This window comes from Clostridium sp. SGI.024, assembly GCF_050315195.1.
GTDB lineage: Bacteria > Bacillota > Clostridia > Clostridiales > Clostridiaceae > Clostridium.
Genome location: NZ_JBNPON010000012.1, coordinates 1 through 57,671 on the forward strand (window position 1 = coordinate 1; position 57,671 = coordinate 57,671).

The window sequence follows — 57,671 nt, forward strand, 5'->3', positions numbered from 1 at the left end:
ACATTAATTAATATATTTTGTTGTTTAAAAGACACTATATAGGTTGAAAATTGTCCTATATAGTGTCTTTTTTAATTATTTATTATATTGAGGTTCTTGTTCTTTTACAAAATCAAGTCTTGATTGAAGTGATTGTTCTACACTATCCATAGTAGTTGCAAGTTGATTAAAGATTTGTTTAGCTTCTTGATTATCAGTATCTAAAGAAAATGTCTTCATATCAGCTGCTAATCCTTTTGCACTAGCTAGTGCAGTTTCAAGTTTAGTTCCTGTTGGCATAATAATTCCTCCTATGCAATTATATTTTTCTAATATATTGTTAGTTATAACTAATTTAAATATTCTATATTAACAGAATGAAATTTTTCCCTTTCTATATTCAAATAATAATTTTTGTAAATTAATGAATTAAAACACTTCATACAGGTTAAAGTAATGCTATAAAGATTTCAATAATAAAGGAGACTTTTATATGAGTGCTATTTCTAAAGTTAAACAAACCTTAGCTACTTTAAAAGGTGCTGAAGGTACTTTAAGAATGTATTATGTTCAGGAACAAAATAAAGAAGCTAAATCTATATACAGTGATGCATTAGAAGAAATAAATAAAATCAACATGGAATTAGACAAAAGAATAGGAGTTATGGAATTTGAAGAACCACAATATAAGGGTAACTAAGTGAGGTGAGGAAATGAATACTTGGTTAATAATACTATTTAAATCTATTTTTTTATTTTTTGTTGCAATAATAATAAGTAAATATATGAAGAGGAAGACAGTAGCTAGATTTACTTCATTTGATTTTATTTCATATTCAGTTGTTGCAATTATAATTTCCTTAATTTCTTTAAATATAATAAGCAACTTTTATTTTGGATTAGTAGCACTAGCTGTTTGGGCATTTATGCCTCTTGCTTTAGATTATGCTGAAATGAAAAGTAAAACAATCTATAACATTTTACATGGTAAAGAAAGAGTTTTAATTAAGAACGGTAAAATCATGGAAGATAATTTATCTAAAGAAAGAATTACAGGACAAGAGTTTTTACAACAAATGCGTTCAAAAAACGCCTTTAATTTAGCAGATGTTGAATTTGCCTTAATGGAATCAAATGGAGATATTAATATAAGTTTAAAGGCTGATAAAAAACCTGTTACTTCATATGATTTGGGTAAAAAACTAGGAACCAAATCTGAACCACAAGCAGTAATTTTAGATGGAAACATTTTAAATGAAGGACTTACCAATGCTGGTTTAAATCAAAGATGGCTAAATACACAATTAGAAATTCAAGGAGTATCTCTTGAAAATGTATTTCTTGGTCAAGTAGATTCCTCTGGAGATTTATACCTTGATCTTTATGATGATATGATACAAGTCCCTAAGGCTCAAATTAAAGAAGTACTTTATGCAAGTATTCAAAAATCAGTATCAGATCTTATGTCTTATTCATTAGATACAGATAACATAGAAGCCAAAACTATGTATTCTAAAAATGCAAAAAAACTAGAAGAAATTTTAGAAAAATTAGAACCACATTTATTACGTTAGAAAGGTTTTAACGGTGAAGCTATGTCAAATATGAAAAAGAAAAAAATGACTACTACCCAGCAAGAATTTGATGCTTTAGTTAAAGGAATAGAACCTAAAAGACCTTTACTTAAAAATTGTATAAGAGCCTTTTTATCTGGAGGTGCTATTTGTACTATAGGACAAATTCTACAATGGATATTTATAAATTATTTTGGTTTTGATGAAAAAACTTCAGTCTCTCCTACATTAGTTGTATTAATATTTGTAGCTGCTTTATTAACTGGTTTTGGAGTTTTTGATCATATAAGTCAATGGGCAGGATGTGGAACTGCAGTACCTATTACTGGTTTTGCTAATTCTATTGCTTCTGCTTCAATGGAGCATAAAAGTGAAGGTCTTGTTCTTGGAGTTGCAGGTAATATGTTTAGACTTGCAGGAGCCATTGTCGTATATGGTGTTATATCTGCTTTTATAGTAGCAACAATTAAAATGACAATAATATGGCTAGGGGGAATGTAAATGCTTAAAGGACATCAATCTTGGATTTTTGAATCAAAACCAACCATAATAGGTTCTGCTACTGTTGGTGGACCCTTTGAAGGAAACGGTGCTTTAGCAGAAGATTTCGATATAATTACTGAAGACTTATGGGTTGGTCAAGATAGCTATGAAAAGGCAGAAAAAGCAATTTTAGAACATGCTTGCCAAAGGGCTATTGAAAAATCAAAGTTAAAAAAAGAAGATATAAATTTTCATTTTAGTGGAGATTTAATGAATCAAATAATATCAAGTAGTTTTGCAGCTAGAACACTTGGAATTCCTTATTTAGGCGTTTTTGGAGCTTGCTCAAGTGCCATGGAAGGTCTAGCATTATCTGCTCAATTAATAAATAGTAAATCAGCAAAATATGTTCTTACATCTGCCAGTAGTCATAATGCTGCTGCAGAAAAACAATTTAGATACCCTACAGATTACGGAGTTCAAAGACCTCCTACAGCACAATGGACAGTAACAGGTGCTGGTGCTGCAGTACTTGCAGAAAAAGGTAATGGGCCCAAAGTAACATCAGCTACTATAGGAAGAGTTATAGATATGGGGATTTCAGACCCATATAATGTTGGGCCTGCAATGGCACCTGCAGCTGTAGATACTATTGAAGCTCATTTTAGAGATTTAAATATAGATGCTACATATTATGACCTTATTGCAACAGGTGATTTAGGAAAGGTTGGACATGAAACTGCAAATGCATTGTTTAAAAAGCATAACATAAATATGCCAATTGATATATTTACAGATTGTGGTCTTTTAATATATAAAACAGAACAGCCAAGTTTTGCAGGTGGAAGTGGATGTGGCTGCTCTGCAACTGTGACTTATGGTCATTTTTTAAATCGGATGCGTAAAGGAGAATTACAAAAAATATTAGTGGTTGCAACGGGTGCTCTCTTCTCTCCTATTTCTTTTCAACAAAAAGAAAGCATACCATGTATTGCCCATGCAGTATCTATAGAAATATAAAAAGGTGTGATATATATGGAAAAATTCATTTTTGCCTTTATTATAGGTGGTATAATTTGTGTAATTGGTCAATTACTAATGGACACCTTAAAAATTACTCCAGCTCATACAACTTGCACATTAGTTGTAATAGGTGCAATTTTAGGAGGACTTGGTTTATATGATCCATTAGTAAAATTTGCAGGAGCAGGAGCCTTTGTTCCAATTAGTAGCTTTGGAAATACTCTTGTAACAGCATCAATAAATGAAGCTAAAGAGTTTGGCTTTATTGGGATTTTTAATGGATTATTAAAAACTGTAAGTTCAGGTGTATCTTCTGCAATAGTCTTTGGATTCTTTACTGCAATGATATTTAAACCAAAAGGATAAAAAGAAGCTAAAATTTAGCTTCTTTTTAAAATAATAATATAAGATCTATTAAAGTATTTGTATATATAATTAGTTCATCATAATTTAATGTATTTGTATTCTCTAAAATTCCATTTAAATTATATTGATAGTCTTTTAAATATTTTAATAAATAAGCTTTGCTATTAGTGTAGCCTACTTGAAATTTATCATTTTCAAGACCATCAATAATATTATCTATTATTTTCTTAGCAGATAAAGCTTTAAGAGAAATAGAATTTAAAAAATCCTCTGAAAAGTTTTCTTTAAATACAATTTTTTCTCTCATTTTTGAAGTGACTTTTCTTAAATTATATATTTCATCATTTAAATCAACGTAATTCTTTTTACCTATTATCTTTTCAATTAATTTTCTATCCAAAACATCCTCCAACAATTACTTTATTATCTTATATGTTAAAGTATAAATCTTTTTAAATTTATTTTCTATATTTAATAAAAAAAGAAAAAGCCTATAAGTAGAATGTTTACAATCTACTCTATAGGCAATAATCTTATTTCTTATAAATTTAATTGTTTCTAAATTTTTTTAGTATTTTTAAACTTCTTCATTCATAATTCCAAGCTTATCAAATATTATAAATGCTAAGTTTAATGCTATTCCAACTACAGCTGCAAGTCCCATTCCTTTTAATTCTATAACACCTAAGCTAACTTTAATTCCACTTAACCCTACCATAAATATTACTGATGTAAGAATTAAGTTTCTTGACTTAGAATAATCAACTTTTTCGTCTATAAATGTTCTAAGACCTGATGTTGCTATAGTACCAAATAGTAATAAACTAACTCCTCCGACTACTGGAGTTGGTATTGTGCTTATTAAAGCTGAAAGCTTACCTGAGAATCCAAGTACTATTGAAATTAACCCTGCACCACATATTACATATACGCTATATACCTTTGTTAATGCCATAACACCTATATTTTCCCCATAAGTAGTAGTTGGAACTGATCCAAATAATCCTGAAATCATAGTTGACAATCCATCCCCTAAAAGAGATCTATGAAGTCCTGGATTCTTAGTTAAATCTTTTCCTACTATACTGCTAGTAACCTTTAAATGTCCAATATGTTCTGCCAAAACTACAAAGGTAGCTGGTAGTATAGTTAAGATAGGTGTAGCTTCGAATTTAGCTAAATGTATTTGTGGAACTGTGAAGAAAGACGCGCTGCCTACAGCACTAAAATCTACAAGACCTACAAAATAAGCTGTTATGTAACCAACAACAACTCCTATTAATATAGGTATTACTTTTAAGAATCCTTTAAGTAATACATTGCACAATATAACTGTACCAAGAGTAACCATTGAGACTATTACCCATGTTGTATTTAGTTCAGGTGAATTACTTCCTCCAACTGGAAATCCTGCCATATCAGCTGCATTTGAAGCAAGTTCTAATCCGATTATAGTTACTATTGCTCCCATTGCTGCTGGTGGAAATAATTTATTAACCCATCCAGTACCTGTATAACCTACTATAATTGCTACTATTGAAAAAACAAGACCTGAAACTACAAAGCCACTTTGTACACTTTGGAAACTATAACCTTCACTGAATAATAAGAAAGTTGGTGCTAGATAAGCAAAGCTTGAACCTAAATAAGCTGGTATGCCTTTTTTTGTAATAAAAGCATAAAGTAATGTACCTATTCCATTAAAGAATAGTACTGTGGTTGGATCAATATTAAATAAGATAGGAACTAAAATAGATGCTCCAAACATTGCAAATAAATGTTGAATGCTTAATGGAATAGCTTTTTTTAGTGGAACCATCTCGTTAACATCTACCACTGACACTTCTTTTTCCGATGTGTTTTTCATAACATTATCCTCCTTCTTAGTTTCTCTGAACTAAATTAAAAGTATTTCTTATGAAATATACCACTTTTTAAAAGAAAATACAATATTATTTACTGATTTAATTGTATAATATTCTGAAAATATAATACTTATACTATTTATTTAATCCACTAAAATCTATAAAATTGGGATTTGGTATGTTTTTTTCTATAATATATTTATTTAAGTTAATCCAACTAATGCAATTATCAAGAATTATAGCATCACTAGTTACTACATTTTCTTTTGATTTTAAAACAGAATCAACATTATCAATATTTTCTACTTCTATTTGAAGTTCTGTATCTTTAAATATCTCTAGAATCTTCATCTTTAATCTGCCAGAGTTAGAAACTGGTTTATCTAAATAAAATACTGTTTTTTCTATTTCATGATCTAATAGAAAATCACCTATTAACTTAATTGCAATTTCTGTTTTATCTATAACTGAATAAGTACCTCTAAGGCCTGCTAAATCTCTTATGGTTTCATCCATAGCTTTAATAATTAATGAGTTAGACAAAACAACTTCTAAGGTTATTATTGTGTTAAATCCATCTATGTGAATTACTTTAGCACCTGAAAAATCATTTACTTCCTTATATTTTCTTGTTTTAATATCATCATTTTTAGAAATTCCTCTTATTAATGCAAGTCTTTGTCTTTCTGATAAAAGATAATGATTACCTATAAATGTTGATGCTCCTTTTATCTTATATCCTCTGTTTAAAAGATATACTAAGTCTTCTGATGCTTTATATAATTTATTTAAGTTATCACCTTTAAATTCTTTTTCGTCTGTTGGTACATATCCTCTTCTTGTTGCTTTAGTCATAATGATTCCATTCTTACTTTTATATTTTTAAACAGTTCTTCTTTTAATATCTTTTTCTTCTTCGTCTCCCTTTTTATCTAAATACTCCGCTTTCGTATCTTGTAATTTCTGCTTTTTTCTATTAGTAAAATAATTTAATACATATAAAAAAAGTAAAAATAAAATTAGAAATTTTATATCTGTCATTATATTTCAACTCCTTTATACATTATTATTTCTAAAATTAATAAAAAAATGTATTAAAATGCAAAAAAGAAGCCCTTATAGGACTTCTATATATAGTTAATTATTTGTATTTGTAATTGGTGTATAAACCCTTGTTGCTAATTCATCATCCATTAAGTAAAGACCTGCTGGATTATCTTCAACCCTTCTTATTCTCTTTACTAATGTATTAAAATTATTTTCTTCTTCAACTTGTTCATCTATAAACCATTTTAATAAACTTATAGTTGAATGTTCTCTTTCTTCATAAGCAATATCAGCTAATTCATATATTTTTTTAGTAACTAATTGTTCATGCTCATAACCTTTTACAAAAACATCAATTACTCCATCAAACTCTCCTTTAGGTTCATCTACTTGCTCTAATTTAACAGTACCATTCTTTTGATATACATAATCATATAACTTCATTGCATGATCTAATTCTTCTTTTGCTTGCACTCTGAAGAAATTAGCAAAACCTGCTAAATCTATAGATTCGCAGTATCCAGCCATAGCAAGATATGTATATGAAGAATAGAATTCAAAATTAATTTGAGCATTTAAACCTTCTAATAATTTTTTACTTAACATATAATATGTACCCTCCTCTGAATAAATTATGTCTCCTTTATATTCTATACTTTTTTTATGTTTTTTCCAATATTACCTTAATATAATTTCTTTAAGATACATTTATTTTTATTACTTATAGATAAATTTACTTTATTATTTCAATAATTTTATAATTAACTATAAATTCAACATTTCTTATTAATGTTTTTTCCACTTTAGCTTTAACTATATTTACTCTTTTATGTTTTAGCTTTAAGCTTTTATAGACTTTATAAGCTTCAATTTCACTTAATCCGCAGTATCCAATATCCTCATCATAACTCTTCATATCTATTATAACTAAAAATTCTACCATATTTCCCCCAAAAAGTTTATTTATAACTTTTATTTAATAATATTATATATTTATTTAAATAGAATTTTCAACTAATATTATACAAAATTATATCTGTTTTATAATTAAATGAATATAATTATTCTTTTCTAATTAACATTAAAAATATAGATTATTTATAAATATAAAATGAACAACATAATATTGACTATAATTCTATTTCAATATTATGTTGTTCATTTATTTAAATTAAAAATATAGCTAATAAAGTAGTAACAACTAGTCCAATTATAACAGGTTTGAAATTTTTCTTGGTAAGTTCAAAAGGATCTACTCCACATATTGCAGCTACTGGTATTACAGCCCAAGGAACTAAAGTTCCTCCACCAACCCATATTCCTGCTAGTTGTCCTAAAGCTGTAAGTGTTGCTATTCCACCACCTAGTGCAGTTGAAAATATTTGTGCAACAGATCCAACAAGTGATATTCCTGAAAAACCAGAACCATCTAATCCTGTTATAGCACCCACAATAGTAAGTGTACTTGCAGATATAGTTGAATTTAAAGGTACTATATTTGCAAGTGCAAGACCTAAATCATTTACTATTCCATGAGAAGCTTCTGGAAGTATATTAGAGAAAATTTCATTAAAGGCGGAATCCCCTAAATAGAAAAAAGCAGCAACAGGTATAACAATACCAAATATTTTAAAGCCAAATTGTAATCCCTTAACAAGATCATCAGTAACTTTATCAAGAGCTTTATTTTTATAGGATATTATAGAGATTAAGCATAAGATAAATACTGCTGTACCACCAATAAGAGCCGTTGCATCTCCACCTTGAAGATTTGCTAAATACATTATTACTATGTCTAAAGCAAAAAGTACTAAAATCAATAAAGCTAATGCTCTTCTTAATTTTTTAGAAGGAATTAACATCTTATTTTCTTTATTTTCTTCTTCTAGGTGAATGTTATATTCAAAGGAAACTTCTTTTGATTTTATATCCTTTCTAAGAAAGTAAAATGCAGCAATAGTAGTTACAACTCCCATAGTTATTGTAAGAGGAATACTAGCAGAAATTACACTTGAAACTGGTATTCCTGCTGCATCAGCTGTAAGCTTTGGAGCTGCTTGAATAATATAGTCGCTTGATAAAGCAATTCCATGTCCAAATAGATTCATAGCCATAGCTACTCCTATAGCTGGGAGACCTGCCTTCTTAGCTAAAGGTAAAAATAAAGCACCTACAAGTGCCACAGCTGGTGATGGCCAGAAAAACCAAGATAATATCATCATAACTATACCAATAACCCAGTAAGCTATCCAATAGTTTTTAATTACTCCCTTAAAAGGAGATACTAGTTCATCATTTATACCAGAATCCATTAAAATACTACTCATAGCAGTTATAACTGAAATAATAAATATAGTAGGCATTAGCTCCTTTGTTGCATAAACAAAGCTATTAAAAATTCCCATAACGCCCTTATAAATTGAATTTGTTCCAATAAGACCTAAGATGAATATACCTAAAATACAAATTAGGGATATATCCTTCTTCTTTACCATAGCCACTATAATAATTATTATAAAAATTAAATAAATATAGTGTAGTGGTGTTAATATTACGTTTATCATGTACTTCTCCACTTTATTAATTACTCTAGTATAAATTATGATAATCATAAGGGAGTAGTTACAGATTATTCGTCAATAAAATACAATTAAAAAGAACAAATACCACTTGTATTTGCTCTTTAATAAATATCTACTTAAAGTTGATTAAGTATTTCAGTTCTTTTTTTCTTATATTCCTCTTCAGTAATTTCACCATTTTTATATTGATTTTCAACAAATTCCAAAAGTGTTTTAAAATCAATTATTTCTGTATTAAGCTTAATATGTGATTTATACTGTTTTACTTTAATATCTTTTTTATTAGTATAATTTGAAAAATATGTTAATAAAACTAATAAAAATACTAATCCAGTATAACCTGTACTTACTAGTGAAACATTTAATCCAGAATAAAATCCATATCTAATATAAAGAGATTGTACGTTCCCTATAAAATAAGCATTTAAAATATTATATACTATTAATATCAATGTAATAATATTTGCTATTTTCACTTTTTTTAAATTATCAATAATAATAAAACCAAGGGCAGCATAACAACCTGCCTCCAAGAAAGATAAAAGACTAAAACTAGAATATATGAAACTAGCTATTATTCCTTTAGCAGCAATTACAAAAAGAGAAATTGGTACTATAATTTCTATATTTTGATAATTATCTTTCAAAATAAAATAAACTCCTATGGCTCCTATAGCAAGTATCTGAATAAGATATAGAAAGTTAACAAAATAAAATCCATCACTTAAAATTATCATTGAGAAAAGAAATGATAGTAGTGATAAGCCTGATGCACTACAAATCAATATTCCCATTAATTTTGTTGATTTTAATGTAATTACTTTTTCATTCATTTTATTCACCACCTTTATTCCTTCATCTTTTCATTATACTCTGCTTCTGTAATAAGTCCGGCTGCAAGTAATTCATCTAATGTTTTTTCTCTTTCTGTTTTTTCTTTATATCCAGAAGCTTGTCTAAGATGTCTAGTATTTAATGATACCTCAGTTGTTCTTTCAATAAGTTCACCAAATCCATATATAAAGAAGCTGCTAACCCAAGAAACAAGTGGACCAAAAATCAAATATATACAACCTAATTTCATATATAAATCTTCAGTTCTATAAGAGCCTTCCTTAGCTTCAATAAATAATATCATTGCAATTAATACTGAAAGAATAATACCAACCCAGCATAGAACTTTTGCAAGTGTTTTGATTTTACCACCAATATTCTCAAACATATTTTCAAACATAATACCCCTCCTAAAAATTCATATTTTACTAATATTATACTATAAAAATATGTTTTTACATATATTTTTGAACTATTTTTAACTTTATTAACTTATTCCTAAGTATTTTTATACTCCATTATATTTATTATTTGTTGTAGCTATTATCATAATAACTTAGAAATTTTAAGAAAACATCCTTTTGCACTCATACTTTGTATACATCCATTATCTTTTAGTAAGTTTTGATAATCATAAGAAGCATATTTTACACCACAATTCTTCTTTATAATAATAAAATTGTGTCTTACTTATATTATTTTCTTCACAAAAATTACTTACCGTTCCTTCATATGAAAAAAATAAATTTATAACTTCATTCCATTTTTCATTGCTAAGCTTTTTACTAACTAGATATTAAATTTTTGACGCTTACTATAATTTATGCTATTATGTTTATATTTAATATACTAATTACGTTAAGTAATAAAAGGTTAATTCCTAGATATCAAGATACATTTTTTATTGAAGATAAAATAGGAATTAATATGATTATAGTAAATAATATATATTTAGTATATTATATAGTGTAATAATTCAAATAAAAACTGGATATGCGTCAACTGTAGTAGATGGATTATTAGTATTAATAGTTATAATAGCTAGTTCTATGCTATTGATTAAATGAGCTATTAATAAGACAAAAAGTATTAAGATCTAAGGCGGTATATAAAATGAATTTATATGTTTTTATCTATGATGGATGTGCTTTATTTGAAGTAATTTTAGCATATTATTTTTTAAAAAATAAATATAATATAAATATGATAAGTATAAATAAAGATTTAGTACAAGTATTTGAAGGCATGACAATAAAATGTGATGAATTTATAAATAAAGTGGAAATAACCGAAAATGATGTTGTTATAATTCCTGGTGGAAATATAGAAATTTTAAAAGATGAAGAATTACTCAAGGAATTTTTAGAATTATGCATTTCTAAAAATTGCAAGATAGGTGCTATTTGTGCTGGTGTAAATTTATTAATAGAAAATAATATAATAAGTACTGAAGATAAAGAAAAATACTCTATAAACAATATAAAAAATGGAGATAGATATGTGTTAGCAAAAGCAAATGAATATGTAGATTTTGCATTAAGTTTAGGTATTATATGTGACATATATAAAGATGTAGATGATTTTGAAGAAACCATTAGATTTTTTAAACAGTTTAAAGAATGTTAACATAGGGTAAGCGTCAAAAAGCCTATGCATAGTAATTAAAAATTTAAAGTGATAAAATAAACTCCAAGTAGGGGCGGTAATGCTTTCTACTTGGAGTTAAAATTTAATATAATTATTTGCTTTTTGATGCTCTTAGTTCTGATAGAAGCTTCTTTAACCACGGCATAATATCTGATAAAATTTCTTTATTATCTATATCTATTTCTGATATCTTATCAAACAATTTCTGTAATAATCTTTTCTATTTTCTCAATCTCTTTTTTAGGATTATCCCACCAGTTCTTACTCCATATTCTTGTTATTTTCCATCCTCTAGATTCAAGATATCTTTGTCTATAAATATCTCTTTCTCTTGCGGATTTTGAGCTATGGAAAGTAGCTCCGTCACATTCTATTCCTAAAATATATTGTGATTTTCTTTCATCATAAATAGCTAAATCAATTCTATAGCCAGATACTCCAACTTGTTTATGGACATTATAGCCTTTTTCAATTAAAGCCTTATAAACTTCTGCTTCAAAATCACTATCAAAACTTTTACTATCATCATATATAATATCTGTATCTAAAATAGTATTTAGTATAGCTTCTGATTCAGTAGTATTACCATTTGATACAGCTCTTACATATTGCAAATACTTCTTAAATAATTTTGGTCCTTTATTTTTACTTGAGTCTACATTAAATTCTTCAGGTTCTATAGATGTTACTACATAAATCTTTTGTTTAGCTCTACTTATAGCAACGTTTAATCTGTTTTCTCCTCCATCTTGTGATAATGATCCAAAGTTAACTGAAACTCTTCCTTTTTCATTTTTAGCATATGCTATACTAAAAATTATAATATCTCTTTCATCACCTTGTACGTTTTCTATATTCTTAACGAATAGACTAACATCTTCATCATTTTCGATTCTATCAATTTCCTTAGTATATAACTCTCTAAATTCTTCATCATACTGAGCTTTATCATCTAGCATCTTTTCTATACATGATTTTTGATTTATATTAAATGTTATTATACCAATAGTTTCATTGTTTTTTCTATTCTTTAAAATACTTTGAACTAATTCTGCAATTTTCTTTGCTTCTTCTTCATTAGATTTATTTTCCCATTTACCATCAACTATGATTCTTTCTATAGCCTTATAATCATGAGAAGTATTTAAATTAGGAGCAATTTTTAATCTTCCACCATAAAAAGCATAATTTGAAAAGTTGATTAACTCTAAATATCTTGATCTATAATGATAAGTTAAATAAACACTATCATAATTAACTTTTGCTAAATCTAATAAGCTTTCTTCTTCTAATGCTGCAGAGGATTCCTCTTCTAAATCTTCATCTTCTTCATCTACATATCTATTTTTAAATAATCCATTTGGTCTAAGTTGTTTATCATCTCCAGCTACTACAACTTGTTTCCCTCTAAAAATTGACGGTATAGCACTTTCTATATACATTTGTGAAGCTTCATCAAATATTACAATATCAAATAAACCTTTAGTTAATGGTAAAACTTCTGATACAGTTTCTGGACTTAATAAAAAGCATGGGAAAACATCTAAAATCATATTACTATAAGTTTCAAAATATTTTCTTATAGGCCATAATGCTCTCTTCTTATTAGCTTGCCTTTTAAACTCTTTAAATCCAGAAATATTATTTATAGCTAATATCTTGCCATCCCACTTACTTAAAATTAATTTTCTAACATTTTGTCTCTTACTCTCCATTTCCTTATTTATTAAAGCTATATTTTCTTCAAAAGAAGTCAATAATTTTAATGCTTCAGAAACACTTGAATCCTTTTCTAGAGTAAGGATATGGTTTAATGTAATAAACTCTAATAAGTTATTAATTCTCTCTTTCATTAAATTTATATCTTCACTAAGAGAATAATTTAATATTTTTAGTTTCAAATCATTTAAATTCTTTATTAATATTAAGTCATTCTTATACTTTTCACTTAAATCTAAAGCTTCTTTTATCTCATTAACATAGCTATTTAGGTCATTTCCATTTAAAAGTCTTTGTATAAATAAATCATAAACTTTTTCATTTAAAGAAGTCTTTATAATCTCCATATCTTTAAACAAATTATTTATATCTTTAGTTATAGTTTTAACTTCATTTATAAGGGCTTCCTTATTAGCTTCAAATTTATTATTATTTTCTATTTCTATCTTCTTATTTTTTGAATAATTGATCCAATAAGATATGCTCCACCATCTATTATCATTTAATTTATTTAATAAATGACCATTTTTTGAATTATTAATATTAACTGCTATATCTTCAACCTTTTTGTCATTTAAATAATAATCATTTAACTTATATTCATTCATTATTTTCTTATATAAGTCCATATCCTCTGTGTATTTTTCAATAATAGTTTTTAAAGATATATTTATGCCTTGAAGATTATCAGCAAGATCTTCTTTATCAATAAAATTCATTTTTACATCTATATCATCAATAAATTCATTTTTACCATTAAGTTTTGTATATGTTATAAAGCTTTGGATAGTATCATCATTTATTTGAGATATATTTTCCTTAAGGTTAAAGTAAGTTTCATTATTAAAATCATTTTTCTTCCTAAATCTAAGATATTCTTCATATCTTGGATCTTCTTTTGATGTAATATGCTTAGTTTCTTCATACATTTCTTGAAGAGATAATCCAAACTCTCTTTTACTATATAAAACATCAGCTATTTTTTCTAAATCTAAGATTTTATTATCTATATAATTGGAGTTATTTAATATATAGTTTTCAAAATTTTCATTTGATATCTCTACAGTTTCTAATGAATTAGCTACTATTGAGTAAAACTTCTTTTTATCAGAATTTATATCATGTATTAAAATAGCTTTCTTGTTTAATAATCCTAATCTATTATAAATAACATCTAGTGCAGCTTTCTTTTGAGAAACCATTAAAACTCTTTTATCCTTAGATAATGCATCACCTATTATATTTACTATAGTTTCAGACTTTCCTGTTCCTGGTGGTCCATAAATAACTAAATTATTTGATTTATTAACCATATTAACAGCACTTTCTTGGCTATAATCAAGTTTAGAAATCAAATTAATATCTCTTTCCTTAAAAACTAATTTTGAATCTTCTTCACTTAATCTATCACCTTCATAATTAGTATTTAATAATCTTTCAAGTATATCTATATCAATATCACTTTTAAGTAATTCATCATAATCATTATAAATAGAATTAGCTATAGAAAATTGTCCTATAATCATATTGTTAGAAACTTTTAAATATCCTAAATCATACTTTGGTAATGTTGTATTTGTGTATTCTATAAATTTTTCAATTTCAGAATCCTTATAATCAATATATACCTTTTCCTCTTCTAATTTTTTTAATATATTCTCAATAAAGTTTTCATCTAATTTATCATACTCTGTTTCTATATTATCTAAGTTAACTCCATTAAACTTAGATATTGCAAGTAATAAAACTTTATTTAAAAATATGTTACTTTCACTAATATTTTCAATATCAAAGGCATCACCTTTTTTATTAAATCTTATTGGGAAAAGGAATAAAGGTGACTTTATAAAAGTATCGTCTTTTAGTTTGCCTTCTATAAATGGATATCCTATGTATAATTCATATCTACCTGTTTCTTTATAAACATCATTGATTTCCTTATCTAGAGATTTTAAAGAAACTAAATAAGAAATTATTTTATTCTTAATATTTTCTAATTCACTTAGAAGATTTTCTTCCTTTTTATTTATGTTTTCTTTAACTACTTTAAGTTTAGCTTCCTTTTCAGCCTCTTCAATTTCAAGACTTTCAATACCTTCTGTTTGTTTTATTAACTCTTCTTTGATAGATCTTTGTATTTCTCTTCTTTTCTCATTATAAAAACTAGTATAGTCAGGCAAAAGCTTTAATTTATTTTCCTTATTTAAAATTATATATTCTTTTACTTCATTACAAATATCTTTATTAATAGTTGTAATGTTATATATATCAAAAGCTCTCTTTTTAGGTAATTTCTTAGTAACTAAAGCTCTATTTCTACCATTTAAATTTATTAATCTATCTTTGTACTTTTCTAAAATTTCATTCAAATCTTTCACTCCTAAATAATGCTTAATATGCTCGAAATTTATTATATCACTAAAAATCAATTTATACTTTTACTTGTATGAATAATATATTATTTTATACAAGTATTTTTATATTTCAATAAATAGAATAACATCTAGACATTGAATTTATAAATTCAAATATTATATAAACACTCGCTCTAAAAAATATGTTATAGTTCCTAGTAAATTCTCGATATGCTATAATTTTCTTATATCTCCATCAAATTCAAATATTGTTATAGTTCCTAGTAAATTCTCGATATGCTATAATATTGTATAATAGTTTAGTTGAAAGACTAGAGTTATAGTTCCTAGTAAATTCTCGATATGCTATAATTAACTTCTCAATTCTTCTTTTATAGTCAGCGTTATAGTTCCTAGTAAATTCTCGATATGCTATAATTAACTATAGTAGATACTCTTAAGCTTAATAGTTATAGTTCCTAGTAAATTCTCGATATGCTATAATATTAGCCTATTGTTCTACCATTGAACTATAGTTATAGTTCCTAGTAAATTCTCGATATGCTATAATTAATGCTGATGTATATAAAGACACTCACGTGTTATAGTTCCTAGTAAATTCTCGATATGCTATAATCTTGTACATTTGTTTTGCTTCTTCTGTTAAGTTATAGTTCCTAGTAAATTCTCGATATGCTATAATATAGGAAGAAAAGGGTGTACCAATTGTTTAGTTATAGTTCCTAGTAAATTCTCGATATGCTATAATATAGCAGGGAAATTATCCACTACTTTAGGAGTTATAGTTCCTAGTAAATTCTCGATATGCTATAATATAGGAAGAAAAGGGTGTACCAATTGTTTAGTTATAGTTCCTAGTAAATTCTCGATATGCTATAATTGTAAACTATTAGTATAGTTATTAATGAGTGTTATAGTTCCTAGTAAATTCTCGATATGCTATAATACAATAACAGAAATGGAAATAACAAGAATGGTTATAGTTCCTAGTAAATTCTCGATATGCTATAATATAGACCTAATTATGAATTGATATTCTTGCGTTATAGTTCCTAGTAAATTCTCGATATGCTATAATATAACATTATATGATATTATATAATCAAGGGTTATAGTTCCTAGTAAATTCTCGATATGCTATAATTTAATCTTTAATGTTATTAACATTTTATGAGTTATAGTTCCTAGTAAATTCTCGATATGCTATAATGGTTATTGCTATGGCAGGAGATAAAGTAATGTTATAGTTCCTAGTAAATTCTCGATATGCTATAATTCCCATAATGATTTCTATTCTGTTCTATTGGTTATAGTTCCTAGTAAATTCTCGATATGCTATAATTACTCTTTTCTCTCCTAAATCTAAAATAGGTTATAGTTCCTAGTAAATTCTCGATATGCTATAATACCAAAGTTGATTTCAAATATAAAGACATAGTTATAGTTCCTAGTAAATTCTCGATATGCTATAATTTCAAATACATATCACAGTAAGTAACTCCTGTTATAGTTCCTAGTAAATTCTCGATATGCTATAATTACTCTTTTCTCTCCTAAGTCTAAAATAGTGTTATAGTTCCTAGTAAATTCTCGATATGCTATAATTTTAACTCCTTCTACTTCTACTTCTTCAAAGTTATAGTTCCTAGTAAATTCTCGATATGCTATAATGCTATCATATTCCTCTCTTCAATATTAACTGTTATAGTTCCTAGTAAATTCTCGATATGCTATAATCCTTATCCTCAGAAAGCTTAAACTTCTTTGTTATAGTTCCTAGTAAATTCTCGATATGCTATAATTATAACTATTGAAGGTGGTGGGGTTTATAGGTTATAGTTCCTAGTAAATTCTCGATATGCTATAATGATATCCGTTGCCACTATCAACACTCATATGTTATAGTTCCTAGTAAATTCTCGATATGCTATAATAGTGATCCATACACTGTATCAGTATCTTCAGTTATAGTTCCTAGTAAATTCTCGATATGCTATAATAAAGATTAAAGAATTAATTAATAAGTGGAAGTTATAGTTCCTAGTAAATTCTCGATATGCTATAATAACAATTAATATCAATACTACCTTTGAAGTGTTATAGTTCCTAGTAAATTCTCGATATGCTATAATAATAAAGTATAAATACAGTTCAATAATTAAGTTATAGTTCCTAGTAAATTCTCGATATGCTATAATCAAACGGGTATGGGTATTTAACTTATCAAGTTATAGTTCCTAGTAAATTCTCGATATGCTATAATTAGAGCTTTCATTCCATCAATAGCCTTTCTGTTATAGTTCCTAGTAAATTCTCGATATGCTATAATATATCATTTCCACAATACTATTATACTTTAGTTATAGTTCCTAGTAAATTCTCGATATGCTATAATATCAATAGTGAAACCCATTGAAAACACTAGCTTTCAATGGGCTTTTACTATTTAAAAAACGTTCAATTGTCCCGAATTTATTTGTTTTTCTTGCTTTTTTGGTGAGCCTACAAGAAATTTCATTTCTGAATATTGCTTTTCTGTAATTTGTAAATACCTAACTGATCCTTTATGTGGGATATTTTTTTTTAGCCTACTTATATGTTTATTGGTTCCATCTATTCCATTACATATTCTAGAGTAAACAGAATATTGTAGCATTATATAACCATCATTTAATAAAAATCTTCTAAAATTTTGATATTCTTTTCTATCTTCTTTTTTAACAACAGGTAAATCAAAGAAAACTAATAATCTCATAAATCTATTACTCATAATAATGATATTCTAAATCTTTTATTTCTGGTAATTTTATTAGTCTATAATCCTTTTTACTACATGCTGTTGTATAAGATGCTACCATTTTATCTATTGCGTTTAAAATTGAATGATTTTTATTATCTATAATACAATCACAGTTTATTAAATCTACTAATGCTATTCTATTTTCTTTAGTTAACTCATCATCTATATTTATATTTTTATAAACCCATAAGTCTACTATAGGTCTAAAAGGCTCCATAAAATCATCTGCTAAATTATAAGAGTTAAGTTCATTACTGTGAAATACACCTAAAGTAGTATTAAAACCATACATAGCTAAGGATCTTGCTACTGCACTTCTAACTATTGTGTATCCATAATTTAATGCAGAATTTATTCCATTTATCTCATTTCTATTGAATTTTTTACCAAACAAAACTTTAAAATAATATTTAGCACCTATTGCTTCTCTATTTCCTTTATCTCCACTTTCCACATCTTCTGATAACTTATATAAAAATTTATAACCATCATTATTAGAAATTTCTAAACATAAACCTTGATTTTTAAGTTTTTGCTTTATTATGCTTTGCCAAATTCTTTTACTAAAAGCAGCACTTTGCGAAAGCTGATTTTTAAGAACCTTATAAGATCTATAATGAATATTTAATGGCAAAACTATTGATGATGGCAAATGCTTATCATCGCATATTATAGTAGCTACACTATATTGACTTAATTTACTAATAAGCTTTGCTGTAAGTTTAACTGCTGACGATTCAATTAATAATACTGATATATCCTCAACTGGAATTTGAAAGTTATCTTCATTAGTTATAATTAAATTATTATTTTTCAACGATAAACTTGCTGGATTTGATATAATTATGCTTCTAAAACTCATTTATTTACCACTCTTAAGCTTGTAGTATCTTCCCAAAACATCTACTTCATATTTATTTATTTCTTGAACTCCAGCTTTTATTCCTATTCCTCTATATCTTTCAGAATTATCATGATTTTCAATAGTTAATGCAGCAGTAGATCTATCAAACGAATCATAATATCCAAAGTAACCCTCTTTTTTCTTATATTTAATTTCAATCAAATCATTTTTATAAACAGAAAACTTAAACTTATAGCTTTCATCCATATAAATCCATTCATCTTCTGTCTTAGCTGCTACTGATGCTTTTTTAGGAATATTAGCATTTAATAATTGATATCTATATACTGGAACACAATAAAACTTTTGCTCTTTTTCATATATATCAATTCTTACCATTCCTTCTTTTGCAACAGAGCCTTCATTTAAACTTATTGCATCTTTTATTTTAAAAGGTTCTTTAGATTTAACTTTTATACTTCTCACAACTGGTCCTAATTTTCCATCTTTAGTTGGTTTCCTAAATTCCGTTTCAAAAGCTTTTTTAGCATTCCAATCAAATTCTTCTAATTTATTTTTAATTGCATCATATAACTTTCTATCACTATTATAATTATAGATATTTTCAAAGTCTTTTTTACTTAAATCAGTTAAATTTTTCTTTGCTACAAAACCTTCTTCAGTAAAATCTTTCTTTGAATATATTGTTTCTTTAAAAAGTTTACCTCCAATTTTTCTAAATGGCATCCTTGAAACAAATATTGGTCTAACTGTCTTTTCTATAAAGTCTTCATCATAAGATTTTATAGGTGATTTTTTTAACTCTTCTTTTGGATTATCACTTAATCTCATAATTAATTCTTCACTAAATCCAATCCATGGTCTTGGTAACTTATCTTTAAGTAAATATTTATAATCTTCTAATTTAACAATTTCTCCAGTTTCTATATCTACAAATTCATCATTTACTCTTATATATTTTAATTCATTTGCTTTACTATATTTTGATATTTCATTTACCATTCCTTGAGTTGCTACTGCTACTACTGTTGCATCTAATGCGTGGTGCTTATCTCCATCTCCCCTTACCTTAATAAGGCCCCATTTAGCTCTTAAATATGCTGTTGCTCTACCATTTATATTTATTACTTTTCTCTTTGATTCACTTTCTTTAAATAATAATCTATTATCTATAAAGTTTGAAATATATCTACATATATATTTAGTGTCTTGAAGATTTCTTGCCTTCCACTCTTTTTGTTCTTCTTCGGAAAATTTCTTTTTAATTAAATTACTTTTCTTTTTATAACTTAATCTACTTGAATTAACCCATATTTCAAATCGATTCCATCTTCCTTCATCAGACCCAAAATACTCATATGGAGTTCTATTGCTTTTTAATCGATTTTCTGATCCAAGAACTAAAATTTTATTATTAAAGCTATCATCAAAGCTTCTACTAAAAGGAATAATATGATCTATTTCGCAATATCCTACCTCAAATAACTTTTCTATATATATTTTTTGTTGAGTGTAAGCACATTCACTATTTTGATCTATCCAAAGTTTATATTTTAAAACTTCACTTCCTGTTGGCTCTTTACCAGTTAATGTCCTTAACTCATCCCTTATTTTATCATTTTTAGATCTATTTTCTTTTTGCTCTTTTTCTATTTGTTTTCTATCTTTAAAGTTCTTAGCCAATTCCCTAGCTAACTCTATATTTATTCCTACTGGTGAACCATACCTATCAATAACAGCATTAATCACTTTTCTAGTTTGAGCTAATGCTCTGTTAACTACAGGGTTAACAATTTCATCAATATCTATCACTGGTAGCTTATAAGATTTTTCACCATTATATATAGCTTTAAAGTCATATCCTGCTTTTTCACAAGCTTCATTATACATATACCCCTGCTTTACAAATGGCAGTATTCTTTCTAATGCTTCAATAGACAAATTACTAAACTTACTAAATGTTATGTCACTTACAACATCTATAACTTCACTTGGTGCACATCTTTTATTTAATTGATAAATAATATCTTCTTCTGTTTTAGCTATACTTAATACATAAGCTATATCATTTAAAAGTTTTCTATTATCTTTTATTAATTTCCAATACTCTTTACTAATGCCATGCTCTACTGCTTTTCTTATTTCATGATATCCATTCATTGAAATAAATTTTGTATTTTCTGTTTTAGAATTATCATTATTATAAGTTAAAGTAGAAAACTTATCTTTTTCATCTAAGTTCAATAATTTTCTTGCTGCTGAATACTTAACTTCTTTTTTCTTATAAGCTTCGTCAATAATTATATTTCTCTCTTCTTCTGTTAATTTCCTTTTATGACCATTATTAATAATAGAAACTCTATTTAAATTATCATATAGAACAAACTCTTCTGAAGATATAGAATGTTTAGGTGCTCTTTTATACTTTTTATCTTTTTCAAATGTACAAAACCCAATCAACTTTTCTAAATCTTCAAATTTTGAAAAAGGTCTTTGTGAATTAAATATTTCTAAATATCTATCTTCAATTTCATCACTTGCATATTTATTACCTAATTTTCTTTGACTTTCAAATATTTTATGTATTTCTTCTCTTATCATATCCCTTGAAACACAATTTTTATATTTTCCAAATTTGTTTCTTAAAGGTGTATAATTATCTTCATCTAAAGTTGCCTCTTTATAAATATATTCACCAATAGTTCTATATCCAAGTTCATTCATTCTTTCTTCATTAGCCTTAATACTAGTTAAAATTTCTCCTGATTCTTTATCAGCTGTATCTATTTTTCTATTAGATTTAAATCCTCTTCTTTTGCATAAATTAATCAAAACCTTTGAAAATTCTTCATTAGTTAATAATCTGTCTAAACCTTCAACTCTTGCTATCCAAACATTGGTGTCATTTCTTAAAAATAAGTTATCCAGTTCATCTTTAGTTAAGAGATTTTCATTTAGTATTAATTTTCTTACTCTCTCAACTCTATAAGCTTTTCTTCTTAATAATTTTCTTCTCCCTCTTGCTAATCTTCTAGGAAGAGCTAAAGAAGATCCATCTTTAGGATTTTCAGCTGCATTAAATATTCTAACTCCTAAGTCTTCTATTCTTTGCTTGTCTAAGTTTATTACTGACCAGCCAACTGAAGTTATTCCAATATCAAGCCCCAACCTATAATTGATATTTTGATTCAAATTTATACACCTCACATTTCCTTTATACAAAAAGATACCCCTAAGCTCTACTGAACCTAGGGGATACTTTACGGCTTATTGCCTTGTTATAGTAACTAGTTAAACTCTCGATATGCTATATATTTACCTAGTTCCTGTCATTATATTACTATAATATACACATTTTGTCAACATTTATTGTTTTAAAATTCAAATAATTTTATTTATAAACAATTATTTATATTTGGATATCTTTTATTAAATTTTTGAATTTATCTCTAATTATATTTACACATAATTATGTGAATTTAATACTATATTCTTAATTGATTTTTGTAAGAGTCAAAAAATCGACGCGTAGCAATTAAAAATTTAAAGTGATAAAATAAACTCCAAGTAGGGGCGGTAATGCTTTCTACTTGGAGTTAAAATTTAATATAATTATTTACGGGTTGATGCTCTTAATTCTGGTGGAAGCTTCTTTGACCACGGCATAATATCTAATAAAATTTCTTTATTATCTATATTTATTTCTGATATCTTATCAAACAAATACACTAAGTATTTTTCTACTATTAAGCCGTTAGCTTTAGCAGTTTCAATAATACTGTATATTGTGGCACTAGATTTTGCACCTTTAGATGTATTACTAAAAAGCCAATTCTTACGGCCAATTACAAATGGCTTTATAGCCCTTTCGGCACCGTTATTATCAATTTCTAAAGATTCATCAAGTAAAAGAGTTTTCATTCCAGGTAATACTTTTCTTGTATAATCAAGAGCTTGATCTTGTCTTTTGGTAGTCATATAAGATAATTGGATCTTTTAATTCACCACTTTTATATAACCACATATATTTCTTAGAATTAGATTCCTTACCATTATCATCAATAACTTGTAAGGTTGTCTCATCAGCCTGAATATAGTTTCTACTTAGAAGCTCATCTTTCATAGCAGTATAAATATCTTCTAGTAAATTAGCTGCCGCTAACGTCCAGTTAGACATAGTTTGCCTTGAAATATCTGCTCCTAACATTTTAAAGTAATTTTGTTGTCTATATAAAGGCATTGCATGTTGATATTTCATAATAAGCATATGAGCTATTAATTCATTTGAAGCCATTGTTTTATAAAAAGCAGTACTTGGAGCTTTTCCCGCATTTATCACAGATAAGATCCTTATCTTCAAGTTTATGTTCTATAACTACTCTTTCTAAATGAGCTAAGTTATCTTTTTTACCTACATATTTTGGAGTTTTATTTCTTAAATAAGTTATTTCTTCAAGAATAGGTTCAGCAGCTTTAGGATTACTATTTTTTTCAGCTTCATCCTTTGGAAGACAGGAGTACTTTCAGTACTAGCTGCCTCAATTCTTCTTTTATGATAATAAAATTGTGTCTTACTTATATTATTTTCTTCACAAAAACTGCTTACCGTTCCTTCGTATGAAGAAAATAAATTTATAAATTCATTCCATTTTTCATTGCTAAGCTTTCTGCTCATAAAATAAAACCTCCCGAAAAATTATTAATACAATTTTAGCAAGGAGGTTATTTATTAACTAGATATCAAATTTTTGACGCTTACCCACAACGGACTTTCACCGTCAAGTTGTTGCCCATGCTGGGCACACTAAAAAAAAGAATTACCACAAATGTGTGGTAACTCTTTATATCTCTACGTATTTTAATTAATTAGTTTTATAATATCATCTCTACCATTTTGTACTCCCATTGTTTCAATACTTTCAAACTAAAAACAATCTCAAAATACATTTGATACTACTTAGTTAAATTTAACTAATAATATTCCTTCTTATTTAGCTTATATATGTTAAAAATAAAATTAATTTTTCCAGTATAATTTTCAAAATATTATTCAATCATTTATTTTATTACCCAATATACTCAAACCCATCCGTTATTTCATAATTTCTTCTATTTTAAATGATTATAAATTACCTAACCCCTAATGCCTTAAATACAGCATCAATAGGATCTGAGTAAAATATAGGTTGAACCTTTATTAATAGGTCTGAAGGAACTGTTTGAAATTCAACAACTGATGTTGCGGGGATTAGCACCTTTTTTGCTCCTGCATCTACACAAACTTGTAAACAATTTGCAAATTCTTCTACTTTCATTATTGTTCCACCATAATTCATATTTCCTAAGACAACCATAGATTCTTGGACTGGCTTTTCTAATGAAGCCGAACAAAGTCCTATAAATTGTGCAATAGCAAGTTCATTAGTAAGCCCTATTCCTTGTAGATCACTTATATGCATTAAAAAATCTTTAGTTTTAGTACTTATTGATGCACTTATGCTTTTGCTATTTGCTGTAAAATATCTAAAAGCAGTATCTAAGCTTTCTTTTGCTTCTCTATGTGAACCTACACCAGCCTTTTCAAATTTACCGCTTCCAGAAACAACTTGATTTTCTATTTTATATACACCTATCATTGAACCTGAATGTCCTACCGTATATATATGTCCAGGTTTTCCTAAGCCTTCTGGGATTAGTTTTCCACCACCTTGTTCTGGAACTGATACATATTCTTCTTGCATAGTTTCTATATCTATATAAGAGAAATTAACATCATAAAATTCCATTCCACCTATCTTCTTTAACTGTTCTTTCACTCTTCTTCTACCAACAAGTGCATATTTTAAAATTTCTTCTAATTCTTCTTTTGTAAATTCTCCATTTGGATATATTAGCTTTATCAATCCAGATACTGTTTTTCTAACCGCTATAACATCTCTTTGATTTAAATTGTTACCAAGCTTAAAATATTTATTTATAGAATCTGTAAATGAACGCTTTCTCATTTCCCTAAAAAATTCTGATACATAATCTGCTATAAAACCATACCTATCAGTTAGAAGTTCTGGTCTCATTTTAGGTATTTCCCATCCAGGTAAATAATAGTGCATTCTATCAAAGAATGCTGAATCATTGGCCATTTCTTCTGGGAATGGAGCAAATAAATGTGATGTTTTAATCAAAGAATCTACACTTTGATTAATATTCCCTACAAATACCATAGAAGCTGATGCATTTTTCTCTTCTTTTCCTCTTGCAAAAGAACCTGATGCCATATAATCTTTCATTATTTGAATGCCATCTTTATCTTTAAACCTTATTCCAGCTACTTCATCAAATGCAACAGTGTCCCAAAGCCCAACTAATCCAACTTTTCTTGTAGACATATTATAAAAAAGATTAGCTACTGTACTTTGTCCTCCTGATACAAGTATACTGTTAGGTGATAATTCTTTATACACATGTGATTTTCCTGTTCCCCTTGGACCAAGTTCACATAAACTATAGTTATTTTCAACAAGTGGAACAAGCCTCTCAAGGATATGCCATTTAACTTCATATGATAATTGAGTACTTTCCATTCCTGTAGAACGAATTAATATGTCTATCCATTCATCTTTAGTAAAGTTCTTTCTACCTTCTAATATCTCTTCTAAGTCCATATTAGGCATCTGTATTGGCTTTAAATTTGATATACTAAATGGACTTTTCACTTTTACTTCTTCGTCAAAGAAATATTCCATCTTTAATATGCACCATATTCCACCTTCAAGAAGTTTTTCAAATTCCTTAACATAGAAAGGTGAAATAGGAACATTTTTTAATCCTAAGTTAGAAAACTCTGCTTCATAAGTATCTATTTTTTCATTTAATTTAACTGTAACTTTATCAATAATTGTATATTGACCTAACTCTCTAATTTTAGACTTAACTTTTTCAGCTTCATCAGGTCTAACGTAATTATCAGATAAAATTTTCTTTACCCTTTCAATGCCCTCTTGTAAGCTATCATCATCATCCGTTGCACAATACATACCAAGTAAATATTCAAGAACATAAACAGGAACGTTATATCCCTCTTTCATTGATTTTGTTAAATCCTTTCTTACAGCTCTACCTGAAAAATACTCATTAAGTTTTTTATCTAAATCTAATGATATTTCGCTATTTTCCATATATACTCCACACCTCTTTTACTTTTAAAAATCAAAATCACTTGCTATTCCTAAACTTATTGTAAAAGGTATTTCCTCTAAAACCACACCTAATTCAGTATCTTTTATTATAAGATGATATTTTTTACTCTTATCATAATTAATAGGTTTTAAAGTTATTTTACTTCTTATAACTCTTTCTTCTGGTCTATCATTTGTTAAATCAGCTATTATATTTTCTATATTTGATATAATATTTTTATCATTATCAATCATATAAACTTCTAACTCAACCTTAGTTACTTCTTCACTAATTCTTTCAGTTTGAAAGAAATTTAATGTAAATATACTATTAGTTATTTTTCTTATTTCATTTGTAAGTTTAACATTTACCTTCTTAGCCTTTATACTATTCTTATAAGAACTTCTTATATTTTTAAAAGCTATAACTGGAACTACCAATTCTTGAAGTGTTGCTCCTCCATGTACAAATTTAGCTCCTTCTCCTTGAACTTTAAATCTTATATGTGATTTAGGCATATATGAAAATACATCTTTATCCTTTAAAACATATGACATATCTACTTTTAAAAGATTCTCATTTTCTATATCTTCTTTTGATATTAAACTTCTTCTATTTTTATCAATAAAAGATATATTTTCTTTTGATATTTTATCACTTTCCTCTAAATCACTTCTTTGATATATAAAACCATGATCTGATGTTATTAATACATTCACACCACCAAGCCAATCAGTTATTTTGTGAACTAAATCCATTATCTCATTGATAGCCTTTTGTACTGCTTCAAAAGTATATATTTCTGTAGAACCTTTATCAGCTGTAGCATCAATTGTATCATGATAAAAATAAATAAGTTTATACCCTTTTAATTCTTCTATGAATTCAGTTTTATTCTTTGGTAGCTTTTGAAAATCCACTGCTATACTATTATCAAAAGTATTCTTAAGTATTTTATTTCTATTTTCTAAACCACTACTATCAACATTATCTATAAATACTCTTCCATCATCTTTTAAATCAATTTCTTTATGAGGAAGAAGTGATGCCATTCCAAGTTTTGTTATGGACGGAATAGTAGAAAGACTACTATAAATATTAGTAGAATTAATAACTTTTTCGTTTAATTTTTCTGCAATTTCTACTCCTGCTTCATATCTTAAAGCATCAGAAACTATAACAAATACTCTATCTCCTTTTGAAATCATGGGATTTACATATGTTTTATAAAACTCTCTTTGATTAATAATACCAGGTATAGACCAATATTTTTTCATCTCTTCACTTATAGATGATGTCCAATTAATTCCCATTGAAATTAAGTACCAATTTACATAAAGATTTTCAGCTAAATTTTTTAATCTATTTATAACATTGCTTTCTGGTTGTAAATCATAAAAATAATAAAATTTTCTATAATAAGTATCCATTTTATAATATTCATTTGCATACTCTTTAAACAATCTATCATTATTTTTAGGAAGTATACTTAAATTATAAGTCTTATAGAACTTATACATCTCAACTACATTTAATAAGGCTTCATAAATTCCTTTATAATCTTTATAGAAGTGTTTTGTTCTTCTACCTTTTATTAATTCAATAAATATTTCATAGTCCTCTATCTTATTTTCTATGGAATTTACTATATAATTAATTATGGCTCTATCAAAAACTTTTAGTATATCTACATCCTTATATTCATCTATATCTAATTCTTCAATAATATCCGATATCCTTATTTCTTCTTCATATATTTCTGATAACTCATCATACTTTTCATAATCTACTCTATGATTTTGAAAATGATCTATAAAAATAAGACAATTAGGTTTATTCTTTCCAATAAAATCACTTATTCTACTTAACTTTTCTTCATTTATGAAACTACATAAAGCAGTAGATATTAAATATATAAATAATTTCTTTAATGATTTTTGATTAGATTCATAACCATATTTTAGAAAAGCATATTTCCAAAAAGCATTATCTATATTATATTTTTCAAAAGCTGTATAAAATTTATTTTCACTCTCTATTAATGATTCCATAAGTACAGATTTTAAAATTTCTTCAAAATCTATACTCTTAGAATTGCTTAAAGCCCCTAAAATAGCTAATTCTAATTGTTGTTGATTACTTATTTTTTCTACATATTTGCTAAATTTTTTTCTTCTTTCAAGTGCATTAAAAAAGTCCTTATAAACTATAAATTCTTTTCTAATAAAAATATCTATATTAAGTTCCTTCATTATTAATGAAACTTTATCTGCATAAAATTGAGAAGAATAAAGCATAGTATCAAGCATCCAATTATCTCTATCATCTATAATCTTTGTAGTATTGTATATTAAAAAATTAGATTCTGTATCTTCCTCTTCTAATAAATATTTCGTATAAAAATTATTATTATCTTCCAATCTATGAACCTTAACACCTTCAATATTTACTTCATCAATTATATCTTCAAATTCTTTTTCATAATCATTCCAGAAAACTATTTTTCTTTTCTCATAGGATTTTAGTGGTTCATTAAATTCTTCTTTTAAAGCTTCTATAATATTAATATTAGCCATTTTTTCGCTCCTTTTTTACTAACACAAAATAATCCCTGTTATAATTATAGCCTTTATAACAGGGATTATATATACTCTTTACAATAAACTATAAAATTCTATATTTACTATTAAATACTTTATATTCATTTAGTTATATTTTACTTACCAATCCCTTAAATTTTTCATAGTTTTTAGTAACTCCATTATCTAAGTTAATTTCTATTTGCATATCAGCCATATGATGTAAAACTTCATCATACTTCTTTAACTCATCTATTTGTTTATCAATTGTTGTAAGTTTTTTCTTAGCATCATTCTTTTCTTTATTACTATAATCTCCATCTATTAAATGAACTAAAGATTTTCTTTCTGTATCAAGTCTATCTTGAAGCTCATGTAAATAATCCGTTCTTATTCTTGATAAAGTTGTTTTATCATATCTATGCATATAAACTAAACAATTAAAAGCTTTTTGTTTTCCTGATGTAAATAACCAATATATAGGTCTCTTTTTATATATTTGAACATGATCTTTAAAGAAATCATTAAGAAAATATCTTCTTATAGTATCTTTTGCTGTTTCATTATTCTTTTTACCAATTATTTTAGCTATAAAATCAAGATTTTCTGACAAACTTTCTTCTCCAAAAATAATTTTAACAAATTCTACAAATTTAGCTACTATGTCATCTTCGAAATAGCTATCTGAAAGTATTGGTATAATATTATCTTCATCAGCTTTGAACATTTTATATTTTGAGAAGTCAAACTCTCCACCAGCATATACAAGTCCATCTTGATCTAATGAATATCTACCAAGCATACATCCTACTGCATATGATATAAAAGATTTAATATCTCTTTCTTTATCAGCTTTTCTTATGGTGATATCTTTTTCTTCAACTTCTGGATCAATTTCATCTTGAAGTCCATATATATCTATAAAAATTTTATTTAATTCCTCTTCATTGTGTTTTAATCTATAAAATTGCTTTTCTGAAAGTTGATTCCAATTATTAAAAGCTTCTTCTATTTTATTATTATTTTTATAATCTACAATAGGATGTTTTTTAAAATCCCATGAAGTTTCAAATGAATCCCAATCCACTTTTGATATTTTTATATTTTCTTTGACTAATTTATCTACTAAAGTAGCTTTAGTTGTATCAAAAATCAATGGCATATTAGAAACTACACCCGCACTTAAATTTAATGTTGGATTTAATATTTTCATTATATTTGAACTGAATTTTGTATTTAATAATCCTGCATAATAATAATATTTAGATTCATCACAAAATATAGAGTGTGCTCCAATATCAAAAATTGCTCCTCTAAAAGAGCATCTTACTCCAAAATAAGAAGAACTTATTAATGTCCATGTAATTGATTTTTTAAAATAAAATTGTTTATTTCTAACTGGCGCTCCATTATAATCAAGAGCTATATTATTAAATTTATGTATTTCTATACCATCATTTTCCCAGTTAACCACATAATCATTATTACCAAACCATTTTCTAAAATTACCTCCTTTATTATAAGGAAACCATTTATATATACTATTTTTTGCTGTATCTCTATCTTCAATATTAAATCCTATCTTATTTTTTTCAACTTCTGTCCATAATCTCAAAAATTGGCCATTATCATTTGTTTGAAGCCCTGCTTTAATATCACATACCTCTCCAAGAGAAATAGAGTTTTCAAATATATATTTCACTCGATCACTTACCCAATATGCTATTGGTACTCCAGGTATCTTTTTAAAGTCTTTAGAATAATGCTTATATCTATAATCAACATTAGGACTCTGTATAGCTTCTAATGTTTTTATCGATTGATTTTCAACGCCTTGAAAATTTGATAATTTAATATATTCACCTGATAAATCAATATTATAATTTCTTATAGTTAAAGTACAAACTGGTACACAAGCTTCTGGAAAAGCATTATATTCAAGCTGAATTAATGAACTAATATTTTTATTTTCTACTATATGCTTTCTTAAATCTTCATAAGTTGATATAAACATCCATACAAATGGCGTTACAAATCCTAATTGCCCCTTATTTTTAACTTTATTCATACAGTAATCCATAAATACTGAAAATAAATCTGATTTTACACTCTCATAGTTATATTTTATGAAATTATTTAAAGTTAAGTTCATATATTTACTTCCCATATATGGAGGATTAGTTACTAAAATATCATATATATTTGCCATTATATAAGCTTGTTTTATTAATTTTCCTAACAATTCATCTACTTGCTTATTTTTTGAAGATTGATATTCTATATGCTCTACAGGATTATTTAATATATAATTGAATCTTTGTTCTAAAAACTTTTTATCAAATTCTTCTACTTTTATAAGTGAACCATATATTTTAGCATTCTTAAACTGTTCTATAAATTCTTTTACTTTTTTATAATTTTCTCCTGAGGACTCTCCAGCTATATATTGTATATCAATATCATTTATATTATTAGTTTCTTGTATAGAAGCTATGTTAATCTTTATTCCTTCTCTTTCTATACTTCTAAGAAGTCTATTATTATATTTCATTCCTTTCATGATAACAGAAAAACAAGCAAGTTGATAAGCTCTATCGTCTATATCAAGACCATAAAGATTATTTTCTATAATAAGTCTTGGTATTTCTCTATTCATATATCCACATTTTTCATATATTTGATATAATACATCAAACATATAAACTAATATATGCCCAGAACCGCAAGCAGGATCAAAACATTTAATATCCTCTACCTTTAGTTCTTTATTTATATATGGAGCTAACTTTTCTTCAAAATCTGATTCTGGATTAGGATTTTCAAGATAAAACTCCCATTCTTTTTTTAATTCATTATGCTCTGGATGAGATTCCACCCAATATCTTCCTAATGAGTTTTGAACCATATATCTAACGATCCAATCAGGTGTAAATAATTGAGTAGCAAATGGTATCTCTTCTTTTGTATACTTCTTTTTAGCTTTTATAACTCTATCTTTTTCCTCAGAATTATAATATTGATAAAGCCATCCTATAATCTCTACATCTTCCCAATCACTTTCTGGTATAATATTAATATCTGTAAGCTTTCTAATAAAAGCTCCTTCATTTAAAAGCCCATCTGGAAGCAATAACTCAGTATAATGTCCTATCTTTTCAAACATAAATGGAAGAACTATATTCAAAGAATTACACTGGGCTATTATCATATACTTAAATAATGATTCCATATCATTATTTAATTTCATTTCATATATCTTTTGTTTATCTACTCGAAGGTCTACATTGCTTGCTTCTTTTATTAATTCAGGTTCAACACTTCCGGGAATAGTAGATGATAATGCTCTAACTCTTGTAGGTATATAATTATTTACTTCCATAAATCTTAAAGCCGTAAATCTATTAAACCAAGTGTATGCTACCTCTTCAATTATACTACTATATCCATCTCCACCATTTTCATTTATATCTTTTATTTTTTTTATAAGTTTTTCTCTTTGTAACTTCTCATCTTTACTAAGCGGAGTTCCATTAATAACTATAGAGTCACTACTAATTATATTTGAATTTTTTATACTATCTTTTTCTATACCATATTGACGAGCTTTCACTTTTATTTTCTCTATTAATTCATTTCTTGCCTCTATGGCAAAACTTTTTAATATATTTTTATCCACCTCTTAATCCTCCGTTACATGAAGTAAATAGGAGATAAATTTCATATCTCCCTATACTTATTTACTCAATCTCTATTTCTTTATCTTCTTTTATTATTGATGTAAGCCTATTTTTAAGTTCTCTTATATATACTTCAATATCCGCTTCTGTCCTTAATGATTTAATTTTTACTAATTTAGAAACTACTACTTTTTCAATTTTTTTAGGTTTTATTTCTTTTTTTTCAGTTTCTTTTATTAAATTTTTCTTTGATTCTTCCTCTAACCTTTTCTTATATGCTAATATTTCATTCTCTATTTGCTTCTCAAAATACTCTCTTCTGTTCGAGCTTATAGTTATAGCAGCATCTAATCTATATATATCTTTATAATTTTCTATATCACTAAGTTGTTTATCATAAAACATTTTTATATTTTCTGATATATTACTTCCAACTTCATATTGATTTGATTTTAATAAACAATAATCATAATCATTTTTTATTTTTTCTTTAGCTGTTATTTTTTTATTTTCAATTATTAAATTAAATCCTTTTTCTATATTAGAAACTATATCTATTATATTTCTTATCTTTTTATATGGTATCGGATCATTTAATATTTCGTTTAATTTGGCAACTTCATCCAATAAGTCCTTATCTAAATACTCTTTATTATCTTCACATTTTTTAGAAATATCTAATCCTTTATCAAATATATCTTTTTGACTTTTGAAAAAATCTATAGGGTATACTACGTCATCTACCCAATCAAGTAATTCTTCTTCTTTATTTTTTATCTCTTCAAAAAAGCTTAGGTTATCTCTGTGCTCAGTAATTTCTTTAAATATATTAAGTCCTTTTTGAAATAAGCTCTTACCTGGATATTTTTTTTCTTCATATTTATTTAAATATAACTTAATTTCTTCTACTTTTTTATTTATTTTTTCTTTAATTGATACTACTATAGAATCTTCATCATCAGGTAAATTAATGCTACCAAAGGCATCTAAACATATAGTTTTAACTCTCCTAATAAGAGCTTCATCTACTTTTACTTTTTTGTTAATTATAACTCTATCAACATTTGCTGTTTTTGTTAATGCATCTACTACTTTATTCGCTTTTTCAGCATCTAAATATTCACCATTAAATATAATATTTATATTTTGATTCTTTAAAAGCTTAGCTACTATTCCTACAATATCTATTTCATTCCATCCATATGGAGCATCACTAAATCTATTTAAAATTATTTTCATTCTTACTTGTTGATGATTTTCTTCTTGAAAGTATATAAAATCTAAGATTTCTTTTTCTGCTAAATCATTATTATATGTTTCTTCAGCATCAAATCCTAATTGCTCCGTAGCATTACTAAGTAAAGTCATTATTTCAGCTTCAGTTGATATATTAACATTTACGTATTCCAATTTATTAAATATACTATTGGTTAAAACATTAAATCCTGAATTTATTTTTTCTCTTGCTGAATTTCCTTTTATTTGTACTTTTTCGCCATTTATATAATAATCTGCTTTAATAAGTGCTTTTTCTAATAATTCTTTAACTCTACTTTTTCTTAATCTCATTTCGCCTTGTTTAATTGTTATTATTGCTTGTTTATTCTCAGGAAGTGTACTTACATTTTTCTTCTTTATATATGATTCTATTTTTAAAGCCTCTCTTAGCTCATATATAATTTCACTTTCATCTTTAAGTTTAACTATCATTTCCTTATTACTAAATGATCTTAATATAAGCTCTTCATCGCTTTTATAAAAACTATCACTTAATGATGTCAATATATTTATACTTAATTTTCCTGTTTGATTTCCAATTCCAATATCATCTAATTTTTTATTAAATGCGAAAGTATAATTTTTTGAATATTTATATTTAGGGTCATCATATATATCACTGAATATATCTTTTATAATTTCTTTTCTTAAAGTTTCATCTTCTATTACTTCACATTCTATTTCTCTATTAACATCTTGTTCATCATCTGTTAAAAATATATAATTATCTCCATTTTTCTGTATAAGATTTTCAGATTTAAGCTTTCTTAAGCTTTTTTTCAAATCTTCTTTTAACTTCAGTTTATCTTCATCTACATTACTTAACATTAATGTAGCAACATTTTCCAAATTCGAAGGTATTTCATCATTTAAGTACTTAATCATGAATAATAATTTTAATACTTGTATATTCATTGGATTATCTTCAAGTTCTGGATTTTTTGACGCTCTTTCTATAACCCTTGAAATTGAAGGATTTAAGAACTCCTCAATTGTATTATAGAAAGCATGAAAAGGTACTAATATACCATCATTTTCATCTGCATATGTTAAAAGTGATTCTTTAAATGCAGAAATCATTGATCTTTCTCCTTCTGATAAGTGTTTACCTGAACTACCATGTTTTCTTACTTGTTCAAATACACTTTGAAGTATCTTAAATTGATATGGTATAAAAGGATATACTTCTATAAACTCTTTTTCACCTTCATAACTTAAAAGATCTTTTCTTGCATTTTCAAAATTTATTAAATTCTTTAACATAGCATTTTTTTCTCTATATAAATCCTTTAATAACAAGATTGCATCGTCATCTTTTTCCAAAATACGCTTTTTTATAACTTCATCAACTGAAATAGATGACATACTAAGTCTTGTATCAAATCTTCCTTGTATTTTTGAAAAGTCATTTCCTTTTACTTTTATAAGAGAATCTATACTTTCTTGTGATGTAACCATTATCCAAACTTTACCTTTACAGTATGTTCCTAAATCTTCTGCTACTGTTTGGAGGTTTAACATTAAATCTTTATTATCACCTATATACTGGCCAATTTCATCCACAAGAAATATTAAATGAAAATTTTCACCTTTACTATCTATATATTCTTTAACTTGTTTAGCAAACTTTTCAATACTTACTTCATAATTATTTACACCATCTCTTACATATTCATTAGCACTTTCTAACGAAATATTTAAAACATTTGCTATAGCTTGTGCTACATAGTCCTTATCTAAAAGAAATGCATTTCTTCTTTGTATCCACTCTTTTCCCCTTATACTCATAAATTCTGATTTAAACTTCTCATACACACCATCTTTAATTAATTGTTCTTCCATATGAGCAACCCCTGGAATTTCATTACAAAGATTTCTATGTTCATTAAATACCTTAACAAATATTCTAAGTATGGCATCTTCTTTATTTTTATTATTAATAGGATTTTTAGAATCTATATTAAATAAAATTGTTTCAGTATTTATTTTTGATATTCTTTCCATTTCGGCATAAAGCATTGGATCTTTAACTTTATCCTTAAAAAACTCAATAGGCGTTCTATCATTTATAATTTTATTATCTAATAAATAAGATAATATTTTTAAAAAATGTGATTTACCACTTCCAAAGAATCCTGAAATCCAAACTCCCATTTTATCGGTTGTTCCATTTATACCCTTACTATAATTTTCATAAAACTTATTTAAATGTTTTGCAACCTCTTTAGTTACTACATATTCATCTAATTCTTGATATATCTTTTTCACATCTGTTTCAGATGCTTTAATAACTCCGCTAATTTCACGAGTAATATCTTTTTCAAACATATTTTTTATAAACATTTTATTGTCCCCCTTACTATACCTATACTAACGGAAATGCTCTGTAATAATTTTCATCTTTAAATTTTTTAAATAGTTTTAAATCTTGACCACTATATTCTCCAGGATAAAACATAACTACTGGTTTATCATTCAAATATTGTTGTAAATTATTAAGAATATTATGAGAACGCATAAATGGATATACTTTCCCTATTCCAGTCAAAAATATTATATCAAACTCTTCAGATACTTTTTGTATTATCCCACAATAAATGTCAGCATTTATAAACGTAGAAATAGCTTCTAATATATATTCTTTTCCTTCTTTATTTTCAAGATTAATTATTTGCTGAAAATCATCTTCCTGTTTTAAAAATCTTACTAATATTTTATATAAATCAACTTCTATTATTTTTCTATTACAATTTAATTTGTTAAATTCTTTCACTATATATTTTATATATTCTCTAACCATCAATTCTTCTTTAGGTTCATAATCAAAAATATAATATCCTATTTCATTTCCGAGACCTTTTCCATTTATAAAATTATCACTATTTAATTCATCTATAACTCTTTCCAGCCTTTCTCCTAATGATAACTTTTTCAAAAAAATTCACCCCTATTCTATTTGCTCTCCCATTGCCTTTAAATACTTTTCTTCACCTATGCTTAATAAATAGTTTTTAACTTCAATAGGTATCAATAATCTATTAATTTTCCCAGTTTTTATCTCTTTTATAATTCCTACTTCTGATAAAATTTTAAATATTACTTGCTTTAACTTAGCAATAGTTTGATCGCTCCATCCTGATACCAAATCACTTTGTTCTGATTTTTCTATAAAAAACATATTAATATCTTTTTTTTCTATAAAATCATACTTATATTCTATTTTTTCTCGTACAACTTCATTCATAAACTCGAAAAACAACCTATCATTCTTCATTATTGCATATAAATTTATTATAGAACCACTTTCTAATGGATCTTCAATTAGCATATTTATTAATGTATCATCTAATATATTTATCCTTTGTATTAATGGAGTTAGTCTTCTACTAATACTTGATGTAAATTTATATTGAAATAAATTTTCTTCTAATACCTTTTTTCTTATATCTTTATCTGATAAACCATCTTTTTTCAATTTAGCTATAATTTTAAATTCAAATAATAAAAAGGATTCTCCTGTTAATTTTGCACTATATTCTTTAGTATGTTTCATTTTATTAACTCCTTTTAATATATCTTAACATATTTTTATTATATACTATTTTCGCTCTAATTTATTAGAAATATCACTCTCTTAAAAAGTTTATTTGAATACTTTTAGCAATACGATTCCATCTTTAAAGCCACCACGTTCTTGTAGCTTTTCATTTCTTTTATTTAGTAAATCCTCTTCACTATAGCCTAGTTCATTTGCTAGTGCAAATAAGACTTCCATAACATCTGCTAATTCTTCTAGATTTTTATCTTCCATATATTCATTAACTTCTTCTAATAATTTTTTTTCTAGAAGCTCTTGTTTTTCTTTTCCATTTACTATTTCTATTTCACATGTACCTCCACTTTTCTCTATTATTTCTGGTATTCTGTCTCTTACTAATTTATTGTATACTTTCATTTAATTTTAGTCCTTTCTATTTAACTTAAACTTATTTATTATTTATATTAATTATGATTTTCTAAAAATCTATGTTTATAATAAGTTTTAACTCTTAAATCTATAGCATCCTTCATATGTTCCTTAAAAGCATTATCTTTAATTATTTCTTTTAAATCTTCTCTTAATGCTAAAAGGTATCCTTCTTTTTCTTTAAAGAAATCACTATGAGTTTTTAATAGGAATTTTATTGGATTTTTCTTTGCTAAATCTACATATTTATTTTTATCCCAAGTTTCAAAATCCTTTGTTCCTTTATCCTTAAGCATATCTACTTTATTCGAACCTCGATTATAAAAGTCATAAAAGCTTTTATAAATATCTTCTTCTGTAATTTCCATCTTCACATTTCCATTATTATAAAAGGCTAATAATACTGGCATCTTATATGTTTTGCTCATACTTGTATTTTCAATTAAGTTTATAAATTCTTTACCTACACTGTGATAGTCCAAATCATTGGTTTGGTTATCTAAGGTACCTAATGAATGAATATGAGTCGTATTTCCTTTACTACTAAATACTTCTTTTTCTTCTTCTTTTAATTCATTATTTTCAGCTAAGAACTTTATATAATCCTTAAATGGATTAATCTTTGCTTTTGATTTTATATTTTCATATATTTCTTCATCCATATAAGTTAAAAACTCTACTCTTGAAGGTCTATGCCCTAAATCTTCTTTTATTATAAAGTATTGTTCTTTAATTATATCTTTTATTTTCATTTCTTTTTCTGCTAGGGATTTAAATATATCTACTAATCTAAAGTCAAAGTCTATTATGCAATCTTCAGGAAATTCTATATCTCTTAAATCTCCTCTTTTTGCTTCTACTCTATTATAGTTTTTGCCACTTAATAAAAATGGGATTAAATCTGCTTTTTTGTAATTTCCTATAAAGTCTAGAACATTTAAATATTCTTTATCTTTTGATTTTCTAAGTCCACGTCCTAATTGTTGTAGGAATACTGTTGGACTTTCAGTTGGTCTTAAGAACATAACCATATCAATTCCTGGTATATCTAACCCCTCATTGAACATATCTACTGAAAAGATAACTTGTATTTCTTCTTTATTTAAGGCATTTAATGCTTCTTCTCTATTCATAGAGTATTTTCCACTATCACCACTATAAACTGCCGTTGATTTTACTCCATTATTTACAAAGTATTCAGCCATAAATTCAGCATGCTTCTTAGAGCTACAAAAGCCCATAGCTCTTGTTGATTTATATTTTTTATAATGCTTTAGTATAAGATTTCCTCTAGAATTTAGCATTAATGCTTCTTCTAGTTTTTTATCATCATATTTTCCATTTTTAAAATCTATATCTTCATATTCAACTGTATCATCATATATTCCATAATATCTAAAATGACATAACCATCCTTTATTGATGGCATCCTTTAATCTTACTTCATAAACTAAGTTATAATCACATAATGAAAATACATCTTGAGCATCTAATCTTTCTGGAGTTGCAGTAAGTCCTAGTAAAAACTTAGGCTTAAAGTACTCAATTATATTTTGATAATTATTTGAAACTGCATGATGAAATTCATCTACAATAATGTAATCAAAGTAATCTTTAGAAAAATACTCTTCATTTAAATACTCTTCCTTACCTAAGGTTTGAACTAATGCAAAGATTAGATTTTGGCTATTGTCTTTATTAACACCATAAAAGAAGCCAATACTTTCATTTGGTCTAACATTTTTAAAGCTTTGAGCTGCTTGTTTTATTATTTCTTCTCTATGAGCTATAAACAAAACTCTGTTATACTTTTTAGAATCAAAAGCTGCTAAGTAAGTTTTTCCTATGCCAGTTGCTGCAACTACTAATGCCTTATCAAGTCCTTCTTCTCTGCTTTGCTCTAAATTATGTAAAGCTTCTATTTGTGCTCCTCTAGGTTCAAATAAATTAACTACCTTATTTTCCTCTTCTACCTTTTCTATATCTCTATATACATTAGGCTTTTTCCATGACTTTGAATAATCTTCTAAAACTTCATCATTTATAATTATAGATTGGTTATTAAATAAATCTTCAAAGGTATTATAAAAATGTTCATAGTCTTCTTTATTATTACTTTTTAAAAATCTATAATTCCATTCAATAGAGTCTGTTAGTGCACCACGAGAAATATTTGATGATCCAACATATATTTCACTATCACTTTTACTATGAAACATATATGCCTTAGGATGAAAGGATTTATTTTTCACACTATAAAACCTTAAATCAACCTTATCCTTAAGCTCTGACTTTATAAGTCTTAATGCCCAAGGTTGTGTTATTCCAAGATAATTCCCTGTAAGAATTCTTACTCTTACTCCTCTATCTATTGCTTCCTTTAAATCATTAAGTATAAGCTTTACTCCTGATTCCATAAGAAAAGATACAATAATATCTATTGAATGTGCTTCTTTAAAGCTTAATTTTAAGTGATTATATAAATGGTCTTTATCTCCTGTTATAGAATTTGTATCATTATAAAGTATTTCTTTTTCATTTATGTTTAAACTAGTGTCTATATCTTTATAAAGCTTATTCAAATTATCACCCCAAATATTTATTACCCATTATAAGGTACAAGTTCCTTTTTAAACTTTCTAATTCCACCTCTTGGATTTTCTATATCACCTTTATATCTAGGAATAAGGTGTACATGTAAATGCATAATAGTTTGCCCAGCATCTTCACCAATATTAATTCCTACATTATAACCAGTTGGATTATATTTTTCACCTAATATAAGTTTTACTTTATGTATTAAATCATAAATAGCTAATACTTCTTCTTCTGTAGCTTCAAAAAAACTACTAAAATGTCTTTTAGGTATTATTAATGTATGACCTTCATTTACTGGAAAGTTATCATAAATTGCAAATGCTAAATTATTTTCTGCTACTCTTTCTTTTTCATTATAATTACAAAATATACAAGGTTTCTTCATATCAATCTACATCCTTTGCTTTTTATATTAATATATTAGCATATCTTTCATAAATATAATAAAAAAATCTTTATCTCTCAACATTGTGATTTTGTTACAGTTTAATTTGTAGAATTATAATAAAATATCCAAGGTGACAAAATCTATATTATTAGGAGGATTACAATGACAAAACAAATAATTAGAAGGAAGGCTTATGTGGATACAAAATACTGTGTTGCTTGTGGAGTATGTGAAAAAACTTCTGATATAATTTCTTATAAGGCAGGATCTAATAAGAATAAGACAGTAGTTAGTTTTGTTTTTACACAAAACTGTCTACTGTCTTATATTTTAATATAACTATTCTGCTATCCAGTCAACTTTTATTGGAACAACAGTTCTAACACCTGTTTCTTTGTGTTCTAATTCAAATACGAAAGTTCCATTCTTTTGGAATTTATAAATATTACTATTGTTATTATTTACAACTTTAACATCATTAGATAATCTTAAAGCAACTGTAACAGGAGCTGACACTAATAAGTTAGAATGTTTTTCACTACTTAATATAACTGTATCAGTTCTTTTTGATATCCAGTTAACTCCAACTGCAACATTAGTTACATTTCCAGCATTATCTGTAACTTTAATTACCTTTGATAAATCATCTGTTAATTCTATAATATTTTTACCACCTTCTATTGTAGAACCAGCTTCAGCATTTATTACAGCTAAAACTTTAGTTCCATCCTCTGAGGCTTTATAAGAAACTGTAGCTTCAGGAGCAATCTTATCTATACAATTTACTTTAGCTGATATACTTCCTTTAGTTCCATCTGGTCTAGTGAATGTAAATGTGTGATCACCATTAGTAGTAAATACTTTTGAAGCTTCTCCATCTACAGTAGTACCTTCAGTTACATTAAGTGTTGCTGTAACATCTTTATTAGTAACATTAGTTGTTGAGTAAGATACAGTTGGTTCTTTATAAGTTTCCATAATTTTTCCTATTGCATACTCTTTGCTTAGGTCTTCGAATAATCTATACTCATTTCCACTTACGTATAAATTAGCTTCACCTGAAGTCTTACCGTAAGTTGTTAATGCTGTAATCTTAACGAATTTACCATTTACAGGTTTATTGAATTTAATTTTTTTAGCAACTTCATTATTATCTAATTGACCTGATACAGCTGCTTCAGTCCATTTACTTCCATCAGCACTAACTTCAACTTTTAATTTAGCAATTCTACCATTAACACCTGATGGTAAATATTCAATAGCAGATATGTCTTTAGCTTCTTTTAATTCTATTGTATAAGACTTATCTTCTGTCTTAGTATTCCACTTAGTATGCCATTGAGTATTTGGATTTCCATCAACCATGTGCTTTCCTGAACTTCCAGAGTTTTGTTCATTAGCATATTTAACACCTACAATATTATCTATTGAAATATAAGTTAATGCAGGATCTTTTTCCTCTACATCGAATGTATAACTTGCAGATTCACTTTGTAAGTTAACACCATTAGCTTTGTATCTAACTAAAATTGGAGTACCTTCTTTTAATCTAGTATCACTAGCATATGCACGCCAATTTTTACCATTATCTAAACTAAATTCTAGATTATTTATTGAACCTATAAATCTATTTTCATATTGATTAGCTATAACTGTACTAGTTGTTGGTGCTTTAGTTTCTTTAATATCTATTGTATAGATATCAGCTGCTCCAAGTAATTGAACTTTAATATCCTTCTCTGCAGTTATTTTTGAAAGCACATCAGCAGGTATAGTAATTACGTGGTCAGTTGAAGTGTACCATTGTTTTCCACCATCAACGCTATATTTAACGCTAATTCCAGAACCATCATACTTTTCATTTAAAACAATCTTATTAGCATTTTCACCATCAAATGAGAAACTTGCTAATTCAACTGTATGAGCACCTAAGATACCTTTAGCTATATTTCTACAGTCATTCCATTGTAATGTGTTTTCTGCTGTTGCAGTTGTAGCGGCTTTTAATGTAGCAGTTTTTAACATATCAAATTGTGCAACATCAACACTTTCAGTAACTCCAGGTTGTATTAATTTCATAATGTCAACATATGGTACTGGATGATATGCTAAAGCTTCTGAAACTTCTCTAGCAAATTTTAAGTATTCTGCACTTGATTTCTTAAGGGTTTTATAAGAATTTACTTTACCATATAACAAATCAACATGATAAGGCATTATTTTTAAACCAGCATTATAAACATCTAACTTATCTTTAGCATTTGAATAACTGTTAGCTAACAAGTTATAATACATAGCATCTAAATATTTATCATAATTATTTAATGCTTGTTGTGCTAGCAATATGTAACTAACTCCATAGTAAGAGTCCCAAGATTGAGAACCCCAGTTTAATATAGCTCTTTCACCTTTTTCAGATTTTGTCCAACCTGAAACGTCGTTATCAATTCCCCACTTACCATTTCCATTAGCATCTTCAGAATAAACTAAGAAAGCTGCATGTCCAGGTTGTCCAATAACAGCTGCAGGTTCTCCAAATACTTGTCTTAAGTTAGAACCAATTTTTGAAATACCACCACAAACTGCTCCTTCAGATAATACCATCCAAAGTTTATGATCTCCTTTAGTACCATACTTTAGGTCATAATTTTTGAAGTGATACTTAGTAGCCCAAGTTTCATAATCAGCTTGATTATAATAAGTATCTTTATTATAGTTATAATCAAAAGTATATTTCATATGTGGGTGTGGACTATATTCAAAATTTTTACCTTTTGCTTGCCCAATTACTCTTGCATAGTTATTTAACCATTCAATTTCTTCATTATCAATTTGAGAATTGAATACCCATCTTAATAGCTCCATAGGTAATTCTTCAAAGTTTATAGCTCCACTAAATAATTTATTATCATATAACTTTTTGTAGATCTCATATCTTTCAACTGGATTTGCGTAATCTCCTCCACCAGTCCAAAGTCTTAAATTTTGACCAAATACAATTGATGTAGCTAACATCATTTTTAGATAAGTTTTATTTGATACATCAGCTTTATGTGCTGCATATAAATCGCTTAGAACTTGTAATGATTGAGCAGTAGAACCTTCTGGTTTACCTGCACTAATATAAAGTTCTAATAATTCTTGGTTATTAGTTAACCAATCTATCATTGTTTTATTTGCATCTGATTTCTTATAGAAAGACTGTAATGTATGATAACCTATTCTATTTACGAATTCTCTCTTTAAAATATCCATCTTGTAATTAGCAATATTGTCTTGATATCTTCTAGAAGAGATTTCTTTATCATATTGATCAATATTTTTTATTTTATCAGAATATTCTGAGCCTACAATATTGTAGTTAGTTTTAAGTAATCTAATGTCTCCATAAACAGCATGGTCATTTCCATTACCACCAGCATCATTAGCGTCTAACTTAATATATTTAGCGCCTGAGATATCTAAATCTATCTTTTCTGAATTATCATTGGATGATAGAACATTTGTTTGCTTTAATTGTGTCCAATCATTTCCATTTTCTGATTTAGAGATAGTAAACTTAACACTACCTTTACCATTCATAGATTTATCTACACCCATGTAGCCATGAAGCTTAGTGTATTTATCTGTTAATTTTGAAACATCATAAATTACAGATGATGTAGCATGAGCCCCAATACCTTTGTCAAATTGAATTGTTTCCCCATCAACTATAAGAGTTATCTTACTATCTCCAGGATTTAGATTCTTTTTAATAGAATTATGCCTTGTAAAAGATCTAGAGTCCCATGTCAGGTCAGATAACCATACATAGTTTTCATTTTTTTCTTCTGTTTCTACTGTAGCTGTAGTGGTTTCAGCATATGCAGTTATTGTATTACCAAATCCTGTTGATAATACCGAAACAACCATAGACGTAACTAATAATAATGATAATTTCTTTTTAAGCATAAATTTCCCCCCATTTATTATAAATAATTTTTAGTGTTAATATAGCACTATAGGAGATACATCTATAAATATCTTCTTACTACCATATTTAATATTAATACACTTATAATATGATAATAAATATTATTGATATATTCTTTTTTATGTTAAGCAATAAAAACCTAAAGATATATATCTTCTTAATAAGATAAATTTATGCTTTATATTTTTTATAATTAATATTTAAATACTATTTAAATATTAATTAAACATTTATTATATGCATATATTTTAAACTTTTCTTCTGTATTTGTCTACTATTTCTAATAACTAAAATAAATATTTTCTAATATCTACTTTTTCTTTTTTCGCTGTGTTAGACAATTTTGTTGTTAGTTAAATAGACTTTTCTGAATATGGTATACTAATATTAAACGAATGTTCGACTGGGAAAATAAGCATTAGAATCGGTCATAACTATCACTCCTATTATAATGGTCACATAGGATATGAAGTTAAAGAAAACTATCGCGGGAATAAATATTCATTTTACTATTGATATGATTTAATAACTTTTCCAGAATACTAAAAAAAGTCCTCCATAAGAGTGACTTTTTTTAGTATTCTAATATAACAACAAATTTACCTAATAGAGCTTTTTTTATCTTTATCTTCAGTTACAGATATACCATATTATTCTATATTACCTTTATAAAGCTGCTTTTCTGTAATATTTATTTTAAAGTTCTTTTCATGGATTTTTATTATCTTTTCTTCTCTATCAGATACTATTGAAAAAACCTCACCAATTTCTCCTGCTCTTCCAACTCTTCCTGATCTGTGTAAGTAGTCATTAGAATCTTTAGGAATATCTAGGTTAATAACATGAGTTACTCCCTTTATATCTAAACCTCTTGCTGCTACATCTGAGGCAATTAATACTTGAATCTTACCTTTTCTAAAGTCTTCTAAGGCCTTTTTTCTTTCTTCCATTTTATTATTTCCACCAATGGCAGCTACCTTTATATTGCTAGCTGTTAAATTCTCTATAGTTGTATTTGTAGTATAAATGTCATTGTTAAATACTAAAATTCTTTCTGCCTTTGTTGCATTTATAAGCTTTCTTAAGGTTTCAATTTTTCGTCTACTATCAGTTTTTATGTAATTATGATTTATATTTTCATTAACTTTATTGTTTTTAACGCTTATAACCTTTATATTTTCTTTTAAAGTCTTAGCTATATCTAAAGTTTTGTTATTTAATGTTGCTGAAAACATCATTACCTGAGTTTGCTTTTGAGTAGCTTTAATTATGTTCTTTACTACTGAAAGGTTATTTTTATCTAATAGCTTATCTACTTCATCAATTATAATAGTTTTTATAGTATGAGCTGATACTTTCTTTTTACCTATTAGTTCTAATATCCTTCCAGCAGATCCAACTATAATATGTGGCTTTGCTTTTAAGCTTTCAATTTGCCTTTTAATATTAGCACTACCAATTAAAGCTGTGGAAGTAATATCTAAAGAAGCTACTTGTTTTAATTCATTTATTGTATTATTTATTTGAATTGCTAGTTCATGAGTTGGAGCTAGAATTATGCATTGCATTTCTTTTTTACTTATATCTATTTTTTCTAAAGTCGGTAGAAGGTAAGCTAAAGTTTTACCAGTACCTGTTTCAGACTGTCCAATTAAATTTTCCCCATCAAGGGCTACAGGAATAACTTCTTTTTGTATTTCAGTAGGTTCTTCTATTCCTATAATGTTTAATCCTTTTATAAGGTTTTCATTTATTTTAAGATTTTTAAAATTCATTTATATATCGACCTCTTTCATTTCACTAATGCTTATTAAACTTTATCAGTAGTTTAAGGTAATGTCAAAATATATAATAATATTTTTATAATATAATTAGGAGCAAAATAATTGAAAAACTTACTAAAGAAATGGAATGAACTAAGTATAGTTAAAAGAATACTTATAGGACTAGTTATTGGTATTATATTATCTTGGGTTATAGTTCTCGGAATTGCTTTAAAAATGCTACAACCCAGCATAAAAAAAATTCACAATATACAGATAATTTATTAGTTTATTTCTTCTTATATTTTACCTTCTTTATCTACTGTTTCTTTTTTTATCTAAATTTAATATTGGTAAATTATATTTTTCTTTTATAGCATTTTCTACTTCAATAGCTATATCTTTATTTTCTTTTAGATAAATCTTTGAGTTTTCTCTACCTTGTCCAATTCTTATATCTTTATAAGAAAACCATGATCCACTTTTATCTATTATCCCTTCATTTACGGCTATATCTATTAGATTTCCTTCCTTTGATATGCCTTCATTATACATAATATCAAACTCTGCTATCTTAAATGGTGGAGCAACTTTATTTTTTGCTACTTTTATTCTAGCTCTACTACCTAATATATTGTCTCCAACTTTTATGGTATCTATTTTTCTAATATCTAATCTTACTGATGAATAAAACTTAAGAGCTCGTCCACCTGTTGTCGTTTCTGGATTACCAAACATAACTCCAATTTTTTCTCTTAACTGATTAATAAATATTACTACACATTTTGATTTATTAATTGCCGCTGTAAGTTTTCTTAAAGCTTGAGACATTAATCTCGCCTGTAATCCCATATGAGAAGCTCCCATTTCCCCTTCTATTTCTGCTCTTGGGACTAAAGCTGCTACAGAGTCAACAACTAGTACATCTATAGCATTTGATCTAACAAGAGCCTCTGTTATTTCTAGTGCTTGTTCACCATTATCTGGTTGGCTCACTATTAAGTCATCAATATTTACGCCTAAGTTTTTAGCATAAGAAGGATCTAATGCATGTTCAGCATCTATAAAAGCTGCAGATCCCCCCATTTTTTGAGCTTCTGCAATTATATGCAATGCAATTGTAGTTTTACCTGAAGATTCAGGTCCATATATTTCTATTATTCTTCCTCTTGGAACTCCACCAATACCTAACGCTATATCTAATGATAAACAGCCTGTTGATATTGTTTCAATATCCATTATGGAATTGTTATCAAGTTTCATAATAGATCCTTTTCCAAATTGTCTTTCTATTTGCTTCATAGCTGTTTCAATTGCTAAAAGCTTATCTTTATCAATATTCAAAAATTATCACCTCTACTTCTTAAATTTTTGTATTACTTATATATTCATTTATTTGATCTTTTATTTCTTCTAAAGTAGTATTCAATATAAATGCTAATTCAGTAAATAAAATACTTTGTATACCTAGCAATATTTTTTTATCTTTCTCATGAAATTTTTTTCCATTGCTTTCTAATTCAATCTTTTTTTTCATTAATGTATTAGCTATTTTAGCAATTTCCGTTCTATTTCCTTCTTTTATAATTTCATTATATTTTGTACATCTCTCATTATCTATATCTATCCACTCATAGCCTTCAAATTTAAATGATTCAATAATATTTTCTGTCTCTTCTATAGTTAAAAGTTCTTGCATAGTTACCTTATCATTATCCACTGGAATACTTATTTTTAATTTTCCATCTTCCATAGGATGTAGTGAATAATAACTTTTTTTAACATTAGAAATTGTTTTTTCACAAATATCATCAATTTTGCAAATTCCATGTGCTGAATAGAGAATTAAATCTCCTTTATTAAACATTTTATTTTCCTCCAACTTCTATATTTTGCAATCTAATAAATAATTCATATATTATCCGCATTTATATTCAAAAAAATACGTAATATATGAATTTAGAAACATTTACTAGTATATATTTTTTTAAAAATTTACATTTCCTAAGATTACCTTATATTCTTATTGTAACATAAAAAAATTAAGGGATGTAAGCAAAACTTTTAATTTAAATATTACTTACCCCTTACCCTAATATTTATATATAAAGTATATTAAATAATAAATTTCTTCTTGATAATAGTATACCCAATTTAAATAATATATACTATTAATTAATAAATGAAAATATTACCTTATTTTAAACTTTCTCTCCTTTTAGCAATTTATAATATTTAGGTAGCTCATTTTCATTACATTTATCACATTTCTTAGCATAGCAATAATTTCTAGCGTATTTTAATTTGCCATGCATCTTATTCCATATATCTTTAATATCTTCGTTTAACACATTTCCAAAGGATTCTTGAACAAAGTCACAAGGTGTAAAATTTCCTTCATTATCTATATAAGAATGTTGTACACCTGCTCCACAACCAAACTGATCTTTTGATTCAACATATGGAAATACTGAGGTCTTTGGGTATTCTTTATCTCTATTAAATTTTACATGAAGTTTTATAAGTTCTTCTTTATCTTTTTTAGTGAATATTTCATCATTTTTCACTAAAAGTGAACCACATGGTATTGGCTCTAATATTCTAACTTCATCTATTTCTAAAGTCTTTAAAAATTTACATAGCTCATATATTTCTCCACTTTTTAGCATCTCTTTTGTACATACAACTTGAGCCATAGTATAAAGTCCAGCTTCTTTACAATTTTTTATTGCTGAAATTGAATTTTCATAAGCTCCATTATATCCTCTCTTTTTGTCATGGGTTTCTTTATATAAACTATCTATACTTATTCCTATCCCAAAAAGTCCAGCATTTTTTAATTCTTTTGCTTTATTAAGACTTAATGAATATCCATTTGTAAATAAGTATGAAATGCTTCTATTATCAATACTTCTTATTATTTCTTCTAAATCATTTCTAAGTAAAGGCTCTCCCCCTGTAAATCCAATTATTCCAACACCTAAATCCTGAAGTGATTTTATTATTTTCTTTATTTCCTCTGTTGTCATTTCCTTTGATTTATCATCTTTACCTTTAATAAATCTTTTTGCACTACAATGCCAACAACTATACATACACCTATCTGTAATAGCTATGTATGTAGAAATTGGAGCAAGTCTTTTCCCAGTAGTATGATTATAAAAGAATTCAGAGTTTTCTCCAGGAACTGCATCAACAATACTTTTATAAGCCATAGTATTTAAAGGTGGTAAAAATGAATTAACTACAAAATTACCATTATTAACTACTAATCTATCGTTTTTTATAACATTCATACCACACTTTATAAGATTTATATGTTTATAATCTTTGTTTTTCTTAAATCTCTTATGTATATAAAAGAAATTATTTCTTACATTTTTATTTAATATTGCTTTTATAATTGTCATAGTATTACTTAGCATTTTCAAATACCCCCCAAACATATCTATGAGTAATAGTTTTTATATTTTTAGAGTTAAATAAATATATCATTTTATCTTTAATTTTATTATTTTTAATATTTACCATAGCATCAAACCCTGCTAGAGCACCAGTAGAGCTCACAAAAGTTACAGCATCTTCTGAAGTATTAAATTTAAATATATGTTTTCCTGACTTAGTATTTATTTTATTAAATCTATTATTTATAAACCATCTTTCAAAACTGTTTTTACTAATTGGATTAGGTAATTCCTTCATAATCTTATCTACTTTTAAGTAATTTTCTAAAACAAGACTTGGATAAATTTTTCTTACTTCTGGTAAGGTGTTTTTTAAATTTACTATTACTGCAAAATATCCATGCTTTTTTAACACTCTTGATACCTCTTTTATAATCTTTCTAGGATCTTGATATTTAATTGCCCAAGCACATATAACTATATCAAAAGTATTATCGTCACATTCTTTTAAGAAAGAAAGCATATCTTTTTCAATAAAGCTAGCTTTAAAGTTACAATTCTTTTTTGATTCATTTAACATTCCTTTAGATATATCTACTAATGTAAAATTAGCTTTATTCAAAGTGCTATGTAAAAATCTACTATTAAAGCCTGTCCCACAAGCTAAATCTAGTATATTTAATTTTCTCTCTAAATCATCATTAGTATATTTTATAATTATTTCTTCTAGCATTTCTTCGTTGTATTTATACATTTCTTTTAAAAATATCTCTTCATAATTTTTACTTACACTATTATAAGAATTAGCTATATCCTCTAAATCAGTAAATTTTTTATTTAAAAATAACTTGCATAGCCTTGCAATAGCATTTATTTTTTTCATTGCAATCCCCTTTTAATTTCTTATTTTATACCTATATAGATATATTCATATTTAGATATTTCAATTATCTCCCCAGTTTTAAAATACCTATAAGTTAACTCTTTCATTTCATTTATATTAAGCATACTTATTTTCTCAAAGCACAGAGTTTCAAAAAGAAATATAACCTTTCCAATTAAACTCTTTTTATTAAATTCATAAATAAGAATTTTTCCTTCTTTCTTTAATATTCTTCTACATTCTTTTAGTGTTTCTTCTTTTTTATTTATATGATGAAAGGAATCTCTCATTATAATTATATCTATAGAAGAATCTTTTAAATCAATATTATCAGAATATCCATTGATGACCTTTACTTCCTTAGATTTTTCTTTTGCTATCTTTGTCATGTTTATTTCAGAATCTAAAATAGTTACATTTGCACCTAGGGATATTAGTTCCTTTGCCAAAGTCCCTGTTCCTCCACCAATATCTAAAATATCTAATCTATTAATATCTTTTATTCTTTGTATTATTACTTCATTTTTATCTAAGTTAAATTTTTTCATAAACTTATCATATTGTTTACTATAGAATTTAAACAAATAGCTCATATAAATCTCCTTTAAGATTTTTATTTATATCTCTATTTTATCAAAAATCTATTACAAATTTGGTATTTATTTCTTATTTTTTTCTAAAACATAAAATATCTATTGGTATATTATGTGAATTTGGAATTATTACATTCAATATATGAAAAGATAGATATTATATTCTGACCACTTGGAATCTTCAAGGTGGCAAAGAATATAATATCTATCTTCTTTTTTTACTTATATAAATTATCTTCAATTATTTTATTAGCAAGTATTCCTATATTAACTTCTCTTGTATCCATATAAACATCTATAATCCTATCTACAAGAGTAACTTCAACATATTCTACTTGCTTTTCATCTTCGTCTTTATAGGTTATTATATCGTAAGTTATTATATCTTCTTTAAGTTGTTTTTTAGAAATCATCTGATGTTCCTCCATAAGCTTTATTCATTATATTTTATCAAATACAATTAACTATGTCTATTTTTAACTTTATTAACTAATTCTTCATAGATGTTAGATGGTAATATTGCTGCTTTTCCTTTTCCATAGAAGGCAACATCATCTATAGCAAGCCATCTGCTTTTTTGCCCATAAGTAAAATCTAGAATACAATTGGCACCTAAAGCTTTTGCTTTAATTGACATATCTTGCTTTACATCATTTAAGTTTTTTAATTGTGCTCCTATTTTAAAGCTTAAATCTGAATTTATATTTCCAACAATATTTGCATCTTCATTGTTTCCTTCAATAAAAACTATATCATTGTATAAAGTTGTATAAGCCATTAATCTTCTTCCCTTTCCATAATTGCAATAAATTCTTGTCTATTTCCTCCAAAGGATGGAATATCAGCAGTAGCTGCAGCTTTTAATTCCCAGCCTTGATCAGCATATGAATTTAATGCATCCTCTAATTTTTGTGGATCAAATTTTCCTGAAAACCATTTATCCTTTTGACTGAGAACTTTATATTTTTTCATTTTAACCCCTCCAACTAATTGAAACTAATTACATTATATACCATTTATTGCATTTATTCAATTTAATACTATATAATTGCAACTGGAGTTTACGAGGTCACAAATAATTTTCATAATTCCGAATGGAGTGAGGAATTATTACCTTCCGTATAGAGGGAAATAAATAGTATATGAGGGCGACTTGGAGTTTACGACGGAGCAACGAATATACTATTTATTTCCCATTTTTTACTCTTTTACATAATCTCTTAGTTTAAAACTACCTGCTGTAAATAAAGCCAATGACATTAATACTATTACTATAATAGGAGCAATTATTTCACCATTATTTATTATTCTACCAATCCAGGAGAATGGTGATAATATACTTAGATACTTTATTACATCTGGTACATTTTTAAATCCAGTTAAGTTACTACCTACTATTCCAATTCCAAAAGATATTAAACCACACATTATAATTGCTAAACTAGCCATAGATTGATTTTTTATCCATCTTGTGGCAGCCACTACTATTGAAGTGGTCATTAAACTACATAAAGCTATTGCAAGAAAGCCTTGTGCTAAATTATAGTTTTCTATTTTAAATAGTGTTATAGCTAATACTAATGTTAATATACTTATTAAGCTTTGTATAATGAAACTAGATAAATATAATGAACCTAAAATTGTTCTATCCGTATTTCCAGTAGATATCGTTCTTTTTAATACTTTTTGCTTCTTAAGTTTAAGTATATCCTCTGTTAATATAGAGCCCCCTATAATCATAAAATAGCATATCATAAGTACGACCATATAATAACCAGAATTCTCTTTTTCATTATTATCAAATATTACTGTTTCTACCAAATTAGTACTAAGACCTATATTAATTTTTTCTGCTAATATTTTATTTATACTATCAGTTATTATTTTTTCGGCTATAACTGATCCCATACCTGATTCTATGCTATAACTTTTTACCTTTGGAACACTTTTGCTATCTATTGTGCTTTCAAAATTTTCATCAAAAACATAAATAACTCCAATTTTATTGTCCCTTAAAGCATTATAGCTATCTTCTACATTTCCTTCTAAATTTTCTACATCATATTTTTCTGATAAACTTTCTATTATTTCTTTTGAATATTTACCTGAAGACTTATCTAATATTCCTATTTTACCTAAAGAATTTTCCTTGGAGCTTGGTCCTACTATACCAAATAAAACAATCATTGGTAAAAGGAAGGTCATTAAAAAAATTGATGGATTCTTTAATATTCTTCTGATATTTATAATAGTTAATCTCATTAAGCGCATTTTTCCCCTCCTTTGATAAAATTATTTTTATATTTGTAATTGCAAATAATATAAGAGAAAATACAATTATAAATATAAAGTCTTTAATATTATCATTGAAGTTTCCATTTAAATTATAAATATTAAATAGCTTTGAAATATAATGAGTTGGAGCTAAAACCTTTAGTGCGTTACCTTCACCAGTAAACATCTCCATTCCTATTATTGGGATTGAAAAAAGTAATGCTCCAACAACCTTACCATATTTTGCTCCAAATAATTCATTAACAAATTTACTCATAGAAACTATTAAAATAGATGATAGTAAAATCAATATAACAAGAGGAAATTCTCTTCCAGTAAAGCTTATTCCTAAGACTCTGAAGAATAACACATAGCCTGAAATTATAATGGATGAATAAATTAATAAAGCAAAGGAATCGTAGTAAAAATATTGGATTTTACTTAGTGGTGATGAAACTATTCTTTTATCTAGATTAATGCTAGTTTCAGCATAACTTCCTTGTATAAGTGAGAATATTAGCATACTAATAACAAAACCAATCATGGATGCTGATAGAATTTCATAACTAGTAGAAGTCTTACTAGTATTAATATTTATATTTTCAATAATGGTTTTTCCTGAAATATTCTGTAAAGCCTCATTAGAGCCTCCAGACAAACTTACGTAAAGACTTTGATGATATTTATCTAAGATTGTTTTTAAGGTGCTTACAGAATTATTTAATTTATCATTTAACTTATTTATTTTTATTTCATTCTTTTCTAATGATAAAACACTTTCTTCATAACCTTTTGGAATAACAATTTCTATATCCTTATCATTAGGATTTTCTTCTATTAACTCCTTCATTTCATCACTTTTTAGAAATGATACTAAATCTCTAGACATATTGCTTTTATCATTATCAATTATAGCTACCTTAATTGTACTAAGCTTTAATGGATTTTCCTTAACAGAATTTTGGAAAAACCCCATAAAAGCTGCTAAAATAACTGGAAATAATATAAAATATATAACTGTTATTACTACATTTGATAGCATACCCTTTAACACTGTCTTAGTATAATAAAATAATTTCAAATTAATCACCTCTAATCCCTTAAAGTTTTCCCTGTTAGGCTTAAGAATACATCTTCTAATTTTGATTCTTCATAGCTTATTTTCTTAATATTAACTTCATATTCTTCCATAATAGTTAGTACAGTATGAAGCTTAAAATTAGAATCTATGGTTAGAGTAATACTATCTTCTTTTTCTTTAAGGTTTAATACCCCTTCTAATTTTTCTATCTTTATAATTACTTCAGCTGATAAGCCTTTTGCTTCGATAATCACTTTATTGTTAGGAAAAACTGAAGCTTTTATTTCTTCTTCACTACCATAGGCTATTTCTTTTCCTAAATCAATTATAAAAACTCTCTTACAAAGCTCTTCAACTTCCTCCATATAGTGAGATGTATAAATCACTGTGGTTCCCCACTCTTTACAGATATTCTTAGTAAAATTAAATATATGATTTCTTGATTGAGGATCTACACCAACTGTTGGCTCATCCATTATCAAAACTTTAGGATGATGCATAATTGCTGCTGCTATATTTAATCTTCTCTTCATACCACCTGAGAACTTTTTGACTTTTTCCTTTTTCTTTTCAACAAGTCCAGTAACTTCAAGAGCTTCTCTTATTCTCATCTTAAGCTCCTTCCCCTTTAAGCCATATAAGGCTCCAAAAAACTCAAGATTATCATAAGCTGTAAGCTCTTCCATCAATGATATATCCTGTGGTACATATCCGATACATTCCTTTGCCTTTATTGGTTCTTTTAAAATATCATAGCCACAAATTTTAATACTTCCACTATCTGGCACTAAAAGGCTTGTCATTATATTAATTAGTGTTGATTTTCCTGCACCATTAGGACCTATAAATCCAAATATTTCACCTTTCTCAACCTCATAGCTTACATTATCTAAAACTAATTTATCATTAAATCTCTTTGTAACATTTTTAACTTCTATTATACTCATAAAAATCCCCCCTAGGTTTTCTTAATTCTATAATAATAAAAACCTAGGGGGATTGATATTACTTGAAGTCACTATATTAATGACTTAAGTCACTATTCCATTTTTAAATGCAAAAATTGCAATTTGAGTTCTATCTCTAAGATTAAGTTTTGATAATATATTTGTAATATTATTTTTTATAGTCCCTTCTGACAAATATATTTTATCTGAAATCTCTTTATTACTTAATCCTTCTGCAATATATTTAATAATTTGAAGTTCCTTTTCTGAGAAGTTATATTTTTCTAATTCCTTAAATTTATGTTCAGAATTATTTTTAGATAAAATCTTATTGGCAACATCGGGATGAACCACCATATTTCCCATATAAGCAGCTTTTATTCCTTCATATATAACATGATGAGAGCTATCCTTTAACATATATCCAAAAGCACCATAAGCTAAAGCATCTTCAATATATTCCTTATCATTAAAGGTAGTTAATATAATAACCTTAATTTTAGTAAATTGTTCTTTTATTAATCTTGTTCCCATAACGCCATCACATTCTTTCATTCTTATATCCATAAGAACAACATCAATATCCCTTGATTTACATATTTCTAAAGCTTTATATCCATTTTCTGCAGTATCAACCACTTCAATATCATCAAAAGTTGAAAGCATAAGCTTTAATCCTTCTCGTATTAATTTTTCATCATCTACAATTAATATTTTTATCTTTTCCACTTATATCTCCCTTTCTCTAGGAATAACAATCTTAACAAAGAATCCATTTCCTAATTTAGAAGTAATATCTACTGTCCCACCAATTTCTTCAGTTCTTTCTTTTATATTTTTAACTCCAAAACCACTTTCATTTATAGTGTCAGTTCCATTCCCATTATCTTTAAAAGAAATAACAAAGTCATTTTCTGTAAAGTTCATAATTACATTTATTTTAGTTGCCTTTCCATGTTTTAATGAATTAGATAAAACTTCTTGAGTTATTCTATATAAATGAGTACTTTGCTTTGTAGATAATGTCCAACTTCCCTTACATACTATAATTTTCACTTCAATTCCAGACATCTTCTCAAAATTTTTACATAGATCCTGTATTCGAATTATTCCTCTGTAATTATCATAATCATCAGACTTAAGTTCTTTTACAGCAGATTTAACATCTTGAAAGCTATCACTTATAAAATTTCTCAAGGAACTAATCATATTTTTTAAATTATTTCCTTCATTAGATGCTAATACTTCCATGGCTGATAATTGGATAATAGCTGTTGACAATGCATGTCCAACACTATCATGTATTTCTCTAGATATTCTATTTCTTTCTTTTAGTATTGTTAGTTCTTCTATGGAAGATAAATATTCTTCAAGTTTATTATTAGCTTCAAGTAAATTTTCCTCAGATACTTTAAGTTTATCATATAGCCTCTGAGCTTCTTTTTTTGTATTATAAAGTCTTGATATATAATTTAATAAAATAGAAAAAATAATTATAATTACTAAATTTACAAAGCCTTCTTCTATACTTTTATTAAATTTTGTATAGGCAGTTAATAGACATATTATAGGCAATAATATATATTTAACTCTTTTTGCATTAAGTGAAACTATATCTATAGTTGCTCCTACTAAGTAAAATAATATGTTTCCTCCAAAGTTTAAACATGCTATTGAAGATATTATTAACTCTAAAATTATTGAAAGTATATTTATACTATCACTTTTAAAATAAAAAATTCTAAGGTTGTTATTCATAATAAATAGCAAAACAAATAGTACACTACTAATTCCAGCGTTTTTTCCTCCGATAATAATTTCAAATATTAATATAATAAAAGATATATATCTTATTAATAATAGTTCCTTACTTTTACTCATAATACTCTCCAATTTCTATATTATAAGTTAATGATACAATAAATTTTCCA

48 protein-coding genes, 1 pseudogene and 1 CRISPR repeat array are annotated in these 57,671 nt (G+C 26.5%); of the genes and pseudogenes, 8 read left to right on the plus strand and 41 right to left on the minus strand.

Annotation, left to right across the window (positions count from 1 at the left end; genetic code table 11):
• Positions 1 to 75: 75 nt before the first annotated feature.
• A complete protein-coding gene (locus tag ACQRD5_RS05745) occupies positions 76 to 279 on the minus strand; it encodes a DUF1657 domain-containing protein (protein ID WP_291625896.1) in 204 nt (67 codons plus the stop codon).
• Positions 280 to 472: 193 nt separating this feature from the next.
• Here ACQRD5_RS05745 and ACQRD5_RS05750 point away from each other — a divergent pair, with 193 nt between their 5' ends.
• From ACQRD5_RS05750 to spoVAE, 5 genes are read left to right on the plus strand one after another with little or no spacing between them, the layout of a single operon-like run.
• Positions 473 to 679 (plus strand): DUF1657 domain-containing protein, encoded by a 207-nt coding sequence (locus tag ACQRD5_RS05750; RefSeq protein ID WP_294189457.1) that lies wholly within the window; start codon positions 473 to 475, stop codon positions 677 to 679.
• A 13-nt stretch (positions 680 to 692) separates the two neighbouring features.
• On the plus strand, positions 693 to 1,553 hold the full coding sequence (locus ACQRD5_RS05755; RefSeq protein WP_321129497.1) for a DUF421 domain-containing protein: 861 nt from the start codon (positions 693 to 695) through the stop codon (positions 1,551 to 1,553).
• A gap of 21 nt (positions 1,554 to 1,574) precedes the next feature.
• Positions 1,575 to 2,054 (plus strand): stage V sporulation protein AC, encoded by a 480-nt coding sequence (gene spoVAC / locus ACQRD5_RS05760; protein WP_294362312.1) that lies wholly within the window; start codon positions 1,575 to 1,577, stop codon positions 2,052 to 2,054.
• Positions 2,055 to 3,056, plus strand: coding sequence for a stage V sporulation protein AD (gene spoVAD, locus ACQRD5_RS05765; protein ID WP_427746592.1), 1,002 nt, complete (start codon positions 2,055 to 2,057; stop codon positions 3,054 to 3,056).
• A gap of 15 nt (positions 3,057 to 3,071) precedes the next feature.
• Positions 3,072 to 3,425 carry a stage V sporulation protein AE gene (gene spoVAE / locus ACQRD5_RS05770; protein ID WP_294362320.1) on the plus strand — a complete coding sequence of 118 codons (354 nt, stop codon included), beginning with the start codon at positions 3,072 to 3,074 and terminating at the stop codon, positions 3,423 to 3,425.
• Between the two features lie 25 nt (positions 3,426 to 3,450).
• Here the strand turns inward: spoVAE and ACQRD5_RS05775 are convergent, their stop codons facing one another.
• From ACQRD5_RS05775 to ACQRD5_RS05815, 9 genes are all read right to left on the minus strand, one after another.
• The gene (locus ACQRD5_RS05775) at positions 3,451 to 3,825 is read right to left on the minus strand and encodes a hypothetical protein (RefSeq protein ID WP_294362323.1); all 375 of its coding nucleotides are present in this window, start codon (positions 3,823 to 3,825) and stop codon (positions 3,451 to 3,453) included.
• 177 nt (positions 3,826 to 4,002) lie between these two features.
• Positions 4,003 to 5,292 (minus strand): uracil permease, encoded by a 1,290-nt coding sequence (gene uraA / locus ACQRD5_RS05780; protein WP_427746593.1) that lies wholly within the window; start codon positions 5,290 to 5,292, stop codon positions 4,003 to 4,005.
• Positions 5,293 to 5,425: 133 nt separating this feature from the next.
• A complete protein-coding gene (locus tag ACQRD5_RS05785) occupies positions 5,426 to 6,145 on the minus strand; it encodes a DUF434 domain-containing protein (RefSeq protein WP_294166985.1) in 720 nt (239 codons plus the stop codon).
• Between the two features lie 27 nt (positions 6,146 to 6,172).
• Positions 6,173 to 6,331 carry a hypothetical protein gene (locus ACQRD5_RS05790; protein ID WP_294189466.1) on the minus strand — a complete coding sequence of 53 codons (159 nt, stop codon included), beginning with the start codon at positions 6,329 to 6,331 and terminating at the stop codon, positions 6,173 to 6,175.
• A 96-nt stretch (positions 6,332 to 6,427) separates the two neighbouring features.
• Complete coding sequence (locus ACQRD5_RS05795; RefSeq protein ID WP_308780803.1) at positions 6,428 to 6,943, minus strand: ferritin; 516 nt, start codon at positions 6,941 to 6,943, stop codon at positions 6,428 to 6,430.
• Positions 6,944 to 7,070: 127 nt separating this feature from the next.
• On the minus strand, positions 7,071 to 7,280 hold the full coding sequence (locus tag ACQRD5_RS05800; RefSeq protein WP_294362334.1) for a hypothetical protein: 210 nt from the start codon (positions 7,278 to 7,280) through the stop codon (positions 7,071 to 7,073).
• 223 nt (positions 7,281 to 7,503) lie between these two features.
• On the minus strand, positions 7,504 to 8,901 hold the full coding sequence (locus ACQRD5_RS05805) for a hypothetical protein (protein WP_321129494.1): 1,398 nt from the start codon (positions 8,899 to 8,901) through the stop codon (positions 7,504 to 7,506).
• A gap of 134 nt (positions 8,902 to 9,035) precedes the next feature.
• Positions 9,036 to 9,752: an SHOCT domain-containing protein gene (locus ACQRD5_RS05810; RefSeq protein ID WP_427746594.1), complete on the minus strand. Its 717-nt coding sequence runs from the start codon at positions 9,750 to 9,752 to the stop codon at positions 9,036 to 9,038.
• A gap of 14 nt (positions 9,753 to 9,766) precedes the next feature.
• The gene (locus tag ACQRD5_RS05815; RefSeq protein ID WP_427746595.1) at positions 9,767 to 10,153 is read right to left on the minus strand and encodes an SHOCT domain-containing protein; all 387 of its coding nucleotides are present in this window, start codon (positions 10,151 to 10,153) and stop codon (positions 9,767 to 9,769) included.
• Between the two features lie 713 nt (positions 10,154 to 10,866).
• Between ACQRD5_RS05815 and ACQRD5_RS05820 the strand changes: the two genes are divergently transcribed.
• Positions 10,867 to 11,379 (plus strand): DJ-1/PfpI family protein, encoded by a 513-nt coding sequence (locus ACQRD5_RS05820; protein WP_427746596.1) that lies wholly within the window; start codon positions 10,867 to 10,869, stop codon positions 11,377 to 11,379.
• Between the two features lie 215 nt (positions 11,380 to 11,594).
• Here the strand turns inward: ACQRD5_RS05820 and ACQRD5_RS05825 are convergent, their stop codons facing one another.
• The 16 genes and pseudogenes from ACQRD5_RS05825 to ACQRD5_RS05900 form a co-directional block, all read right to left on the minus strand.
• On the minus strand, positions 11,595 to 15,488 hold the full coding sequence (locus ACQRD5_RS05825) for an AAA domain-containing protein (protein ID WP_427746597.1): 3,894 nt from the start codon (positions 15,486 to 15,488) through the stop codon (positions 11,595 to 11,597).
• Positions 15,489 to 15,678: 190 nt separating this feature from the next.
• Positions 15,679 to 17,889: a CRISPR direct-repeat array (repeat unit 36 nt; unit sequence GTTATAGTTCCTAGTAAATTCTCGATATGCTATAAT).
• A gap of 51 nt (positions 17,890 to 17,940) precedes the next feature.
• Positions 17,941 to 18,249, minus strand: coding sequence for a CRISPR-associated endonuclease Cas2 (gene cas2, locus ACQRD5_RS05830; protein ID WP_427746598.1), 309 nt, complete (start codon positions 18,247 to 18,249; stop codon positions 17,941 to 17,943).
• Between the two features lie 7 nt (positions 18,250 to 18,256).
• The gene (cas1, locus tag ACQRD5_RS05835; protein WP_427746599.1) at positions 18,257 to 19,156 is read right to left on the minus strand and encodes a type II CRISPR-associated endonuclease Cas1; all 900 of its coding nucleotides are present in this window, start codon (positions 19,154 to 19,156) and stop codon (positions 18,257 to 18,259) included.
• Positions 19,157 to 22,351, minus strand: a complete 3,195-nt coding sequence (cas9, locus tag ACQRD5_RS05840) for a type II CRISPR RNA-guided endonuclease Cas9 (protein ID WP_427746600.1) — start codon at positions 22,349 to 22,351, stop codon at positions 19,157 to 19,159.
• 420 nt (positions 22,352 to 22,771) lie between these two features.
• A pseudogene (locus ACQRD5_RS05845) lies at positions 22,772 to 23,056 on the minus strand (IS66 family transposase); the annotation flags it as partial.
• 49 nt (positions 23,057 to 23,105) lie between these two features.
• Entirely contained in the window at positions 23,106 to 23,453 is a 348-nt protein-coding gene (locus ACQRD5_RS05850; RefSeq protein ID WP_427746601.1) for an IS66 family transposase, read from the minus strand.
• A gap of 150 nt (positions 23,454 to 23,603) precedes the next feature.
• A complete protein-coding gene (tnpA, locus tag ACQRD5_RS05855; protein WP_427746602.1) occupies positions 23,604 to 23,834 on the minus strand; it encodes an IS66 family insertion sequence element accessory protein TnpA in 231 nt (76 codons plus the stop codon).
• Positions 23,835 to 24,288: 454 nt separating this feature from the next.
• Positions 24,289 to 26,334, minus strand: coding sequence for a protease Lon-related BREX system protein BrxL (gene brxL, locus ACQRD5_RS05860; RefSeq protein ID WP_427746603.1), 2,046 nt, complete (start codon positions 26,332 to 26,334; stop codon positions 24,289 to 24,291).
• 24 nt (positions 26,335 to 26,358) lie between these two features.
• On the minus strand, positions 26,359 to 28,911 hold the full coding sequence (gene pglZ, locus ACQRD5_RS05865) for a BREX-1 system phosphatase PglZ type A (RefSeq protein WP_427746604.1): 2,553 nt from the start codon (positions 28,909 to 28,911) through the stop codon (positions 26,359 to 26,361).
• A gap of 133 nt (positions 28,912 to 29,044) precedes the next feature.
• Positions 29,045 to 32,590, minus strand: a complete 3,546-nt coding sequence (gene pglX / locus ACQRD5_RS05870) for a BREX-1 system adenine-specific DNA-methyltransferase PglX (protein WP_427746605.1) — start codon at positions 32,588 to 32,590, stop codon at positions 29,045 to 29,047.
• A gap of 61 nt (positions 32,591 to 32,651) precedes the next feature.
• A complete protein-coding gene (gene brxC / locus ACQRD5_RS05875) occupies positions 32,652 to 36,212 on the minus strand; it encodes a BREX system P-loop protein BrxC (protein ID WP_427746606.1) in 3,561 nt (1,186 codons plus the stop codon).
• Positions 36,213 to 36,234: 22 nt separating this feature from the next.
• Entirely contained in the window at positions 36,235 to 36,804 is a 570-nt protein-coding gene (locus tag ACQRD5_RS05880) for a DUF1788 domain-containing protein (protein WP_427746607.1), read from the minus strand.
• 12 nt (positions 36,805 to 36,816) lie between these two features.
• A complete protein-coding gene (locus tag ACQRD5_RS05885; RefSeq protein WP_427746608.1) occupies positions 36,817 to 37,422 on the minus strand; it encodes a DUF1819 family protein in 606 nt (201 codons plus the stop codon).
• Between the two features lie 90 nt (positions 37,423 to 37,512).
• The gene (locus ACQRD5_RS05890) at positions 37,513 to 37,824 is read right to left on the minus strand and encodes a phosphoribosyl-ATP pyrophosphohydrolase (RefSeq protein ID WP_427746609.1); all 312 of its coding nucleotides are present in this window, start codon (positions 37,822 to 37,824) and stop codon (positions 37,513 to 37,515) included.
• Between the two features lie 47 nt (positions 37,825 to 37,871).
• Complete coding sequence (locus ACQRD5_RS05895; protein ID WP_427746610.1) at positions 37,872 to 40,418, minus strand: DEAD/DEAH box helicase family protein; 2,547 nt, start codon at positions 40,416 to 40,418, stop codon at positions 37,872 to 37,874.
• A gap of 20 nt (positions 40,419 to 40,438) precedes the next feature.
• Positions 40,439 to 40,819 carry an HIT family protein gene (locus tag ACQRD5_RS05900; protein ID WP_320627949.1) on the minus strand — a complete coding sequence of 127 codons (381 nt, stop codon included), beginning with the start codon at positions 40,817 to 40,819 and terminating at the stop codon, positions 40,439 to 40,441.
• 165 nt (positions 40,820 to 40,984) lie between these two features.
• Here ACQRD5_RS05900 and ACQRD5_RS05905 point away from each other — a divergent pair, with 165 nt between their 5' ends.
• Complete coding sequence (locus tag ACQRD5_RS05905; RefSeq protein WP_294189295.1) at positions 40,985 to 41,161, plus strand: hypothetical protein; 177 nt, start codon at positions 40,985 to 40,987, stop codon at positions 41,159 to 41,161.
• On the opposite strand, the gene ACQRD5_RS05910 is transcribed toward ACQRD5_RS05905, so the two are convergent.
• Together ACQRD5_RS05910 and ACQRD5_RS05915 are read right to left on the minus strand one after the other, a co-directional pair.
• The gene (locus tag ACQRD5_RS05910) at positions 41,162 to 44,773 is read right to left on the minus strand and encodes an NPCBM/NEW2 domain-containing protein (RefSeq protein WP_427746611.1); all 3,612 of its coding nucleotides are present in this window, start codon (positions 44,771 to 44,773) and stop codon (positions 41,162 to 41,164) included. It lies immediately after the preceding gene.
• Between the two features lie 672 nt (positions 44,774 to 45,445).
• Entirely contained in the window at positions 45,446 to 46,570 is a 1,125-nt protein-coding gene (locus tag ACQRD5_RS05915; RefSeq protein WP_427746612.1) for a DEAD/DEAH box helicase, read from the minus strand.
• A gap of 111 nt (positions 46,571 to 46,681) precedes the next feature.
• On the opposite strand from ACQRD5_RS05915, the gene ACQRD5_RS05920 reads away from it, so the two are divergent.
• Positions 46,682 to 46,846 carry a hypothetical protein gene (locus ACQRD5_RS05920; protein ID WP_308780595.1) on the plus strand — a complete coding sequence of 55 codons (165 nt, stop codon included), beginning with the start codon at positions 46,682 to 46,684 and terminating at the stop codon, positions 46,844 to 46,846.
• Positions 46,847 to 46,873: 27 nt separating this feature from the next.
• Here ACQRD5_RS05920 and recA read toward each other — a convergent pair whose 3' ends face one another.
• From recA to ACQRD5_RS05985, 13 genes are all read right to left on the minus strand, one after another.
• Positions 46,874 to 47,902 carry a recombinase RecA gene (gene recA, locus ACQRD5_RS05925; protein WP_321129577.1) on the minus strand — a complete coding sequence of 343 codons (1,029 nt, stop codon included), beginning with the start codon at positions 47,900 to 47,902 and terminating at the stop codon, positions 46,874 to 46,876.
• 19 nt (positions 47,903 to 47,921) lie between these two features.
• Positions 47,922 to 48,425, minus strand: a complete 504-nt coding sequence (locus ACQRD5_RS05930) for a CarD family transcriptional regulator (protein WP_321129578.1) — start codon at positions 48,423 to 48,425, stop codon at positions 47,922 to 47,924.
• Between the two features lie 334 nt (positions 48,426 to 48,759).
• Positions 48,760 to 49,983: a radical SAM protein gene (locus ACQRD5_RS05935; protein WP_320901450.1), complete on the minus strand. Its 1,224-nt coding sequence runs from the start codon at positions 49,981 to 49,983 to the stop codon at positions 48,760 to 48,762.
• Complete coding sequence (locus ACQRD5_RS05940; RefSeq protein WP_321129579.1) at positions 49,973 to 50,845, minus strand: class I SAM-dependent methyltransferase; 873 nt, start codon at positions 50,843 to 50,845, stop codon at positions 49,973 to 49,975. The genes ACQRD5_RS05935 and ACQRD5_RS05940 overlap by 11 nt, the downstream gene beginning before the upstream one ends.
• A gap of 20 nt (positions 50,846 to 50,865) precedes the next feature.
• On the minus strand, positions 50,866 to 51,438 hold the full coding sequence (locus tag ACQRD5_RS05945) for a class I SAM-dependent methyltransferase (RefSeq protein WP_427746613.1): 573 nt from the start codon (positions 51,436 to 51,438) through the stop codon (positions 50,866 to 50,868).
• A 218-nt stretch (positions 51,439 to 51,656) separates the two neighbouring features.
• Positions 51,657 to 51,851 carry a hypothetical protein gene (locus ACQRD5_RS05950; protein WP_320901452.1) on the minus strand — a complete coding sequence of 65 codons (195 nt, stop codon included), beginning with the start codon at positions 51,849 to 51,851 and terminating at the stop codon, positions 51,657 to 51,659.
• Between the two features lie 47 nt (positions 51,852 to 51,898).
• On the minus strand, positions 51,899 to 52,216 hold the full coding sequence (locus tag ACQRD5_RS05955; RefSeq protein WP_320901454.1) for a hypothetical protein: 318 nt from the start codon (positions 52,214 to 52,216) through the stop codon (positions 51,899 to 51,901).
• Positions 52,216 to 52,410, minus strand: a complete 195-nt coding sequence (locus ACQRD5_RS05960; RefSeq protein ID WP_308780589.1) for a DUF4177 domain-containing protein — start codon at positions 52,408 to 52,410, stop codon at positions 52,216 to 52,218. The genes ACQRD5_RS05955 and ACQRD5_RS05960 overlap by 1 nt, the downstream gene beginning before the upstream one ends.
• Before the next feature lie 228 nt (positions 52,411 to 52,638).
• Positions 52,639 to 53,625, minus strand: coding sequence for an ABC transporter permease (locus tag ACQRD5_RS05965; protein ID WP_427746614.1), 987 nt, complete (start codon positions 53,623 to 53,625; stop codon positions 52,639 to 52,641).
• Positions 53,570 to 54,793, minus strand: coding sequence for an ABC transporter permease (locus ACQRD5_RS05970; RefSeq protein WP_427746615.1), 1,224 nt, complete (start codon positions 54,791 to 54,793; stop codon positions 53,570 to 53,572). Before ACQRD5_RS05970 ends, ACQRD5_RS05965 begins: the two co-directional genes overlap by 56 nt.
• An 11-nt stretch (positions 54,794 to 54,804) precedes the next feature.
• Positions 54,805 to 55,740, minus strand: a complete 936-nt coding sequence (locus tag ACQRD5_RS05975) for an ABC transporter ATP-binding protein (RefSeq protein ID WP_294188345.1) — start codon at positions 55,738 to 55,740, stop codon at positions 54,805 to 54,807.
• 84 nt (positions 55,741 to 55,824) lie between these two features.
• Positions 55,825 to 56,469, minus strand: coding sequence for a response regulator transcription factor (locus ACQRD5_RS05980; protein WP_294188346.1), 645 nt, complete (start codon positions 56,467 to 56,469; stop codon positions 55,825 to 55,827).
• Positions 56,470 to 57,621 carry a sensor histidine kinase gene (locus tag ACQRD5_RS05985; RefSeq protein ID WP_427746616.1) on the minus strand — a complete coding sequence of 384 codons (1,152 nt, stop codon included), beginning with the start codon at positions 57,619 to 57,621 and terminating at the stop codon, positions 56,470 to 56,472.
• Between the last annotated feature and the right edge of the window lie 50 nt (positions 57,622 to 57,671).

Excerpts from the sequence above, each read along its gene's own strand:
- ACQRD5_RS05955 (WP_320901454.1), bottom strand. The coding sequence starts at position 52,216 with ATGGCTTATACAACTTTATACAATGATATAGTTTTTATTGAAGGAAAC.
- ACQRD5_RS05940 (WP_321129579.1), bottom strand. The coding sequence starts at position 50,845 with ATGAAAAAAATAAATGCTATTGCAAGGCTATGCAAGTTATTTTTAAAT.
- ACQRD5_RS05960 (WP_308780589.1), bottom strand. The coding sequence starts at position 52,410 with ATGAAAAAATATAAAGTTCTCAGTCAAAAGGATAAATGGTTTTCAGGA.
- tnpA (WP_427746602.1), bottom strand. The coding sequence starts at position 23,834 with ATGAGCAGAAAGCTTAGCAATGAAAAATGGAATGAATTTATAAATTTA.
- ACQRD5_RS05910 (WP_427746611.1), bottom strand. The coding sequence starts at position 44,773 with ATGCTTAAAAAGAAATTATCATTATTATTAGTTACGTCTATGGTTGTT.
- ACQRD5_RS05790 (WP_294189466.1), bottom strand. The coding sequence starts at position 6,331 with ATGACAGATATAAAATTTCTAATTTTATTTTTACTTTTTTTATATGTA.
- ACQRD5_RS05890 (WP_427746609.1), bottom strand. The coding sequence starts at position 37,824 with ATGAAAGTATACAATAAATTAGTAAGAGACAGAATACCAGAAATAATA.
- ACQRD5_RS05975 (WP_294188345.1), bottom strand. The coding sequence starts at position 55,740 with ATGAGTATAATAGAAGTTAAAAATGTTACAAAGAGATTTAATGATAAA.
- uraA (WP_427746593.1), bottom strand. The coding sequence starts at position 5,292 with ATGAAAAACACATCGGAAAAAGAAGTGTCAGTGGTAGATGTTAACGAG.
- ACQRD5_RS05800 (WP_294362334.1), bottom strand. The coding sequence starts at position 7,280 with ATGGTAGAATTTTTAGTTATAATAGATATGAAGAGTTATGATGAGGAT.
- brxL (WP_427746603.1), bottom strand. The coding sequence starts at position 26,334 with ATGGAAAATAGCGAAATATCATTAGATTTAGATAAAAAACTTAATGAG.
- ACQRD5_RS05850 (WP_427746601.1), bottom strand. The coding sequence starts at position 23,453 with ATGGCTTCAAATGAATTAATAGCTCATATGCTTATTATGAAATATCAA.
- ACQRD5_RS05900 (WP_320627949.1), bottom strand. The coding sequence starts at position 40,819 with ATGAAGAAACCTTGTATATTTTGTAATTATAATGAAAAAGAAAGAGTA.
- ACQRD5_RS05930 (WP_321129578.1), bottom strand. The coding sequence starts at position 48,425 with ATGTTTAATAAAGGAGATTTAATTCTCTATTCAGCACATGGAATTTGC.
- ACQRD5_RS05945 (WP_427746613.1), bottom strand. The coding sequence starts at position 51,438 with ATGAGCTATTTGTTTAAATTCTATAGTAAACAATATGATAAGTTTATG.
- ACQRD5_RS05935 (WP_320901450.1), bottom strand. The coding sequence starts at position 49,983 with ATGCTAAGTAATACTATGACAATTATAAAAGCAATATTAAATAAAAAT.
- brxC (WP_427746606.1), bottom strand. The coding sequence starts at position 36,212 with ATGTTTATAAAAAATATGTTTGAAAAAGATATTACTCGTGAAATTAGC.
- ACQRD5_RS05815 (WP_427746595.1), bottom strand. The coding sequence starts at position 10,153 with ATGTTTGAAAATATGTTTGAGAATATTGGTGGTAAAATCAAAACACTT.
- pglZ (WP_427746604.1), bottom strand. The coding sequence starts at position 28,911 with ATGGCTAATATTAATATTATAGAAGCTTTAAAAGAAGAATTTAATGAA.
- spoVAD (WP_427746592.1), top strand. The coding sequence starts at position 2,055 with ATGCTTAAAGGACATCAATCTTGGATTTTTGAATCAAAACCAACCATA.
- spoVAE (WP_294362320.1), top strand. The coding sequence starts at position 3,072 with ATGGAAAAATTCATTTTTGCCTTTATTATAGGTGGTATAATTTGTGTA.
- ACQRD5_RS05885 (WP_427746608.1), bottom strand. The coding sequence starts at position 37,422 with ATGAAACATACTAAAGAATATAGTGCAAAATTAACAGGAGAATCCTTT.
- ACQRD5_RS05805 (WP_321129494.1), bottom strand. The coding sequence starts at position 8,901 with ATGATAAACGTAATATTAACACCACTACACTATATTTATTTAATTTTT.
- ACQRD5_RS05950 (WP_320901452.1), bottom strand. The coding sequence starts at position 51,851 with ATGATTTCTAAAAAACAACTTAAAGAAGATATAATAACTTACGATATA.
- ACQRD5_RS05965 (WP_427746614.1), bottom strand. The coding sequence starts at position 53,625 with ATGATTGTTTTATTTGGTATAGTAGGACCAAGCTCCAAGGAAAATTCT.
- cas2 (WP_427746598.1), bottom strand. The coding sequence starts at position 18,249 with ATGAGATTATTAGTTTTCTTTGATTTACCTGTTGTTAAAAAAGAAGAT.
- spoVAC (WP_294362312.1), top strand. The coding sequence starts at position 1,575 with ATGTCAAATATGAAAAAGAAAAAAATGACTACTACCCAGCAAGAATTT.
- cas1 (WP_427746599.1), bottom strand. The coding sequence starts at position 19,156 with ATGAGTTTTAGAAGCATAATTATATCAAATCCAGCAAGTTTATCGTTG.
- ACQRD5_RS05905 (WP_294189295.1), top strand. The coding sequence starts at position 40,985 with ATGACAAAACAAATAATTAGAAGGAAGGCTTATGTGGATACAAAATAC.
- ACQRD5_RS05985 (WP_427746616.1), bottom strand. The coding sequence starts at position 57,621 with ATGAGTAAAAGTAAGGAACTATTATTAATAAGATATATATCTTTTATT.
- ACQRD5_RS05820 (WP_427746596.1), top strand. The coding sequence starts at position 10,867 with ATGAATTTATATGTTTTTATCTATGATGGATGTGCTTTATTTGAAGTA.
- ACQRD5_RS05755 (WP_321129497.1), top strand. The coding sequence starts at position 693 with ATGAATACTTGGTTAATAATACTATTTAAATCTATTTTTTTATTTTTT.
- ACQRD5_RS05915 (WP_427746612.1), bottom strand. The coding sequence starts at position 46,570 with ATGAATTTTAAAAATCTTAAAATAAATGAAAACCTTATAAAAGGATTA.
- ACQRD5_RS05745 (WP_291625896.1), bottom strand. The coding sequence starts at position 279 with ATGCCAACAGGAACTAAACTTGAAACTGCACTAGCTAGTGCAAAAGGA.
- ACQRD5_RS05750 (WP_294189457.1), top strand. The coding sequence starts at position 473 with ATGAGTGCTATTTCTAAAGTTAAACAAACCTTAGCTACTTTAAAAGGT.
- ACQRD5_RS05795 (WP_308780803.1), bottom strand. The coding sequence starts at position 6,943 with ATGTTAAGTAAAAAATTATTAGAAGGTTTAAATGCTCAAATTAATTTT.
- ACQRD5_RS05785 (WP_294166985.1), bottom strand. The coding sequence starts at position 6,145 with ATGACTAAAGCAACAAGAAGAGGATATGTACCAACAGACGAAAAAGAA.
- ACQRD5_RS05810 (WP_427746594.1), bottom strand. The coding sequence starts at position 9,752 with ATGAATGAAAAAGTAATTACATTAAAATCAACAAAATTAATGGGAATA.